Origin of the sequence: Phyllobacterium sp. P30BS-XVII (assembly GCF_014138335.1) — a bacterium.
Lineage (GTDB): Bacteria > Pseudomonadota > Alphaproteobacteria > Rhizobiales > Rhizobiaceae > Phyllobacterium > Phyllobacterium meliloti.
Genome location: NZ_JACGXO010000002.1, coordinates 571,395 through 628,939 on the forward strand (window position 1 = coordinate 571,395; position 57,545 = coordinate 628,939).

Here is a 57,545-nt window from a genome sequence, read left to right on the forward strand (position 1 = left end):
TGCGCTCCGACGGGACAGTTGCCAATTGCTCGGCTTCTGAAAATACGGATCTGTTCAACGCCACCATAGGCGGGCTTGGCCTGACCGGGATTATCCAGACAGCCTCCATCCGGTTGATGCGGGTCAGTTCGCTTGATATTGAGGAGCGCGTCACCCGCTTTAAAAATCTGGACACCTACTTCGATCTCGCCCCAAAAGCGGATGAAGAGAATGAATATGCCGTCGCCTGGGTGGATCAGCTGGGTAGCGGTCGCGGCATTCTCCTGACCGGAAACCATGCGGACAATGGCAATTTCGACATCAGCGCGGGCAGGACCAGATTTGGCGTGCCTGTCGATCTGCCGGTTTCCGCGCTCAATTTTCCGAGCCTGAAGCTGTTCAACACGGCGTATTATCATCGCAAAGGCAGCAAAACCGATACGGGGCTGACAGGCTATTCGCCTTTCTTCTATCCGCTCGATCAGGTGAAGAACTGGAACCGCCTTTATGGCCGGGCAGGGCTCTATCAGCACCAGAGTGTCATCCCGGAAGCCAATGCCCGCGAGACGATTGCTCTTATGCTGGAGGCGACGCGGCAGGCCGGGCAAAACTCATTCCTGACGGTTCTCAAGCGCTTTGGCGCCATTGCCTCACCGGGCCTGCTGTCATTTCCGCGGGCCGGTTACACGCTTACGCTGGATTTTCCCAATCGCGGCCAGAAGACGCTGTCGCTGCTGGAGCAGCTTGACCGCATGACAATCGAAGCGGGCGGGCGGGTCAATCCGTATAAGGATCAGCGGATGAGTGCCGCCGTCTTCAAATCAGGGTTTCCGCAATGGAAGCAGCTGGAGGAACGGCGGGACCTGATGTTCAATTCGAATTTCTGGGCACGAACCGCTCTGTCGGCCCAAGAATAAAGCGACAGATGGTTCAATTTTTAACAATGGCCTTCGAGTCTTTTCAACGTAAGGTTGTTATTTGGGGGCAGCAGGTGGGGGTAATCTTGGCATGACAAAATATATTCCGTTCATACTCTTTACAGTCATGACCAATGCGGCGGCGCAGGTCATGCTGAAATACGGGATGATCACGCTCGGGCCGATCAGTTTCAGCGCGGACAGCTTTATCCAGCGCGTGTTCCAGATCGTGTTCAACCCATGGGTGTTTGCCGGGCTTTTCACCTTCGTCATTTCGATGGCCTCGCACCTCTACGTGCTTTCCAAGGTGGACCTTTCCTTCGCTTATCCCTTTCTGAGCCTTGCCTATGTGGCGGTCGCGCTGTTCGCCTGGGCCGTATTCAAGGAGGAGCTTGGAGCCTACAAGATTGCCGGAATTGCGTTTATTATGCTCGGCACGATTTTCATTGCGCAGAGCGGCCGTCACAACGGCGCTGAGCCGGGTGAACAGACGCCGCCAGCCCCCACAACTTCGTCCTGAGTGAGCAGAGCCATGAGACACGTAATTTTCGGCGGCGACGGGTTTGTCGGACGCCATCTCGCACCCAAACTGATCGCCGATGGCGAAGAGGTTATCGTTGTGGATATCGTCAAAAGCGACCTGCCGCATTATGCCAATATTGCCTTTGTTCAGTGCGATGTGATCGATCCGCAGGCGATTGCTGCCGTTGGCATCAAGGCGGATGATATGGTCTATAACCTGTCCGCCAAGATGCTCTCGCCCTTGCAGGTACGTGCCAAACGCCACGATTTCTTCTTTCCGGTCAATTACTTCGGCACTGAGAACATCATCAAGGCGATGGACAAGGCAGGCGCGAAGAAGCTTATCCACTACACCACCGACATGATTTACGGCCACACCTATGTCTGGCCACAGACCGAAGACCATCCGGCGGCGCCGCTTGGCGAATATGGATGGTCAAAACTCAAAACCGAAGAACTCGCCGCGGAATGGCGGATGCGGGGCATGGATATCTCGCTGTTCCGCCCGCGTTTGATCATCGGACCCGGAAGGCTCGGCATTCTCGAAAAGCTGTTCAAGCTGATCGATTATAATCTGCCTGTTCCGATGATCGGTTCGGGCAAGAACCCCTATCAGTTCATTTCGGTGTTCGATTGCGCCGAGGCTGCACGTGCAGCGTGGAAAGCCGGTGTGCCCAACGAGGCCTATAATCTCGGTTCGCTCAACCCGCCGCCGGTGCGCAAGCTGCTGGGTGATCTGGTCAAGTTCGCCAATTCAAGATCACTGCTGCTGCCGACGCCCGCATGGGCCGTCAAGAAAACACTGGATGCATTTGACTGGCTGAACATGCCGATCATGGACCCGGAACAATATCTGATTGCTGACGAGATGTGCGTACTGGATGTCTCAAAAGCCGAGCGGCAACTGGGCTGGGTGCCGCAATACCGGGACGAAGACATGCTGATCGCGGCTTACCGCGAATATCGCAACAACAAGGATGGCAAGGTTGCCGGTCAACCATCGTCGATAACGGCGCAATAAGGGGGATTATCGATGAACAAGCTGACAGCACTGCCAAAAGACACCCCTGATGTGATCGAGCCGATCAAAAGGCCCGATCTGCTGACCGTTGAAGAAGCCAAGGTGATGACGCTGCCGCGCATGACGGAGCTTTTCACCAAGCACCTCAATCCCGGCCAGCTGCATTTCATGAAGCTTCTGGGCTTCCACAAGATCAAGATCGAACATGCGGAAGGCATGTATTATTACGATCAGAACGGCCGGGCTATTCTCGACTTTTTCGGCGGATTCGGATCGCTGGCCTTTGGCCATAACCATCCGCGTATTGTGGCCGCACGCAAACAGTTTCAGGACGAGCGGCGTCAGGAAATCGCCATTGCCTTCATGTCGCAATATGCGAGCGCTCTGGCTCATAATCTTGCGGCCTGTTCGCCCGGTGATCTCGACATGGTGTTTCTCGGCTCCTCCGGGTCGGAAGCCATGGAGGCGGCAATCAAGGTGGCGGAGCGGGCGGCGGGGCCAAAGAAACCCAAGATCGTCTATGCCGAGAATTCGTTTCACGGCAAGACCAAGGGTGTTTTGTCGATCACCGATGGCCAACTTTATCGCGGCGATTTCAAGCTTGTCGACAATACGGTGCGTATTCCCTTCGGCGATATTGATGCGGTCGAGAATGTGTTTCGTTCCGACCCGGAAATCGGTGTCATTGTGCTTGAGACCATTCAGGGCGGCGGCGGCATCATCAGCGCGCCAAATGGCTATTGGCAAAAGCTTCGGGCGCTGTGTGATCAATATGGCGTGCTCTGGGTGGCCGATGAGGTACAGTGCGGCTTTGGCCGTTCCGGTCGGTTTTATGCGTTCGAACATGCGGGTGTTGTGCCCGATGTGACGGCGCTGGCGAAATCATTGGGCGGCGGCAAGGCTGCTGTGGGTGCGATGATCGCGCGGCGTGAGGTCTATATGAAGGCCTATGGGACACCCAAGACCGCAATGATCCACGCCATGGCGACCTTTGGCGGTATTGGCGAGGCCTGTGTGACAGCCATTGAAGCGATCAATATTCTCTATGACGAACACCTGATCGACAATGCAGCCGAGACGGGTGCTTATCTGCTGGAACAGCTGGAAGGCCTCAAAGTCAAGTATCCGGCCATGATCAAGGATGTTCGCGGGCAGGGGCTGATGATCGGCCTCGAATTCCACGACTTTTCCAAGACAGTACCCGTTGTCCTGCGGCCCGTGCTTACCATGCTTGATGATAAGCTGAAGGGGTCACTTCCCGGCTTTATCGGCAGCCATCTCCTGCGCGATCATGGCGTGCTGGTGGCCTTCACCGAGTATAACCGCAATGTGGTTCGCCTTGAGCCGCCATTGATCTGCCAGCATGACCATGTGGACCGGTTTATTGCGGCGCTTGATGAGGTGCTGTCGCGCGGCATCGTGCGGATTGTCAAAGATTTCGTCAAAGCGCAGGTGAAATAAGGTTTCGAGGGCCGGGCTGATGTCCCGGCCTTTTATTTTGTGCTGGCAATGCCCGGTCGCAGCAAAAGATCCCAGCACTCATTGAGCTTGACCACAGTTCGGTCATCAAGGGTTTTCTCGTAGACTTTCCAAAGCATCAAACGCGCTGTCGTCACCGGGCAGCTTGGCCGCAACACGCCGTCTGTCGCGCGCACTGCGGCTTCTTCCTCCGATGTCAGGTCGCCAACGGTGCGAAAGGGATCAGCACCAATCTGTATGTGGCGCGTTGCATCGCGATCGAGAATCCATGGGAACGGATTGGTGAAATCGAGGTTCATCAAACTGTTCAGATGTACGCCGTTCGTGGCTTCGAACTGCTTGATGGCCTTGACGGCGCGGTCCGCCGAGACGAGCCAGAACATCTGGTAATCCAGTTCCGAATAAAGCTGCCAGCTTGGAAGCTGCCCCTGTTCCGCCAGTTCGTGATAGGTAGCAGCATTCTTCACATAATGCGCCTGCAGGAGATCAACGCGCTCCCATATGTCTTTGCGCGTCGACACTAGCCCCATTGATTTTACGTCCGTGACAGGTGCCGCCACATATGTTGGCGCAACAGCTGTCATGCGCAGGCTCTCGTGCATCACTTTGGTCAAGGTGGGTATCGCCGTGAAGGCCACGAGTACGTAGACGATGCGGCGATGCCTTTCCGGCAAGGCCGCCGACTTGACTATCAGTGCCAGCAGGACAGGCCAGAGGAAGATAAACTCCTGACTGCCGGTGTTCTGGGTCTCCAGGAAAATGCCCGCGACCAGCACAATGCCAATCCACAGAAAGTCCTGATCAAGAACGGTTGCCACTGCCTTGGTGGATGGCTGGCTGGTCAGCTTTTTGAGCGCGGCAGACACATTGCTGCGATTGATCCAGAAGAGAAACAGGATGAGCGCGGCGGCGGCCAGAATGACATCCAGCTTGGTGGAAAAAACAGTCAGAAAACGCGACAGAAGCACGCCCTGATTCATGCCCACCAGTTCGATGATGCTGGCGAGATAGGTTGAAACCATGCGGTGGTTGAGTTCAAAAACCAGCAGTGCGGCGATCACCACAACCATGGCCAGCAATACATGCCGCCATTTCAACCGGCCACTGAGTATGGCGAACAGGCCAATCAGTCCGCCCGCAAGAAAGCCGGTGATCTTGGTGAAAAACAGCGCCAGCATCGCCAAGGCAGCGACGATAGCCAGTTTGCGGGTATTGGGCAGAAAGATCAGCGCGCTGGTCAGAACATAGAGCAGCAGCGATGTGTGCCGGTTATAGATGCCAAAGCCTGAGATCCCGGGATAGGAATGAAAGCTCTGCGTGTTGGTGGGGCAGATCGCAAAAATCAAAAAGGGAATAATGAGGGCGAAGGCAATGCTGCGGCGGCGTTTGTCCACGTCCCAAACAATAACAGCCATGATGGGCGCGGCAACAATAAGGGCGGACCACTGCGCAAGCAGGGTAGGCTGGCCATTGGGGAAAAGCCTTTGCAGCCAATAGAACTGGTAATAGTCGAGCGCGCCGACGGGAGCCAGAAAATCCACCGCCGGGATTTGTCCCATCTTCAGGCGCTGGGCTGCGTCGAGATATATATAGGTGTCCCAGTACATCGGGCCGATCGGCACCACCAGTCGTAGACCAAGCAGCAGCGCCAGCACAGCCAGCATCAACAGAAGCAGCGCCAGTGGGGAGAATATCCCAACTGCCGGTCTGGTCATGTCCTTGGAGATATCTGACATTATTCTTCGTTTCCGGCTGGTCGACGCTTAAAGACCATTTCTATAGCGGGAAGTCTCCATATTGCGTTAAATCATTCCCGCAGTTTGATCAGAAATTCACGCAAAATGCTGACAGTTTGCCGCGCGTCGCGCCGTGTTTTGGCCATGTCGCAAACAGGCCTTAGCAATGGACAGTACGAACGGCATAGTGCAGAAAATTGGTGCGTGTCGCCAGATCACCGCCAAACCACCGATTGATATCAGAGGATAGAATGAAATGAAGACCCAAGCGCGTGTAGTTGTCATCGGCGGTGGTGTGGTGGGTGTATCAACACTCTATCATCTGGCCAAGAAGGGCTGGAGCGATGTGGTGCTCATCGAGCGCAAGGAACTGACATCGGGTTCCACATGGCATGCGGCCGGTCTGCTGCCGCTTTTCAACATGAGCTATTCCGTCGGCCAGATTCACAAATATTCCGTCAAGTTCTATCAGGAACTGCAGGAAGAAACCGGCATGAATGTCGGCTTCACCAATTGCAGCAATATTCGTCTCGCCCGCACCAAGGATCGCTGGGACGAATATATGTATTATGCCGGTGTTGCTGAAACTATCGGCGTTCCGGTCAAGCTGTTGACGCCAGAACAGGTCAAGGAAATCTGGCCGCTGGCCGAAATGGATGGAATTCTCGGTGCTATCCAGCATCCGGAAGATGGCTATATCCAGCCCGCTGACCTGACACAGGCTCTGGCCAAGGGCGCGCGTGATCGCGGTGCCACGATCTATCGCTACACATCGGTTCTCGGCATTGAACAGCTGCCTTCAGGCGAATGGCTTGTGAAAACAGACAAGGGCGACATCACCGCTGAACACGTTGTATCGGCAACCGGCAACTTTGCCCGCAAAACGGGCAAGATGGTTGGTCTCGATGTACCCGTCATCCCGGTTGAGCATCAGTATATCGTCACCGAGCCGCATCCGGCCATTCTTGAGCGCAAGGCCAAGGGCCTGCCGGAAATGGGCGTTCTGCGTGAAAGCGATTCATCCTGGTATATGCGCGAAGAAAATGGCGGCCTGCTGCTCGGACCTTATGAAAAAGGCGCACCTGTCTGCTATGTCGATGGGCCATCGGATGCCAGCGAGTACGAGCTGTTTCAGGAAGACCTTGACCGTCTCGAACCCTATATCGAAACGGCGATTGCCCGCGTTCCTGCCTTCGGCGAAGTCGGCATCAAAAAAGTCTATAATGGCGCGATTGCCTACACACCCGATGGTTCGCCCATCATCGGTCCAGCACCACGTCTGAAGAATTTCTGGCTCAATGAAGGCCATTCCTTTGGCGTGACTGCCGCTGGCGGTGCTGGCTGGCAGTTGGCTGAATGGATTGTCGAAGGCGAACCCTCCATTGACATGATGGGCGTTGATCCACGCCGTTTCGGCCCTTACGCAACCGAAGGCTACCTGAAGGAAAAGAACGAGGAAGCCTATGCGGAGGTGTTCTCGGTCCACTACCCGGATGAAGAGCGCGGCGCTGCCCGCCCGCTCAAGCGTTCGCCATCCTATGACCGCCAGAAGGCGCTCGGTGCCGTGTTCGGTACTGTTTATGGCTGGGAACGCGCCAACTGGTTCGCTCCGCAGGGCTATGGTCTCGAGGTTGCAAAGCTCGACAAGCCGGATGTGCTGATGAACCACAACCATCCAAAGCCGGATGCGGACGGCAAGGTAAAGGAACTCTGGTCCTTCCATCGCTCCAACTATTTTGAGCATGTGGGCAACGAGATCAAGAACGTCACCAATAATGTCGGCCTTCTCGATATGTCCGCCTTTGCCAAGATTGAAGTGGCTGGTCCCGGTGCGCGCGAATGGCTCGATTCCATTCTGGCCAACCGCATCCCCAAGAAGCAGGGCCGCATTGCACTCTGCCATCTGCTGACGAAGGACGGCGGCGTCCGCTCCGAGTTCACGGTTTACGAATGGGCTCCCGGCAAGTTCTATCTCGTCTCCGCCGGTGCCTATGAGAACCACGATCACGACTATCTCTACAAGCTGCTGCCGTCGGATGGCTCCGTAACCCTGCGTCCGATTACACAGATGTATGGCGTGCTGGTTCTTGCTGGACCCAAGAGCCGTGAAGTGCTGCAGAAACTCACGCGGGCTGATCTGTCCAATGAAGCCTTCCCATGGTTGTCGGGCAAGGAAATCAGCGTGGGCACCGGCACAGCCCATGCCCTGCGCGTCAACTTTGTCGGCGAACTTGGCTGGGAACTGCATCACCCGATTGAACAGCAGAACACCATCTATGATCTGCTGCTTGAAGCCGGTGCGGAATTCGGCATCAAGCCATTCGGCATCCGCGCCATGACGGCAATGGCAGTCGAAAAATCCTATCGCCTGATCCCGCGTGAACTGTCGATCGAATACAATGCCTTCGAAAGCGGTCTCGACCGTTTCGTTCATCCCAACAAGGGCGATTTCATCGGCCGCGATGCGGTGGTGAAGGCGCGCGAGGACGGGCTGAAGTGGAACTTTGTCACGCTTGAGGTGCATGTACCGGGTGTTTCCGACATCGATGCGCGCGGCAGCGAACCGATCTATGCCAATGGCCAGCTGATTGGCCGTGCTACCCATGGTGGTTACGGCTGGCGTCTGGGCAAGAGCCTCGCGCTTGCTATGGTCAAGCCTGACTATTCGGCGCTGGGCACACAGCTTGAGATCAAGATTCTCGGCAAGACGCACAAGGCAACGGTCATTCCGGAAGCGCCTTTTGATACCGAGAACGAGCGTCTGCGCGCATAAAGCTGCTCTTACGGATCGAAGAATACGAAATGGCGCCCGCAAGGCGCCATTTCTTTTGAGCAAACGTTCAATAGAGCGTGAATGCGCCGTATCGGGCTTTGTATTGCGCCTGTTTGCGTTACACTTGCCCATGGCATCGCACAGGAAAACTTTCAGAGGTTTTCTCTTACTCGCGGCATCACTGGCGAGTTCTGCTGCGTGCGCCCAGACCGCCCCCATAGATGTTGATGTCGAGCTTGTGCTGGCGGTGGATGCGTCCCGCTCCATGGAACCCTTCGAGCAGAAGATTCAGCGCGATGGCTATATCGCCGCCTTGCGCCACCGTCAGGTTATCGATGCCATTCTTGAAGGCGTTCATGGCCGCGTGGCAATCACCTATGTCGAGTGGGCGGGGTCATCCATGCAGCGCGTTATCGTGCCATGGACGCTGGTGGATAGCGCTGAATCGGCTGAACGGCTGGCTGTGGCGCTCGATCAGCCCATTCCTTCCACGCAAAGCCGCACATCGATTTCCGGAGCGATTGATTTTGGCGCGACGCTTTTTGACAATAATGGTTTCCGGTCCTCGCGCCATGTGATCGATGTTTCCGGCGATGGTGCCAATAATCATGGCAGGCCAGTCATCGAAGCGCGTGCGGAGGCCATTGCCAAAGGTGTGACCATCAATGGTCTGCCATTGATGACACAGAGCGATTTCTATTCGGATTGGGCTGTTTCCGATCTCGATATCTATTACGGCAACTGCGTCATTGGCGGTCGCGGCGCCTTCATGGTTCCCGTCAATTCATGGGAACAGTTTCCCGAAGCCGTGCGCCGCAAGCTTGTGCAGGAACTCGCGGATAAGCCGGATGGCGTCAACCATGCGGAATGGTCGCCAGAGGAAAAACTGCCGGTTATTTTTGTGCAGGCCAAGAAAGACTATGACTGCCTGTCCGGTGAAAAAGTCTGGCAGCGGCGCATGCAGGATTGGGAATCGCGATAGATTTGCTTCAAGGATGGTTCGTGGTTTGACATAACAACCATGAGGGGCTTGGGTGGATGAAACGCTAATAACAACCCCACCCCACGGTCATCCTCGGGTCAAGCCCGAGGATGACCGTGGGGGTGGGGTTGTTAGGAGCCAAATTCTGCACCCCTTACGCCGCAATCTTGACGATCAGCATTGCATCCTCACTCTCCCTCATGGTTGTTATGTCGAACCACGAACCACGAACCACGAACCACGAACCACGCTCATGCAGAGGAAGGTGATAACTATGCCGCCATCAACTGCTTGCGGTCAGCGCGTTCCTGTTGGGGTGAGCGGCCATAAAGCTCGCGGTAGCATTTGGAAAAATGCGATGCGGAGACAAAGCCGCAGGCAACCGCTACTTCAACAATAGGCATAGATGACTGGATGAGGAGATGGCGGGCGCGGTCGAGCCTGATTTCTAGATAATAGCGCGCGGGTGAGCGGCCCATCTCCTGCCGGAACAGCCGCTCGATCTGGCGGCGTGACAGGCCGACATGATCGGCAATCTCGATGAGCGATAGCGGCTCGGATAGACGTGCCTCCATCAGTTCGATGATGGTAAGAACTTTTGAGTTCTGCACGCCGAGACGTGCGCGTAATGGCAACCGCTGACGATCATGCGGGCTGCGCACACGGTCCGTCAGGGCCTGTTCGCAGACACGGTTGACGATGTTGTCGCCGAAATCATCGCCGATGAGCTTCAACATCATGTCGAGCGCAGCGGTGCCGCCGGCGCAGGTGTAGATATTGCCGTCGACTTCAAACAGGTCCGCATAGACGTCGGCTTTCGGAAACGCTTCGGCAAAGCCGGGAAGGTTTTCCCAATGGATTGCGCAGCGCTTGCCCGAGAGCAGGCCAGCGGCCGCCAATATATGTGCGCCGGTGCAAAGACCACCGACGGCGACGCCGCGGTTGAATTCTTCACGCAGCCAGGCATAGACGGATTTGTTCTGGAATTTTTCGACATGCACGCCGGAGCAGACAAAAACCATGGATGGACGGTCTTCGCCGGTCAGAAAGCGGCGCTCATCTTCAAGCGAAGAGTTCGCGGCGCATTCAACGCCATTGGAGGCGGTGACGGGTTTGCCATCGACCGAAGCCAGACGCCAGCGATAGGCCTCATATCCGAGCATGCGATTGGCAATGCGGAGCGGTTCGATAGCGGTCGCAAAGGCGATCATCGAAAAGTTCGGCACGAGGAAAAAAACAAAAGACCGCTTGTTCAGGTCCGTCTGGTTCATGATGATTCTATGTTCCCGTTATTACTACGAGGCCATGTCGCACCTGAAGTAGGTTCTTCAAATTACGGGCGTGGTCTCTGGAGCTTTTTTTCAGATAGAACCATAGAATTATTCTAAAGGGAAGTGAGCCACCCTGTGTCGCAAAAGCGCAGGTAAAGCGCAAAATAAAGGGAGCGGACGTGAACAGGTCCGCTCCCTTATTGAGGTGTTCTCATGATTTATTGGCGCGTGCGATTAAGCTGATTGCATTCGGCAATCTGGCGCTCATACAGATCCGGCCAGCCAATATCAGAGCGGATATTATCTGGAAGACTATCCAGAGCTGCTTCTGTCACGCGCCGCCGGCGGCCCCGGACTATCGCATCGCGCGAAACTATTGCTATGGATGCAACGCTTTCTGCGGTGCGTGTAACGGCAGTGAAGAGACGTTCACTCAGGCTTGTCTGGTGTGGAAGTTCATTGCAGACACTCATTTTGCTGCTCCTTGTGGTTAAGCGGCTCAATTTTCTGTAGCCACCTTGTTGTGTGATATTGACTATCTGCCCAAGTTGATGTTCAATCAAACGAAATTACGGAACAGTATGTTTCAGAAAAATTGATGAAGGAGACGCCGCAATGTCAGCACCGATGCAGCATCCCATACCGATCCTCGATCTTGATGTGTTGCGCACCTTTGCCATGATTGCCGAGACGGGTAGCTTTTCCAGCGCCGCCAATGCGGTGTTCCGCACGCCATCGGCTGTGTCCATGCAGATCAAGAAACTTGAAGAGACGCTTGGTCATATCCTGCTTGAACGTGATGCACGTTCGGTCAAACTGACGCCAAGCGGCGAGTTGCTGCTTGGATATGCGCGTCGCATGCTGGCGCTCAATCGCGAAACCGTGGCGAAATTCATCACACCGACGGTTTCCGGTGTTGTCCGGCTCGGTGCGCCTGATGATATCGGTGAAAAGGTGCTGCCCTTCGTTTTGAAGCGCTTTGCCGAGTCACACCCGGATGTCACCGTTGATGTGGTCATCGACCAGAGTAACAGCCTGCGCAAGCGGCTGGATGAGCAGCGGCTTGATGTAACCCTTGTCAATGTCAATGAAACCTTGGCCAAGCTTGATGAGGTCGAAGTCCTCATGACCGAGGAAATCATCTGGGCCGGGGCGAAATGCGGAACCGCGCATGAGCGCAATCCTTTGCCGCTTTCCATGTGGGAAGAGGGCTGTATCTGGCGCGCCAATGCCATCAGCGCACTTGAAAGCGCGGGCAGGGATTACCGCGTTGCCTATATGAGCGCCCATACGATGGGCCAGCGCGCTGCTATCGTGGCTGACCTTGCCGTTGCTCCGTTCTCAAAGTTTCTGCTTGAGGACAATATGGTTGCACTTGGTCCGGAAACTGGTCTGCCGCCGCTCGGTGAGTCCAAGCTTGGCATGCTGGTTGCAAAAAATGCCGGCGCGCATGTCAAAGCTGTAGCCCAGCATCTTCGGGTGTATTTCGAGGGCTATGAGCGGACGGGCAAGCTTTAAGGGGCAGTTGGAGCGGTAACACCCCCTCTAAACGCTGCATCGATATATATTGCGTGGTTCGACAGGCTCACCATGAGGGAGATGGGTGGGTTGCAGGGAGCCTTATTCTGCAACGGTGGCGATTATTGCTGCACCCGCCGCTCACCCTCTGCGATTAGCGTTGCATCCATACTCCCCGTCATGGTGAGCCTGTCGAACCACGAACCACCCGCAATGCCGCCCACGCCACACCTCTACCGAGTTTGACAATAAGCCTTCAACGCCCTGACCAATTCAACGCTGGTGCGCTTTTGCGTAGCGGTTTCAAAACCGAGCCGCTGGGCTGCGGCGCTGACTGGTTCTGCCAGAACCGCGCAGGAAGAGTGGATTTCCCGGAAGGGAATACGGTCAAGCAACGCACCGGCATTGCTGATATTGACGCCGGAGCCGGGCATGATCCTGATCCGCCCGGCGGCAAGCGCAAAGGTCTCTGCCAGATTGTCGATGCCTTCAGCTGATGTCGGCATCCGGCCTGACGTCAGGATACGCTCAAAACCCAGACCCACAGCCGTTTCAACCGCTTCACCAAGATCAGGCACAAGATCGAAGGCCCGGTGCAGCGTCACGCCAAGCCCGTCGCAGTTGCGCATCAGGCGTTCAAGCGTGGCATGATCGAGACTGCCATTGGCATGGTTCGCACCAAAGACGACACCCGCCAGACCGGCGCTGCGGATCATGTCGATTTCCCGCAGCATCGCGTCGATATCAGCCTCGCCGAAGACGAAATTACCGGGTCGCGGGCGGATCATGGCATAGATCGGAATAGGGGACGCTATGGCCTGACCGATCAGGCCGGGTGTTGGTGTCAGGCCGCCGAGTTCCAGCGCCGAACAAAGCTCGACCCGGTCAGCGCCGCCTGTGATGGCAGCGGCAAGGCCGCTCGAATCATCAACGCAGACTTCCAGAAGAATGCCGCTCATTGTGCCGCTCCCATCAAACCGAGAACACCGGCACCGATCAGTCCGGGTTCAATTTTCAGCTGCGCCGGGATGACCAGCGGCCTCTCTGTCTTCCACAGGATGCGGTCACGCACGGCGCGGTCCAGCCGCTCGATCAGCGGTAGGGAATTGGCAAGGCCGCCACCGACAGGCACTATCGACGCGCCGACGACATTGAGCGTCATGGCCAGCGGGCCGCTGACGATATCGATGTAACAGTCAATGGTGCGCTCCGCCGCCGCATCGCCGCTGTTCCATGCGGCAATAATCTCGGTGCTTGGCAGATCAACGCCGTGAATGTGTGCATACAGGCGTTCCATGCCGCGCGCCGCGCCAACCGCATCGACGCAGCCGACCTGTCCGCAACCGCAGGCATAGCGGGGGATGGCAATCGGCGGATTGCCTGCCCATGTTGCCGAAATCGGACCATGGCCCCATTCTCCGGCAAAGCCGCCAGCGCCCTCATGGATTTTGCCATTGATGACAAGGCCACCACCAACGCCAGTGCCAAGGATAATGCCGAACACCACGCGGTGGCCGCGTCCGGCACCGACAACGGCTTCCGACAGGGCAAAACAATCGGCATCATTGGCGACAAGAACCGGACGGCGCAGCTTTTCGCTGAGGTCTTTGACGAGCGGGCGGCCATCGATGCAGGGAATGTTCGCGCAGGTGATTTTGCCGCTGTCCGCATCGATAACACCGGCAATGGAAATCGAAATCAGCGATGCGGGATCAGCGCCGCCATCCGCTGCAATCTTTTCAATGGCCGCAGCAAAGGCATCGAAATCGCGCAAGGGCGTCGGCACTTTCGGCAGTGGCCGGATGTCTTCGGGGGCATAGGCTATTGCACCCTTGATGGCCGAGCCACCGATGTCAAAACAGGCAATCATGGGAACATATATCCGGAATCAATCATGGTGGATGTTGATAGCGGAATTTGTCTGCATGGCAAACTCAACTGAATGGATTTATTCACGCGGCCTATTCACGTGATCGGCGGGCCGCACGGTCCTCGCGTGAGCGTCGGCGCGGTGTGGCATCGCCGGTCTGGCCATCTTCACCGACATTCTTGCGCGCGGGAAGGGTGACTGCCAGCGAGAGTTTTGGGAAGGGATCAACCTTGTTGGGCATGGCCATGGCGTAGACGAAATGCTCCTGGAATTTTGGCTCCAGTGCCGTTTCGATCTTTTCAATGCGTGTGACAGTATCCTCAATCTCGCGGCGATAATCGCGGTTGAGCAGCGCCATGCGCGCGCCTGTACCAGCCGCATTGCCGACAGCTTTCACCTTGTCGAGATCGCAATCGGGGATAAGGCCGAGCACCATGGCGTATTTGGGATCAATGAACGAGCCAAAAGCACCGGCAAAGCGGATTTGATCAACATGATCAATACCTTGCTTGTCCATCAGCAGCTTGACGCCCGCATAGAGCGCAGCCTTGGCAAGCTGGATCGCCCGAACATCGTTCTGGGTAATGGTGATGGTCGGCGTTCCCTCGCGCAGCAGGTAGGAGAATGTACGGCCGTTTGGCATGATACGCGGCGACTTGGCGGCAAGACTGCCATCCACCACGCCATCTTCAGAGATAATACCCGAGAGGTACATTTCCGCGACGACTTCGATAATGGCCGAGCCGCAAATGCCGGTGATGCCGCTTGCCTGCACGGCTTCGGCAAAACCCGGTTCATCCGACCATTGTTCGGTGCCGATGACGCGGAAACGCGGCTCCAATGTTATCGGATCGATACGCACACGCTCAATGGCGCCGGGGGCGGCACGCTGGCCGCCTGAGATTTCCGCGCCTTCAAAAGCCGGGCCTGTCGGGGAGGAGGCTGCAACCGTGCGTTGCCGGTTCCCAAGCACGATTTCCGCGTTGGTGCCGACATCGACAAGCAGCATCATTTCATCCTGCCGGTGCGGACCTTCCGCAAGGGTTGCCGCCGCAGCGTCAGCGCCGACATGACCGGCAATGCAGGGCAGCATATAGACCCGCGAGCCGGGGCTCATATTGAGGCCGATTTCGCTGGCTTTGAGATGAACAGCGCCCGAAACCGCCAGGGCAAACGGCGCGCCGCCGAGTTCCGTCGGGTCAATGCCAAGGAAAAGGTGGTGCATGATCGGATTGCCGACAAACACCGCATCGAGAATATCCTCGCGCGCGACATTGCCTTCAGCGCAGACCTTGCCGATCAGTTCGTTGATGGCTTCGCGCACCGCATTGGTCATGCCCTCCCGGCCTTCCGGGTTCATCATGACATAGGAGACGCGGCTCATCAGATCTTCGCCGAAGCGGATTTGCGGGTTGGATGTACCAGCCGAAGCAATGGTGCGCACCGAAAGCAGCGATGACAAATGCATGGCAATGGTGGTGGAACCGATATCGCAGGCGATGCCGTAAGCTTCGTTCTTCAGGCCGGGCCACAGGCCGATCATGGTTGGCCGCGTCGTTTCCTCATCATGGTGAATGGCGGCGGTAACGCTCCATTCGCCCTTGCGCAGGATTTTCTGAATCTGCGGCAGGAGATAGCTATCCACATCAAGGTTGCGGATGCCCCATTCCTTTTCCAGCGCGGCTTTCAGGCGGTCAAGATCGCCGAGTGGCTTGTGCATGTCAGGCTCTTCCACCTCGACATAGCACATATGAACAGCGGGGTTGCGCTCGATGATGCGCGTATCGGCATCCTTGCGCACGACCTGCGCGTTAACCTGAACATCCTGCGGCACATCCACAACGAGATCGCCAAGAATGGTTGCCGAACAGGAAAGGCGGCGGCCATCCTTCAGATCACGCTTTTCGGCGTAACGTTTTTCTTTTGGACCGAATTCCGAAATGTGATCATTGGAAGAGGTGATGCCGTGTTTGGCAAACTTGCCTTCCTGCACGTCAATCTGGCAGCGCCCGCAAATGCCGCGCCCGCCGCACACGCTTTCCACATAAACACCGAGCGTGCGCGCCGCTTCCAGCACCGTGGTGCCAACGGCAAAATGCCCGCGCTTGCCCGATGGCATGAACAGAACAAGCGCGTCCTTTGCCGATGCTTCAGGGGATTTTACGGGTGCGTTCACAATCAATGCTCCAAGTCCTGCAAGAGATCCGCTTGCAATACCGATATGGCTGGTGCGCAGTGTGTGGCGCGTGGTTCGACATAACAATCATGAGGGAGATGGGTGATGAAAGGGAGTGAAGTTCTGTAACCCTTGTGATGCGTGATCTTTTTGATCTGCCATCCTTAGGATTAGCGTTACATCCTCACTCTCCCTCATGGTTGTTATGTCGAACCACGAACCACGAACCACGAACCGCAACCAAACCATCAACCACGCCAATAGCGTGGCATTACAAATCAATCAACCGGCAACGCCGCGCCGCGCGTCACGTCCACCGCGCCGCCGTCCACCGCCATTGGCATCAGCAGGAACCGATACGACAGGCGCTCCGGCAACGGCAGGCTGATGGTCACGATACTTCTTGATCCAATAGGTGCAGTTGGCATCGGTGCCGTTGAGCACGTTGGCGGCATGAACCGCTTCCATTTCCTGCGGGCGGCAGGGATTCATGATTGCCGAGGTCATGCCAGCGCCGATCACCATGGGAATGAACCCGGCATTGATGCCGTGACGATGCGGCAGACCGAACGAGATGTTGGAAAGGCCGCAGGTGGTATTGACCTTCAGTTCTTCGCGCAGGCGGCGCAGCAGGGCAAAAACCTGACGGCCCGCATCACCCAGCGCGCCAATCGGCATGACCAGCGGATCAACAACGATATCATGCGCCGGAATGCCAAAATCAGCAGCGCGCTGCACGATCTTCTTGGCAACGGCAAAACGGACGTCGGGGTCCATGGAAATGCCGGTTTCGTCGTTCGAAATGGCAACGACGGGGACATTATATTTCTTGATCAGCGGCAGGATGGCTTCAAGCTTTTCCTCTTCACCGGTCACGGAATTAACCAGCGGGCGGCCCTTGGCGACTTTCAGTGCGGCTTCAATGGCAGCTGTTACCGAGCTGTCGATGGACAGGGGAACATCGACCAGATTCTGGACGATCTCCAATGTCTTGACCAGAAGGCCCGGCTCCGTTGCATTCGGGTCGACAGCAGTCACACCTGCATTGACATCAAGCATCGTAGCACCGGCAGCAACCTGCTCCAATGCATCCTTGATGACCGTATCAAAATTGCCAGCGATCATTTCGGCGGCAAGCTTCTTGCGGCCGGTCGGATTGATCCGCTCGCCGATCACGCAGAAAGGCTGGTCAAATCCGATGATGATTTCTCTGGTCGCCGAGGCAACAATGGTACGGGTCATTCAGGAAATCCTTAATTCGCTGCTGCAGATGCGTAATGGCCGGATGCGACATTCCACGAGCCGCGATCAACGAGCCATTCGGAGGACTTCTTCAGGCCGCCAAACGGGAAAATGTGGATCTGCTTGATGGCGGAAGCCGGATTGTTGATAACATGCTGTTCGATAGGGCCAACAACACCTTCAGGTGAATGGCTGGTGGCCAGCGCCGTCAGTGACAGGGCATTCTTTTTAAGGAAGCTGATCGAATTGCCGACGCCGCACATGGCAGCATATTTGATCAATGTGGTGATCTTGGCCGGGCCAGCAACGCCAAGATGCACAGGCAGATCAACACCATGTTCACGCAGCGATTCCGCATAGCGGATGAAGCGATCAGCATCAAAGCCGAACTGGGTAACGACACGCAAGCGTGCGCCGGTGCGTTCGCCAAAATTCTTCTTGAGGCGCAGGGCTTCAAGCGCAACAGCTTCGGAAAATTCGGGACTGCCTTCCGGATGTCCGGCAACGCCCATTTCGTTGATGCCATATTTGTCGAAAAAGCCGGTTTCCAGCACTTCCATGGTGGAGGAGAATTCGCCAGCCTGCCGTTCAAGGCCGCCGCCGATAACCAGCACGTCGGTCACACCGGCTTCTTCAGCGGCGCGGCGGATGCGGGTTTCCAAGGCTGCTCTTGTTCCAAGGCGGCGGGAGGCGAAATGCGGAACCGGCTTGTAGCCGAGATCATGAATGCGCTTGGCGGCAGCTGTCAGCGTGTCGACGCCATCGGTGCCCATGTCGGTGATGTAAACGCGGGTCCCTTCCGGGAACAGGCCAGGCAGGTCCTGCGATTCAATAGCCTGGCGTGCCGCCACTTCGATGGATGCTGCGATCTTTGTCATTGGCTTTGCTTTCAGTTCATGAATTGTCATGTCCGCCTGCCTTTACTAGCGCCACAAGGCGTTCCCGATGATATTCGCTGTCAATACGGGCGAGGGCCGCATCAGCCTCCGCATCCAGATCATCACTCACCGGCACCGGTGTTCCCCGGCGCCACTCTGCCAGATAGGCGTCCGAATCCCGGGCGCCAATGCGCATCGCACACATGTCGATGGCTTCAGTAAAACGAAGAGGAAGTTCGCGCTTTGCGGCCTGACGTCCTTTTTTGACGGTCACCTGTGCAGGAATATCCCGCCAATAAACGACAATAAGATCGGCCATGCAGTTTATCCTCCAACGAGGACCGTTTTGCCTGATAATCAGGGGGTAAGCTTGTTATCTCACGACGTGCGCCCACTCAAATGCGACGTGCGACATTGTTGTTTTTGCGACAGGGATTTTAGTGGGGTGGTTCGCCCTTCGGCGCGCTCAGGAAGCTCACCATGAGGGAGAGGGGTGATGAAGGGGAGTCAAGTTCTGCAATGTTGTTGATCTGCAAAGCTGGTGATTAGCGTTACATCCATCCACGCCCCTCATGGTTGTTATGTCGAACCACGGAGCACCGCCCCATCCAACCACGGCTCTGGCCAATCTCAAAACGGCCAGAAGCCCGCCAGATAGGCCAGCACATTGGCGGCGATGAAGGCGAAGCCAAAGACAATGCTGATCGAGACCACGCCCAGAATGAGCCCGCCCAGCATCAGGCGGCCATCGCGTTCACACAGGGCAATGCCGATAATGGCCGTTGCCAAGGCCGGAAGCCAGTTTGAAAGCGGCATGGGGAGGACAACGGACATACCGAGAACTGTTGTAAATGCGCCGAGCCAACGATCCCCCTGACGCTGGGAAAAAGGCCAGTTGCGCGGGCGGATGAAGCGTTCCAGCCATTGCAGCCACGGAACAACCTTGTTTGAGACCTGACGAAAACGTTCCGGCGCGATGGTTTTTGTGCGCATGAAGGCCGGTAGCCAGACGGATTCGCGGCCCATGACCATCTGCACTGATACCAGAACGAGCGGGATACCGGTGACGATACCGGTTCCCGGTGGCAGCGGAAGCAGGTTGAGAATGGCGAAAAACGTCAAAAGCGCCGCGAAGCTGCGATCCGTGAAGGCATCTTCAAGTTCGGTGAAAGAAACAGGTGCGGTGGTTGTCCGTGCAAGGTCTTCGAAAACCTGTGAAAGGGGGCGCGGATCATTTTCCGCATGCGTTGACGCGCTGTCCATCTTCTTCTGATTTTCACTATCTATTGCAACCATGGGTCCGTCTTTTGTTCAACCTTTGCCCATATGGAGGGGCAAAGGTGACATTGCAATGACGCGGCAGCGACGAAAGTGCTTAACGTTTGAATTCCATGATGTTGAGCAGGGATTCGTAATAGGGCGCCGGAAACTCGATGCGGAAGGCATTTTTACCGGTGCGATAGGCATAGCCAGCTTCGTCGGTTTTCGGTCCTGCACCATATTTCGCGGGCTTTTGATCCGAAACATAGCCAGTGCCGAGATAGGTCAGCCGCTTGTCGCTCTCAGTGTAGAAACGCCCTTTGGTGCGTTGCGATCCCGTCACTTTTTCCAAAGCCCAGCCGGAGCCGTCATCCGTGACCTTGCATTTGAACCAGCCATAGACCACGAGCGCCGGGGCCATGCCGCCGAGCTTGATTGTCCGGCACTGCCAGTTGCCGGTCATGTCGAAACCTTCACTGAAAGGCAGGCTGGGGCGCTTCAGCAGTTCATCGACAATGCGGATATCAGCGGCGCTACCGGTCGCTTTCGCATCTGCAACCGCCTTGGTCTTTGTCTGATCGTACTGCTCTAGCCGTTTGGTATCGGCTGGCGTGATGATCTTTGTAATGGCGCCATCCGCATGGGCGGCGCTGATGGTTGCCAGACTGATCGTTGCGAGAAGAAGGGTTCGAAACAGCATGAGAACGGTCCTTTGTTTTCGATTCCATCAGGAAGCAGGCGGACCATGCCGATTTAAAGGCGTAAAGGAAAGTGTCAAACTGCGCTATTTGCTGCTGCTGATTGCAGGGCAGGGACCAGATCGCCATAGGCAGTAAAGCGCCGCTCATAGGCGAGGCCAAGGAATTCAGCCGCCTTTTCCGCATTGGCATTCAGCCTGGCGTCGTCTGTTTGAGCAAGGTAGATCATCTTGGTGTAATTGCCGAAATACATGTCGCGCAACTCAGGGTGGCGGTCGAGGCCAAGCGGTTTGACCATGAAGGCTTCGAAATGCCGGGCGAGAAAGTCGGTCATGAAGAATGACGTCATGTCATCCTCCCATTTGGACGCAAAGGCATCATTGCCAACATAGAACGAGAAGCAATGCGGGCCCTCAATACGCTGCACACCATGCTTTTCGCAGACGCGATCGAGCATGCCGCCAGTGCCGCAATCGGCATAACCGACGAAGATTCGCTTGATGCCCTGAGCCTTTGCTTTGACGATTGCCCGATCCACTGATGGGGCAATCTTTTCGGGATGATGATGATAGACGGCGGGCAGACATTTCAGCTCAACGTGATCGAGGCCGAATTGCTCGCGTATAGCCAGTATTTCCCGGGCGATCATGCCGCAGGCGATCACCCGGACGATCTCTGGCGAATTATTCGAATTCTGGCTAACATTCATGGAACTGATTTCGCTCCATCGCGTTATGCGAACGTTGATTAAATTCTATCAGAACGGGAGACCCTGTCCATGAAACTATCACGCGTTGTACCGATCGCCGCTGTTCTTGCTGTCGTAGCACTGGCCGGCTGCGCCAACACAATCCGCGGTATCGGCTCCGATACAGCTAATACTGTCAATGCGACCCAGTCGGCTGGTCATCGGGTAGCAAAAGCCGCCAACTGATTTTTCGGCCTCATAGGCCAGTTTCAGCAAAGTTACACTAGATTTGAAAAACGGCCGCATTTTGATGCGGCCGTTTTGATTTGGTTCAGGCGCCGGACATCTGGTTGTGCTTGCGCTTCATAAAATCCTTGGCGGTTTCAACGGCCACCGCCGCATCGCGGCAATAAGCATCTGCACCAACGGCCTTGCCGAATTCTTCGTTCAGCGGCGCACCGCCGACGAGCACCACGTAATCGTCGCGAATGCCCTTTTCTTTCATCGTATCAATGACGACCTTCATATAGGGCATGGTCGTGGTGAGCAGCGCAGACATGCCGAGAATGTCAGGCTTGTGCTCTTCAATGGCTGCCAGATAATTTTCGACCGGATTGTTGATGCCAAGGTCGATGACGTCAAAGCCAGCGCCTTCCATCATCATGCCGACAAGATTCTTGCCGATGTCGTGAATGTCGCCCTTGACGGTGCCGATAACGAGCTTGCCCTGTTTCGGCGCGCCTGTGGCTGCGAGAAGCGGGCGCAGGATGAACATGCCTGCTTTCATGGCATTGGCCGAAAGCAGGACTTCCGGCACGAAGAGGATACCGTCACGGAAATCCTCACCGACGATGCGCATGCCTTCGACCAGCGCTTCGGTCAAAACCTTGTAAGGGACCCAGCCGCGCTCGAGAAGGATATTGGTGCCTTCCTCGATTTCTTCCTTCAATCCATCGTACAGATCGTCGTGCATTTGTTCGACGAGTTCGTCGTCCGAAAGCTCCGAAAGAATGATTTCATCGTCGGCCATGGGTGTCTTCCTCTCAAGCGTTATGCAGCGCTTTTCATCTCTACTGGCATTCCCTTAACATATCGGGCAAGTTGCTGAAAACGCATTGCTTAAATGCGACCTCGTAAATGACGAAAGCGACCACCTGTTTGTCTTCCATGCGTCATTGTTTGACGCACACGGAAACGCCCCCATCCGTGTCGCAGGTAGGATCGGATCGTTGAGGTCATGACCGAAGAACCAATCCGCGCATCAAGCGCTTGGAGAAATAAAATGAATCAGGAAACGCCAGTCGATGCACCCGCTGATACTGCTGAAAGCGGCGGACGCCGTGGACGCGGTGCCGGTGCGGGCGCTGCTGCCCGCCGTGCCGCCCGTTCCGGCGGTGGCCCGGGCAAGTCGCTCACCTATATCACGCGCAAGATTCGCGAATATGAGGTGCTTGACGAGGAAGGGCTGGCGCTGATTGAAGCCAATGCGGATACTGTCCTGGAGGAAATTGGCATCGAGTTTCGCGACGATGCGGAAGCTTTGCAGCTTTGGCGCGAAGCTGGGGCCGATGTCAAAGGCGAGCGGGTACACTTTCCAAAAGGGCTTCCCCGCTCACTTTTGAAGACAGCACCGTCCATCTACACACAGCATGCGCGCAACCCCGAGCGTTCCGTGCAGATCGGTGGCAAGGCCACGGTGTTTGCGCCGGTTTACGGCCCGCCCTTCGTGCGCGATCTTGATGGCAATCGCCGCTATGCGACCATTGAAGACTTCAACAATTTCGTAAAGCTCGCCTATATGGCGCCATCGATCCACCATTCCGGCGGCACGGTGTGCGAGCCTGTCGATGTGCCTGTCAACAAGCGCCACCTTGATATGGTTTATGCCCATATCAAATATTCCGACAAGCCGTTCATGGGGTCTGTTACTGCGCCGGAGCGCGCGGAAGACACGATCTCCATGTGCAAACTGGTTTTCGGTGAGGATTATCTCGACCAGAACACGGTTTTGACCAGCCTGATCAACGCCAATTCGCCGATGGTTTTCGACGAGACGATGGTTGGCGCGCTCAAGGTCTATGCCCGCAACAATCAGGCCTGCATTGTCACGCCGTTCATTCTTGCCGGTGCCATGAGCCCGGTGACGGTGGCCGGTACGTTGACGCAGGTTCTGGCGGAAGTGCTCGCCGGTGCAGCGCTCACCCAGCTGATCCGTCCGGGCGCTCCGGTTATTTTCGGCACATTTGCCTCGTCCATCTCGATGCAGTCAGGTGCGCCGACTTTCGGAACACCTGAGCCGTCACTTGTCTCCTACGGTGCTGCGGCGCTCGCCCGTCGTCTCGGCTTGCCGTTCCGTACCGGCGGTTCGCTTTGCGCGTCAAAGGTTTCCGATGCGCAGGCAGCCTATGAAAGCGCCAATACGCTGAATTCGACGCTTCTGGCTGGCACGAACTTCGTGCTGCACTCCGCCGGCTGGCTCGAAGGTGGTCTCGTATCCTCCTATGAAAAGTTCATGATGGATATCGACCAGCTCGGCATGGCGCAGAAATTTGCTGAAGGCGTTGACCTTTCCGAGAATGGTCAGGCGATGGATGCGATCCGTCAGGTTGGTCCCGGCAGCCACTATCTTGGCTGCGACCATACACAGGCGAATTTCCAGACGGCCTTCTACCGCTCGAATATTGCTGACAACAACTCCTACGAGCAATGGCTTGCGGAGGGCGAGAAGCGCGCCGACCAGCGTGGCAATGAACTCGCACGGCGCTGGCTCGAAACCTACGAGGCTCCCTATCTCGATCCAGCTATCGACGAATCGCTCAAGGAATTCATCGCCAAGAAAAAAGCGTCGATGCCCGACGCATTCACCTGAAAGAAGCCCGAGGACGGCCGGGCTAAAGTGGCCAGTCTGATCCATGAAGAAGTCTGGGCCTCTGCTGTCAAGGGTTCAGGCCCCGGATGACTGTTGCCGATCCTCTTGAACAAATCGCCGCCGCGCTGGAACCCCATGGTCTTGTTCCGCGCGGCGGTTTTGTTTTTGGAGCAGGGGACGAAGCGCCCAGCCTGAGCAATGGTGTTTCGGCACGCAGCGTGGTTCTCGTCGGCCATTTCGGTTCATCCATCTGGCCGCATTTTGTTGAATGGCGGCGGGCGCATCCGTATGTGGACGATCCGCTCGACACATGGTCCAAAGACGTTCTCACCCATGTCGCGGACGCTGTGGGAGGACAGGCGGTCTTTCCATCCGACAAACCTTATTTGCCGTTCCAGCAATGGGCAAAGCGTGGGGAAGGGTTGTCGGCATCGCCTTTGGGACTGTTGATCCATCCGGAATACGGCCTCTGGCAGGCGTTTCGCGGCGCCTTGCTGTTTGACCGGGTTATCGACTTCCCATCAATTGCTCGGGATAATCACCCCTGCGATAGCTGCGCGGAAAAACCATGCCTGAGCGCTTGCCCGGTGGACGCATTCGATGGAAAGAATTTTGCTGTTGGCCGCTGCCGTTCTTATCTGGCAGAACCAAAAGGGCACGAATGTCTTGATGGCGGCTGTCTCGCGCGGCTGGCCTGTCCAGTCGGCCGGGAACACGCCTATATTCCCGAACAGCAGCGTTTTCACATGGCCCCATTTGCACGTGGCTGAGCCAGCGCAAAAATATTCTGATTGATCCTGTGGCATCGTCAAAGGGGCGACGAGAACGGACTGCATGAACGCGGTTCGTGGTTCGTGGTTCGACAAGCTCACCATGAGGGAGAGAGGTGGATTGCAGGGAGAGGGGTGGTGCAGGCTAATCTCAAAATGAGAGTGTGGACGCAGAATCGCAAAAAGGGGGAGTGTGATGCAACGCTGATCTCAAAGGGAGTGGGAATGTAGTGTTAATCGCCAAAGGTGCAGAATAAAGCTCCCTGCAACCCACCCATACCCCTCATCCTGAGCCTGTCGAAGGGCGCTGTAATGGTTCTGCAAATTGCAGTCTGCATGGTTGTTATGTCGAACCATGAACCATGAACCACGAACCATTAAAAAAACGAAAGACCCGCAAAGAACGCGATCGGTCCAACGATAATACTCATCAGGAGGCTGACAACTACCGACCAACGAAACGCATATCGCGCGGTAATATAAAGCACGACAAGCGCAAGGATGAATGGGACCGGGTAGCCCAGGATGAGAAAAACGATCAAGCCCAACGGGTCAGGCAGTGCGCCCATCCAGCCCAAGTTCAACCGCGGCGACCGCGGCGCTCGCGCTTCGGCAGGTCATCCGCATGGGCGGCGAGCTTGTTGCGCATTGGCCCGATCGTCTCAACAATGGTTTCCACCGTTGGGCGGGTGCTATGGATATGGTTATCCAGCGCATGGCGCATCGCGGCCAGATGTTCGAACGAGGTGCCGCAGCAGCCGCCAATGATTTTTGCACCGCCATTAATGGCGAGATGCGCATAATTGGCCATCAATTCAGGCGTGCCGGAGTAAAAAATCTCGGCGCCGCGAAATTCAGGGATGCCGCAATTGCCCTTGATGACAATGGTGGCTGTGGGATCAGCTTCGGACATGTCGAGCAGGGAGGCCAGAATATCCGACGCGCCGACACCGCAATTGGCACCGACAGCAACCGGGCGCTGGGCAAGCCCATCGACAACACCGTGAATCTCTTTCGGCGGCAGGCCCATCATGGTCTTGCCGGCCGTATCGAACGAGCCTGTATAGACATAGGGGAGGCCGACTTTCACGGCAGCTTCCGCCGCGGCGCGGATTTCACCCGGAGCCGACATGGTTTCGATCCATGCGACATCAACACCGCCAGCCTTCAGACCTTCCAGCTGTTCGGTAAAGGCAGCGACAGCGTCCTCTTCGGTCAGCGCACCAAGTGGAACCAGCAGTTCGCCCGTCGGGCCGACAGAGCCAGCAACAATCACCTTGCGGTCTGCCTTATCGGCGACAGCGCGGGCAAGTTCAGCCGCCTTCTTGTTCAGTTCAAACACGCGATCCTGTGCGTGGTGCAGCTTCAGGCGATGGCGTGTGCCGCCAAAGGAATTGGTGAGGATGATATCAGCACCGGCATCAACAAAGCCCTGATGCAGCGCGAGGATTTTTTCCGGCTGGGCTTCGTTCCACAGTTCCGGTGCTTCACCCGCTTCCAGACCCGTGGCAAACAGGTTCGTGCCCGTCGCGCCATCGGCCAAAAGCACACCTTTTTCGGCAAGAAGATCGGCAAGCGGATTGGCAATGGTCATGGCGCAGTTCCTGTGATGAGACTTAGATAACGATATAAGGAAGTCTTTATATGTGGTCAATATTCATTTGCGACAAGCTCTAGCACTCAATCGACCTTCAATGAGGAAATATAAGCGCCAACCTCATGCGCATTGATCTTTGCCACGCGGATCAGCCCATCGAAATGCCGTTGCAGGGTTTGCACGGCATCCGTTGTGTTGAGCACCAGATACATCTCGCCAACGAAGATCGCGGCACGGTAGGGTCCGAACACGGTGTAGGGCACCGAAAATCTTTCGCGCCCATCGAACAGAAACAGCCGGAAGGACGGATAAAGCTCATCGAGCAACGTGGTCATGTGTTCCAGCTGTTCAATCCTGACCTTGCGCGAAAGGTCGCCCCAGATGCCGCCACCACCAGCGAAATCGCGCAGGGTCTGGTAGGGCATACACACTTCCATGTCCGTGCCCGGCTGGCGATTGTAATCAAGCCGGAATGCAGTTTCAGTGATCTGGGCCGTGGGGTCGCGGTGTACAAGCGAAGTCTCGTAGGCAATCACCGCCTGTGTGCGCAGCAGGTCGGGAATACGCGCGGGCACATAGCGGATCTTGCTGCCCGTCGCTTCCGCATGCCAGCGCACCAGCAGCGTGCGCTCAAAACCATCATGGCCTTCCTCGATCTCCATACTGGCGCGCAGTTCGCCGGTGATCGCCTCATCCTGACTGAGACCGAGCAGCCAATCCAGCGACACCGCATAGCGCTCGGCAATGTTGAGCAGTGTCTCAACGCGGGGGAGGCGCGTCGACTGGCCGGAGAGGAGTTGCGAGAGTGCTGAACGGTCTATGCCGACGGCTGAAGCAAACGACGATTGATTATCACCGCTGCGGGCAAGCAGGCTCCGGATACGGTCCTGGAACAGGCGCGAGAGATCCCGTTTATCCATTTGCATGCCTTTTTGTTTACTAAGCACAACAATTGCATCATTTGGTGCGCATAATCAACAGTTTATCACTAAAATCGCGTTGCTGACAGTTCCTGACAGTGAGACGATGAAAGTCATGGAATCAGAAGCACATACAGCCGAACTAACTGACAAATCCGGCCGGGGACATAAGCACCCTGGCATTGAATGGCCCACCATTGCCTTGATGATCATCTGCTACGGTTTATGGCTGGTTTCAGGATTTTACCTCTATCCAACCATGCCTTTTGTCGCCTTGGCGCTGATGGCGGTTGCCGTCGCGTTTCACTCTTCTTTGCAGCATGAAGCCTTGCACGGGCACCCGACCCGCAGCGGCATGCTCAATGAGTTTCTTGTCTCGCTGCCCATCGGCCTGTTCTACCCCTACCGCCGCTATAAGCACCTGCATCTGAAACACCATGCGGATGAGCGGTTGACCGATCCCTATGACGATCCGGAAAGCTATTACCGGGCGCTGGGTGACTGGGAGAAGCTGCCTGCCGCTCTCAAGGTGCTGCTGAAGTGGAACAATACGATGCTTGGGCGCATCATTGTTGGACCGGCGCTGATGATCGTGGGATTCATTGCCACGGATATCAAACTGATATCCGGTGGTGACCGAAAAGTGCGCACCGCATGGCTCCTGCATGTGGCGGGACTTATTCCTTTGGTTGTCCTGCTGGTTGAATTCGGTATCCCGCTTTGGCTTTATGCATTGACCGCGGTTTATTGGGGACTGGCGATCATTGCCATCCGCTCCTATTGCGAACATCAGTGGTCCGAGCGCCCGGATGGCCGCACGATTATTGTCGAGAAATCACCGCTGGCGCTGTTGTTCCTCAACAACAACCTGCATTTCGTTCATCACAAGCGGCCAACCGTTCCGTGGTACAAATTGCCAAAACTCTATCGCGAGCAGCGTGATGAGTGGAAAGCCATGAATGGCGGCTATGTCTTCCGCAACTATTTCGAAATCCTGCGTGCCTATGCATTCCACAGCAAGGAAGACGTCGTTCATCCGGTTCTGCGCCGTGAGCCTGCACCCGGACGGGCTTTCTGTCCACGCCGTCATGGCATTTCCCTGCAGGGCGGAACAAGCGTGCCTATTCCCGCCGAGCCTCCGACAGAGTAAAACACCCGCATGACACTCATTGCAGCCTTGCCGATGTATGATTGGCCGGAACGCCGCGCCGAAGTGGATGCGCAATGGGTGGCCATCCGCGATAAGCTTCGCGCCAAAGGGTTTGACGCGCCGGAGTTTCTGACGCGGCGCAATGGCGATCTTCCCGCAGTATCAGGCGGTATCCGCGATGCCTCCGGTAACGTGATTGCACCTGACCCTGCATCGCTTGCCCCCGATGAACTTGATATGCCGACGCTGTGGCGTCACCCGGCATTACTGTTCGCCCAGACCTGCTGGGGCCCGATGGAGCTTGGCCTTGCCGCCCATGTGCATGTGGCGGGGCAGGATGACTATTCCGGCGTGGCGGGTGGTGATGACACGCTCTATTCCAGTGCGCTGGTGATGCGCCGGGGCGAGGGTGTGGCTGTGCCTGCGCCGCAGGGCCCCGAGCCTGTTTTACCCATCGCCCACATGCGCGGAAAGCGCCTTGCGTTCAACAGCCATGATTCCATGTCCGGCTATCTCGGTATCCAGCGCGATCTGGCTGCAATGGGGGAAGGTTTTGGTCTGTTTTCCCGCCTCATTGAAACCGGCGGCCACCGTGCCTCGGTGGAAGCCGTAGCATCCGGGCGTGCGGATATTGCGGCCATTGATATCAAGTCCTGGGCACTTGCCCAGCGCTATGACGAGGCAGCAAGTGCGCTGATCGTGGTGGGCTGGACAGGCAAGCGCAAGGGCCTGCCGTTTATCTCAGCCTTTGAGGGTGTGGTTGTCTGATAATCCGACGGAGATGCGCAATCGGCGCAGAATATAACTCCCTGCAACCACCCATATCCCTCATGGTGAGCCTGTCGAAGGGCGCAACAATGGTTGTGCAAATGCAATCAACATAGTGCGTGTTGTGGTTCGTGGTTCGACAGGCTCACCATGAGGGAGAGGGGTGATGAAGGGGAGTCAAGTTCTGCACTTTTCGTGATTTGCAATGCTGGTGATCAGCATTGCACGCTCACTCTCCCTCATGGTGAGCCTGTCGAACCACGAACCACGAACCTTGTAATGCAAAAGGGCTTTATCACCCGCGCATTTTAGCCCCGGCTGGATCAAACGGTGGCTCGATGTTGATGCGGGCGGTGCGGCGGAGGCCGAGAATTTCCACCTCAAATAGACCAGCACTTTCATTCTCAGCCAGTTCGGCAGGCACATAGCCCTGTGCCATGGAGTGCCCGACATAATGGGCGTAACCGCCTGATGTCACCCAGCCGACAACGCGCCAATCGCCCTGAACCGCACCCTTGTCGCCATCAAAGGAAACAGCGGCACCCGTATCATTGAAGCGCGGAGCGCCCACGCCGTGCCCGGCTTCCACGACACCATAATCCTTGGTGACTTTGGCCCAGATCGGCTCATCGCCCATCACATCGGCAGCACCATCACCATCCGGTACGTCGATGATCAATGAGACGCGGCACAGTTTTTTGCTGGTTCCGGCATCAAACTCCGCTTTTTCCTGCGCTGCGGCTTCGCGGCCGATAAAATCATTCTTGGTGAGCTTGATGAAACGATCCATCGAGCCCTCATAGGGTCCGTAGATTGGACGCAATTCGCGGAACCATGTGGGGAAATTCTTTTCCAGCCGCATGGACAGCAAAGCGCGCATGCCGAAATCAACAATATCGAATTCCTTGCCCGCATCCTTGATCGCCTTGTAAACAAGGCGCTGATAGGCCGGTTCCATCCAGATTTCGTAACCGAGATCGCCCGTATAGGAAATGCGGTTGACCTTGCACGGTGCGCCGCCAACGGTCATTTCGCGGAAATCCATGAACCGGAAGGCGGTGTTCGACACATCTTCGTCGACAAGTTTGGCCAGAAGATCGCGGGATTTCGGCCCGGCGATGGAAAGGCCAACCAGCGTTTGATCGAAGCGGTGGATATGCACCGAACCGTCCTTAGGCTGATGTTTTTGGAACCAGCGCATGTGATAGCGCTGTGCGGCGGAGGAACCCCAGATGAGGAAACGATCCTCGGCGGCCTTGGCGATGGTGAAATCGCCGATCAGCTTGCCCTTTTCATTCAGCATGGGCGTCAGCACCAGACGGCCTGTTTTTGGCATGGTGTTGGTCATGAGATAGGAAAGAAACGCTTCCGCACCGCTGCCGGTCACTTCATATTTGGCGAAGTTGGCGATTTCGGTCACGCCGACCCGCTCACGCGTGGCGCGGACTTCATTGCCGATATGTTCGAAATCGTTGGAGCGGTGATATGAAACGATATCTTTGGCTTCTGTACCCTTTGGTGCGAACCAGAGCGGCGTTTCCAGACCCCAGGAATCGCCCATGACGGCGTTCTGGCTGACCATCGTGTCATAGAGCGGCGTTGTCTGCTGCGGCCGTGCGGCGGGCAGTTCCTCGTTGGGGAAGCGGATGGAGAAGCGGCGCGAATAGTTTTCGCGCACTTTGGCATTGGTATAGCGCAGGGTTGCCCATTCGCCGAAGCGGGCCACATCCATGCCCCAGACGTCAAAGCCGGGTTCGCCATGCACCATCCAGTTGGAGAGGGCGAGGCCGACGCCGCCGCCCTGACTGAAACCGGCCATGACGGCGCAGGCAGTCCAGTAATTGGTCAAGCCCGGAACAGGGCCGACGAGAGGATTACCATCGGGCGCAAAGGTGAATGGGCCATTGATGATCTGCTTGATCCCGGCCTTTTCAATGCCGGGGAAATGCTTGAAGCCCACTTCGAGGGAAGGGGCAATGCGATCAATATCCGGCGCCAGCAGTTCATGGCCGAAATCCCATGGTGTATTAACCGGCGACCATGGCTTGGCGGCCTTCTCATAGGTGCCGAGCAGGATGCCGTTGCGTTCCTGCCGCGTATAAATCTCGCCCTTGAAATCCATGACGCCAATAAGCTCGCGGCCCGTTGACTTGTTGAACTCCATGACTTCGGGCACGTCTTCGGTCAGAAGATACATGTGCTCCATGGCAAGAACAGGCAATTCGAGGCCAACCATGCGGCCAACTTCGCGGGCCCAGAGGCCGCCGCAATTGACGACATGTTCGGCCTTCACTGTTCCCTGTTCGGTGACGACATTCCAGGTGCCGTCCACTTCCTGCGTCAGTTCAACGACACGGTTGCGCAGGCTGATTTCTGCGCCAAGCTTGCGCGCGGCCTTGGCATAGGCATGGGTGGTGCCGGATGGATCAAGGTGGCCTTCAACCGGGTCCCACATGGCGCCGACAAAGTTCGTTTCGTCCATCAGCGGGAACATGGCCTTGGCTTCCGATGGGGTGATCAGCTCGGTATCCATACCGAGATAGCGGCCGCGCGCATGGGCGAGGCGCAGGAAATCCATACGCTCGGGCGAGTCGGCCATCATGACGCCGCCGGTCAGATGCAGGCTGCAGGACTGGCCGGAGAGTTCCTCGATTTCCTTGTAGAGGCTGACCGTATAGGCCTGCAGCTTGGCAACGTTCGGATCGCCATTCAGCGTGTGAAAACCGCCAGCCGCATGCCAGGATGAACCGGATGTCAGCTCCGAGCGTTCGATCAGCAGAACATCCGTCCAGCCAGCGCGGGCGAGATGGTAAAGGACCGAACATCCGACTACGCCGCCGCCAATGACAACTGCTTTAACGTGCGATTTCATTCACTTATGCCTCTTGTATAGGAATATGATTCAATGCGTTGAGAGTTTGATTCAAGCCGCCATTAGAAGTCGGTCGGCGCGCCGCCCTCGGCCTTGCGTCTGGCAACGAAGGCGTTCAGCTCTTCCTCGATGGCCGGATCAATCGCTGGCTTCTCATAGGTGGCAAGCCGCTCCTTCCAGACGCGATTGGCGCGCTCAATGGCCGTGGGGGAACCGGCTTCCTGCCACGTCTCGTAATTGCGCCAGTCGGATATGATCGGCGCATAGAACGCCGTCTTGTAGCGGGACTGGGTGTGGGCCGTGCCGAAGAAGTGGCCGCCGGGACCAACATCGCGCATGGCGTCGAGGCCAAGGGCGTCTTCCGACAGGTCGAGCGGTGTCAGGAATTCCGCCACCATCTGCAAGAGATCAAAGTCGAGGATCATCTTTTCGTAGGAGCAGCACAGGCCGCCTTCCAGCCAACCGGCGGAATGCAGCATGAAATTGCCGCCGCCTTGGATTGCACCCCAGAGCGAGAAGACGGATTCGTAGGCGGCCTGCGCATCGACGGTATTAGCGGCGCAGACATTGGAGGTGCGATAAGGGATTTTGTAACGGCGGGCGAGCTGGCCGCCGACCATCTGCGCCTTCATATATTCAGGTGTACCGAAAGCAGGTGCGCCGGATTTCATGTCGACATTGGAGGTGAAGCCGCCATAACCAACTGGCGCGCCTTTCTTGACCATCTGGGTAAAGGAGATACCCGCCAGCGCCTCGGCATTCTGCTGAACGAGCGCACCGGCGATGGTGACGGGGGCCATGGCTCCTGCCAGCGTAAACGGGGTGACGATAACAATCTGCCCATTTCCTGACATGTGGATGATGCCTTCCATCATCGGCACATCGAGCTTCAGGGGCGAGTTGGTGTTGATGATGGTGTAGGAGGAAGCTTCGTTCTGCAACTGCTCCTGGCTGATGCCGCGGGCAATGCGGGCGATTTCAATACCATCCAGATTGCGCTCCTTGCCGAGCGAATAAATATGAAAAGCCTTGTCGGAGAGGGTGGCAAGATCGCGAATGCATTCGAGGTGGCGAACCGACGGGTGAATGTCGATCGGTTCAACAGGATAGCCGCCCGTCATGTTGATGATGTTGTGCATCTGCGCCAGTTTGACGAAGTTGCGGAAATCCGCCTGATTGCCTGACCGTCTGCCATTATCCGTGTCGGAACAATTGGGCGCCGATCCCATCTGCGCGAAAATCAGGTTGTTGCCACCGAAACGCACATTGTGGGCGGGGTTGCGGGCGTGCAGGGTGAATTCCGATGGCGCATGGCCGACATATTCAAGGATCATGTCCTTGTCGAAATGCACGCGCATGGTGCCGGGACGCACATCCGCACCCGCCTGTTTCATGATCTCCCGCGCGCCATCATGCAGCACATCAACGCCAATCTCCTGCAAAACGCGCAGCGAGGCATTGTGGATGGATTCCAGCTCATCGTCGGAAATGATCTTGGTGGGCGCGAAGGGAATCTTCAACTGGCGGAAGGGGGGCTGGTCAAACGCCCCGCTTTCAATGCTGCGAGGGCGGGACCGTCCGCCACGCCGGCCATGATCGCGTGCCGTTGCGGGGATTTCGATGTCTGTTGCCGGTTCACTCATAGCTCATGCCCTTCACTTGCGATGGTGCCACTATCGCCACAGACGGGAAATCCGTGCGCGGCCTGAGCGACGCTGACCGCAAGGGAAGCGACATGGGTGGGGAAACAGGGTTGCACCAAGATAAGTGCGTGGTTCGCCCTTCGACAGGCTCAGGATGAGGGAGAGGGATGGGTTGCAGGGAGTGAGTTCTGTAATGGTGTGAAGTGCAATGTTGACGATTAGCGTTGCATCCACCTAACTCCCTCATGGTTGTTATGTCGAACCACGGAAGATGGTGATTGCATCACCCAACATTGCAGTCACGGAACACACTCTCCCATTACCACGCCCGCTTTTGCGTCTGGCTATTGAAAGGTGGGAAAGACGGGCGATCCATAAGGGGAACGCGGGGTGTCTTGGTATTGGTAGTGTAGTCATGCGTTCCCCGGAGATTTTCCTGTTTTAACCAAGAAAATAACCGGATCACCCATCCCGATGACTGGTTTTACCCTTGTGAGATAAAACCTTTCCCCTGCGGTTGGGGTCTCCCCGCAGACGAAATCACCGATCCTTTCCTGACTTCAGAAAGTTTCCGGAGCATTCCCGCCGGAAAGGACACCATCAGAATAAGCGAGCTGGGATGGTGTTGGATAAGTTGGTGTGATTTTTTTAATTAATGGGTTGCAGTGACATCGCTGCCCCTTCGACAAGCTCAGGATGAGGGAGAGGGAGGATTGCAAAGCTAATCGCCAACATTGCACATCACCAACATTGGAGATCGCAACGATTACAGAACTTGGCTCCCTGCAACCCACCTCTCTCCCTCATGGTGAGCTTGTCGAACCACGCACCACGCACCACGCGTCGGCGGCATGCACCCGCCAACGCAGAACACCAGCTCCCACAAAGCGGGGATAAAGTGTTGCTACTCCGCAGCCTGATGGGTCAAATGGCTGATGGGTGTAACCATGGCCTGGATGAGGCTGTTCATGCTGATGACACCCAGTGGTTTGCCGCTTTCATCGACAACCGTTGCGTGCTGCTGGTTAGCATCCGTCATGGTCTTGGCGGCTTCCTCAAGGATTGTGCCGGTTTTCACCGTCACGCCGTTGGTATTGCCAGCACCGTCGCCCTTGGTGGAAATAGTATCGACCATGATGACCCGGCCGCGGTTTACTTCCTTGACGAAGCTGGAAATGTACTCGTCGGCGGGTTTCAGCACAATATCCTGTCCGGTTCCCTGCTGAACCACCTCGCCATCCCGTAAGATTGCAATGCGGTCGCCAAGACGCAGCGCCTCATCAAGATCATGGGTGATGAACACGATGGTTTTCTTGATTTCCTTCTGCAAATCCAGAAGCACGGACTGCATGTCCATGCGGATCAGCGGATCAAGGGCCGAGAAAGCCTCGTCCATCAACAGGATCGGCGCGTCATTGGTGAGCGCACGGGCAAGACCGACGCGCTGCTGCATACCGCCGGAAAGCTGGTTCGGATAATTGTCCTCAAAGCCTTTCAGACCAACGCGCTCAATCCAGCGGCGGGCCTGTTCTTCCTGCTTTGCGCGGCTCAATCCCTGAATTTCGAGGCCGTAGACGGTATTGTCGAGCACCGTGCGGTGGGGGAGCAGCGCGAATTTCTGGAAAACCATCGCCGTCTTGTGACGGCGAAACTCACGCAGATCGTTCTGGTTCATTTTACAGACGTCTGATTTGTCGATGATGACTTCGCCAACAGTCGGATCAATGAGCCGGTTGATATGACGGATCAGTGTTGATTTGCCAGAACCCGAAAGGCCCATGACCACCTGAATGCAACCGGCGGGCATATCAATATTGATATCGCGCAGGCCGAGCACATGGTTGTGCTTTTCATTCAGCTCGGTCTTGGTCATGCCGCCTTTGACGGCTTCGACATAGGCTGCCGGTTTCTGGCCAAAAATCTTGTAGAGATTCTTGATCTGGATACCGGCGCCCTGAACGGAACGATCAGCCATGAACCACCTCCTGGTGCTTTTGAAGGCGCATGCCATAGGCCTGGCTGACGCGGTCAAAAATGATGGCAATGCCGACAATGGCAAGACCGTTGAAAAGTCCGAGTGAGAAGAACTGGCCGTTGACTGACCGCAGAACCGGCTGGCCGAGACCCTGAACACCGATCATCGAGGCGATGACCACCATGGCAAGCGCCATCATGATGGTCTGGTTGATACCGGCCATGATGGTGGGAAGGGCAAGCGGTATCTGCACGTTCTTGAGCCGCTGCCAGCTGGAGGAGCCAAAGGCGTCAGCCGCTTCAAGCACGTCCTTGTCGACGAGCCGGATGCCGAGATTGGTCAGGCGGATCATCGGCGGAATGGCGTAGATCACCACCGCGATGAGGCCCGGAACCTTGCCGATGCCGAGAAGCATGACCACGGGGATGAGATAGACGAAGCTTGGCATGGTCTGCATGACGTCAAGAATGGGATTGACGATGCGCTGGAATGTATCGGAGCGGGCCATGACGATGCCGATGGGAATGCCGACGACGATGGACACGACAGTGCCGACGAAAATCATCGCGATGGTTTTCATCGCATCGCTCCACATATCGAAATAGCCGATGAGGAGGAGAGTGATGACCGTTCCGGCAACGATCTTCCAGTTGCGGCTGGCGATCCAGGCGATGCCGGCGATCAGCAGGACCATGATCGGCCACGGTGTCGACGTCATGAATTTCTCGGCCTGGATGAGAAAATATTGCAGCGGCTGGAAAAATGACTCGATCACATCGCCATAGCTGCGGGTGAAAGCCTTGAAGCCTTCATCCATGGCTTTTTTCAAATTGCGGAGTGTCTCGTCATTCATTTTCGGGAATGAATAGAACCAATCCATATGTTGCGCCCCCTTCTTTGTGGGTCATGAAATGACCATCGCAACCGAACGCGATAACGCTCGGCCCATTCGGGATGGTGCGATGCGGCGAAGAGGGTCTTCGCCGCATCAATTCAGTCAGTTATTGAACGGCTGCCTTGATCTTTGCAGCGGCTTCCGGAGAAACCCATTTTGACCAGGTGGCTTCGTTGTTCTTCAGGTAATATTTTGCGCCATCTTCACCGGTGGCCTGATTGTCGACCATCCAGGCAAGAAGCGCGTTAAACTCGACCGTGGAGAGCTGACGCTTCTTCAAATAGTCGAACGCGGGTCCAGCCCTGTCAGAAAATTTCGTGGTGACGATCGTATAGATGTCGGATTTTGCCCAGCCATTCGGCTTTGGATCAGGACAGTCGGCAATGGTGGTGCAGCGCTGCCATTCCTTTTCATCAAATGGCACGCCATTGTCGAGTTTGACCATGGGATATTTGCCGAGAATGGCGGTTGGGCCCCAGTAATAGCCGAGCCATGGCTCCTTGCGCTCGTAAGCTTTTGCAATAGAACCGTCGAGGCCAGCAGCGGAACCCGTGTCAACAAGGGTGAAACCGTGTTTGTCGCCTTCATAGGCCTTGTAAAAATTCGTCGTTGTGATCTGGCAGGCCCAGCCTGACGGACAGTTGTAAACCGCACCCTTCTTGGGATCTTCAGGTGAGGGGAAAAGCTCCGGATGCTTCATGGCATCGGCGATTGTCTTGATGTCAGGATGTGCATCGGCGAAATATTTGGGTATCCACCAGCTTTCCGTGCCGCCTTCGGTAATGGCAGGTGCGGCATAAACCAGCTTCTTTTCCTTGACTGCCTTTTCAAGCGGTTCCCGCACCGAATTGAGCCAGCCTTCCGGCGCGACATCCGGTTGTCCCTTTTCGATCATCGATGTGAAGGTTGGAACGGTGTCGCCAGCGACCAGTTCCGCATCGCAGCCATAGCCCTCGGTGAGCACAAGCTTGTCCAGATTGGCCAAGGCTTCCGCGGACGGCCAGTTCATATTCGCAATGGTAACGGAACCACATTCTGCTGCCGAAGCGGCTCCGGCAAAGCCGAAAAACCCTGCGGCCAATAAAGTTGAAGCAAGTAGCTTCTTCATAGGTTTAGTCTCCCACTCGTTTTGACAGTTCGTTCACCCGGTACGAATCTAACTTGGCACTGCCTTTTGCCCAGCTGTCCGTTTGTGTGCCATTTGGCATCCTTATCGCGTCAGAATGCAATGGTTTCGTTCAATTAATGAGGTATATCGCGACAGCACCTGTCGATATAACGACGCCGGGAAATCAATTGTGAAGGTGGATGTCACAATGTTCATACGGCTAGTGTAACAAGTCAGTTCATGAAAGATCAACGCTTTAGGCGATTTTTCTTCACCATTTCATTGACCGCCGGACGTATTTTCCCGATTTTTCTGGTTCTAAGCGGCGGATTTTCCTGTGCAAGAATTCCAATGGACTTTTTCGTTCTGGCGGGCTCAATCTGGGGTCTGGGCCTCTTCTGCCCCTTATTTCCGGGCGTATTTCCCAAGGCTCAAGAGCGCGAGAAAGCACCATGACTGACCAAACCATTGTTCCGATGATTGAGTATGAACAGGCTGATGAGGCGGTGCGCGCGGTGTATGACGACATCATGAAAACGCGCGGCACCGACTGGATCAACAATTTCTGGAAAGTGCTGGCGAATGATCCGAAGCTGCTGAAACGCACGTGGGAGAGTATCAAGGAAGTGATGGCGCCGGGGGCTCTCGACCCGCTGGTCAAAGAGATGATCTATATCGCGGTTTCCGCCACCAATAATTGCGACTATTGCAGCTGGTCGCATACGGCCTCTGCCCGCGCCAAGGGCATGACCGATCCGCAGCTGATGGAACTTCTGGCGGTTGTCGGCATGGCCAATGAAACCAATCGGCTCGCCAATGGTTTAAAACCACCGGTCGATTCCGCGTTCAAACCCAAAAGGCCTTAAAGATGAAATCTCCCGTTAAAAGCCGTGCTCCTGTGCATGACCTGCAAATGGCATCAATGGTGATTGCCATGCGCCTGCCCGTGATGATGATGGAGGGGCTGACGGAAAAGTCCGCCAAAACAGAGTCAACGCGGGCGGTGTCCGAAAAATTGGCCGCGATGACCGATGGCGTTGTGGCAGCGCAGATGTCGGTGATGAACTCGGCGGCAACATTCTGGCTCGATGTGTGGAGCGGCAAGTCCCCGGCGGCTATCGCACAGGCGACCATCGATAAAGCGACAAAAGCGGCACTCCATCCCGGACGGAAAACGCTGCGGGCCAATTACAGGCGTCTGGTGGCCAAAAGCTGAAATAAGGCTGCTTTATCAGCGCCATCGTTGATTTTGCTGCTGTTTTAGTCAGAATGCCCGTAATTGTGGCAGTAGAGGTGTGGTTTCAGCATAGCAGCCATGCATATTTGCATGATCGGTTGCTGTAAATGCGACATGCTATGGCGAAAAAACGTGATCAAACTTTAAGCAAAAAGCGCATTTGAGCGGCAACAGACGTTTTTACCATCGGGTGCTCAAATGCTTTACATCTTCAATCGCAACAACCGCGTCCACATTGCATGGAATGCTACGGAAAAGCGCAATGCGCCTTCCAGCAATCTGAAGAGCGGCATCGCCTCCGCAGTGTCCTTTATCTGGACCCGTTCGGCTGGCTGATTTCTGACACGTCAGAACGTTTAGAGAGCCGCTGCCTCCCCGGAGGTGGCGGTTTTTCTTTGTCCGGTTTTGCTGAAGACCCAAGTCAAAAACCGCCCTGTCCGACAAGGAGCAGTGCGGTTTTTTGCCAAATTACGCATGGCATTCTGCCGTACAATACGCTGGCAGAAATTACAGCTCCGGTACGCAGTACCTATCCGGAGCATGGGGCAGGGTCTTGTCTGCTCCATGCAAAGTTTTAACCGGACATCGTTACCGCGAGGTTAGCGAGAGCTTAAGCAAATCTAAATTTCGGAAATTTCCCGACTTTTCTTTGCCTGTCGGTCTTCGCGCGTGGCGTCGCGCAGATAATTGATGATGCCGGAGAAGTCCGACCCTTCGTTTCCGGCGGCGCCAAATTGAGCATAAATCTCTTCCGCATGCTGGCCGAGCGGTGTCGCAGCACCGACACTTCTGGCGGCTTCCTGCGAAAGCTTCAAATCCTTCAACATCAGCGCGGCGGCAAAGCCGGGCTTATAGCTGTTATTGGCAGGCGATGTCGGCACAGGGCCGGGGACCGGGCAATAGGTGGTCAGCGACCAGCACTGGCCCGAGGAGGTGGAGGCAACATCGAACAGTGCCTGATGCGACAGGCCGAGTTTTTCAGCCAGCGTGAAGGCTTCGCTGACGCCAATCATGGAAATGCCAAGGATCATGTTGTTGCAGATCTTGGCGGCTTGACCGGCACCCGGTTCGCCGCAATGGACGATACGGCCAGCCATGGGCTTGAGGATTGGCTCGGCAGCGGCAAAGGCATCACCGGAACCACCGGCCATGAATGTCAGCGTTCCCGCTGCTGCGCCACCAATACCGCCGGAAACCGGGGCATCAACTGAAAGCAATCCGCTTTCGCCGGCTATGGCATGGGCTTTACGGGCCGAATCCACATCGATTGTCGAGGAATCGATGAACAATGCGCCCTTTTTGGCCTTTCCGGCGATTTCCGCATAGACGGAGAGGACGTGTTTTCCGGCTGGCAACATGGTGATGACGACATCGGCATCGGCAACAGCTGCGACAGCGCTTGGCGCAATGGTGACGCCATTGGCTTTGGCAGTTTCAAGATTTTCCGGCAGAAGATCAAAACCCAGCACCGTGTGCCCGGCCTTGACCAGATTGGCGGCCATGGGATTGCCCATATGGCCAAGACCGATAAAAGCGACAGTCGTCATCGCGGTATTCTCCCTGATATTGTTATGTGAAAGGCGTGGTTCAGCGGCCCATCATGGAGCGGGATATGATCACCCGCATGATTTCATTGGTGCCTTCGAGAATCTGGTGGACACGCAGGTCACGCACCAGCTTTTCCACGCCGTAATCGTGCAGATAACCATAGCCACCATGGATTTGCAGCGCATCATTGGCAACATTGAAGCCGGTATCGGTAACGAACCGCTTGGCCATGGCAGACCATTTGGAAGCGTCATGCGCCTTGCGGTCAAGCTTTGACGCCGCCGTATAAAGCAGGACGCGCGCCGCCGAAAGTTCCGTTTCCATATCCGCCAGCTTGAATTGCAGCGCCTGAAACTGGTTGATCGCCTTCCCGAACGCCTTGCGCTCGGACGCATAGGTTACTGCCTTGTCGAGTGCCGACTGGGCACCGCCAAGCGAGCAGGCGGCAATATTGAGGCGTCCGCCATCAAGGCCGCCCATGGCAATCTTGAAGCCATCGCCCTCAGCACCGAGCAGGTTTGCCACCGGCACGCGGCAATTGTCGAAAATCACCTGCCGGGTGGATTGGGCATTCCAGCCCATCTTGTACTCATTGGCACCGAAGGAAAGGCCGGGCGCATCTTTCGGGATGATCAGCGTCGAGATGCCCTTCGGGCCATCCTCGCCGGTGCGCACCATAGTGACATAAAGGTCCGTATCACCTGCGCCTGAAATGAACTGTTTTGCACCATTCAGCACATAATGATCGCCATCGCGCACCGCACGGGTTTTAAGCGCTGCGGCATCCGAGCCGGAATTGGGTTCGGTCAGGCAATAGCTTGCCAGCCACTCCATCGAGGTCAAATGCGGCACAAAGCGCTGGCGCTGTTCATCATTGCCGTAGAGATCGATCATCCATGTTGCCATGTTGTGGATCGATATGAAGGCGGAGAAGGCCGGGCAGGCGGCTGATAGCGCTTCAAAGATCAGCACTGCATCGAGCCGTTTGAGCCCCGAGCCGCCAAACTCTTCCTTCACATAGATGCCGCCCATGCCGAGCGGGCCGGTTTCCCTGATGACATCAGCTGGAAAATGCTTGTCACGGTCCCAGGCAAGCGCGTTGGGTGCAACGCGGTCCGCGGCAAAGGCGCGGGCCATGTCCTGAATTGCCAGCTGATCTTCATTGAGTTCGAACTGGCTGGACGCCGTATCCACGAGCGCATCCATGATAACCTCCCTGTATTCCTCTTAGCCGCAGTTTATCCCAAGCGTGGGGCCGCGCAACGACAGAGATGCGTTTTGACGGGGGCTAGGAAGAGAAAGACATATCCGCTACTCAAAGCCCATGACACACGCAATCATGTTGCAGGGAACAGGGTCAGATGTTGGGAAATCCGTCCTGGTGGCCGGACTTTGCCGGCTTGCGCGCAATCGCGGATTAAAAGTTCGGCCATTCAAACCGCAGAATATGTCGAATAATGCCGCTGTCAGCGATGATGGCGGCGAGATTGGCCGGGCGCAATGGTTGCAGGCCGTCGCCTGCGGCGTGCCCTCATCAGTGCATATGAATCCCGTGCTTTTGAAACCGCAGTCCGAGACCGGCAGCCAGATCATCGTGCAGGGCAAAGTCTGGGGACAGGCGAAGGGGCGCGATTACCAGAAATTCAAGGCGCAGCTGCTCGATGCTGTCATGGCGTCATGGGATATTGTGCGCGATGGCGCTGATCTTGTGATCGTCGAGGGGGCGGGTTCGCCAGCGGAAATCAACCTCAGGGCAGGGGATATCGCCAATATGGGCTTTGCCACCCGCGCCAACGTGCCTGTGCTGCTGGTCGGCGATATCGACCGGGGTGGGGTGATTGCCTCAATCGTCGGGACCCATGCGATCCTGCAACGGCAAGATCGGGATATGATCATCGGTTATCTCATCAACAAGTTTCGCGGTGATGTCTCGCTGTTTGATGACGGGTTGAAAGCCATCAGCCAATTTACCGGCTGGCCCTCTTTCGGCGTCGTGCCGTGGTTGAAAGATGCAGCACGGTTGCCGGCGGAAGATTCGGTTGTGCTGGAACGTCTGGCGAAGGGCGAGGGCCGGGCGCTCAAAATCGCGGTGCCGGTGCTTGATCGCATTGCCAATTTTGACGATCTCGATCCGCTGATGGCCGAGCCGCAGGTGGATGTGGTGATGGTGCGCAGTGGCGAGCGGCTGCCGTCCGATGCGGGGCTGGTGATTATTCCCGGTTCCAAATCCACAATCAGCGATTTGCTGCGGTTTCGCGAAAATGGCTGGGACAAGGATTTGGACCTGCACCGGCGTCGCGGCGGGCATATCATTGGCATATGCGGCGGTTTCCAGATGCTCGGCCGGACGGTGCGCGACCCTGATGGCATCGAGGGCAACGTGACGGAAACCCAAGGGCTCGGGCATCTCGAGATCGATACGGTGATGGAACCTGAAAAGACCGTGCGCAATGTCGAGGCACATTCACTGCAGTTCGATCTGCCGCTCAGCGGTTATGAAATTCATCTGGGCCGGACGACGGGCCCGGATTGTTCCAGCCCTGTTGCCCGTATCAATGGTGTGAATGATGGGGCGATATCGAAAGACGGCAAGGTGTTTGGGACCTATCTGCACGGGCTTTTCGGCGCGGATCGCTTTCGTGCGGCGCTGCTGGGGTCGATGGGTATTGCGGCTGACGAGTTTGATTACCGTGCGGGTGTGGATGCCGCGCTGGATAGTATCGCGGGGCAGCTGGAGGATTTGATTGATGTCGATGCGTTGCTTGCATGTGCTGCAGGCAGATATTGATGCTCACACCGCCGGTAGCCCGACAGGGCAGAGGGGCGAGACCCGTGGCTCGCCCGTCCTTCGGACCACCACAAGGGGGGAGATCACATTGGCATAAACGCCTTTGCACAACAGGCATGGTTCTCAGATTGTGCTAGGCGGCACTGTCAGCTGATCTCCCCCCTTGTGGGGGAGATGCCCGACAGGGCAGAGGGGGGTGAACGTTGATGGTGCGTGGTTCGTGGTTCGACAAGCTCACCATGAGGGAAATGGGTGGGTTGTAGGGAGCCAAGCTCCGCAACGTGGCAGAATAAAACTCCCTTGCATCATCCCTCTCCCTCATGGTGAGCTTGTCGAACCACGAACCCACCCTACCACTCTCTTACCAAACAGCACACATTCAATTGACATTTCTCGTGGGGGATGAATAACGTCCAGCCCATGATTGGTTCCCATATTGGTCGAAGGCCAAGGGATCAAAAGGGAATGCGACGGCCGTACCCTGAAGGGCGGTCCCACCGCAGCCGACCCCGCGACTGTAGAGCGGCGAGGATCAATGCAAAGCCTGACGCATATGCAGAGGGCAGCCACTGGGAAACCGGGAAGGCGGCATTCATTCTGTGACCCGCGAGCCAGGAGACCTGCCAGTCATAGAGCCTTTCCCAGGAAAGGCTTGGGGTAATCCTGCCCAAGAATCGAAGGGTAATGTCCCTTCAGGCCCAGCACGGAGGTTGTTATGGCTGCTCGTATGACGCATTTGCTTGTTTTCCCGCCCGCATTCCCTTTGATGGATGGATCGTTGCGGTTGCAATAGCGGCGATGCCTCAACTCAATTCAGGTGTGACTTTCATTCTCGGCGGTGCCCGCTCGGGCAAATCCAGCTTTGCCGAAGGCCTGATCAAGTCGTCGGGCCTTGACGCGATCTATGTCGCAACGGGCAGGGCGTGGGATGAGGAAATGTCTGTACGCATTGACCTGCATAAAAAGCAGCGCGGTTCACTATGGCGTACCATAGAAGAGCCGCTTGATCTGCTGGATACCCTGCAAGGGGTGGCTGGCGAGGGCAAGGCTGTTCTTGTCGACTGCCTGACGCTCTGGCTCACCAATCTGATGATGGATGAGCGCAATATTACCGCTGAGACGCGGCAGCTTGTCGAAGCGCTGCCGAAACTTCAAGGTTCGATTGTTCTGGTCTCGAACGAAGTGGGTCTCGGCATCGTTCCGGAGAACCGCATGGCGCGCGATTTTCGCGACCATGCCGGACGTCTCCATCAGGCCGTGGCGCAAGCTGCGGCAACAGTCTATTTCGTGGCAGCCGGACTGCCGCTCACAATGAAGGGATAGGAATATGCAGGGTCAAAAGATTCCAGCAACAGTCATCACCGGTTTTCTCGGTTCGGGCAAAACCACGATGATCCGCAATCTGCTTGAAAACGCCAATGGCAAGCGTATCGCGCTTATCATCAATGAGTTCGGCGATCTGGGCGTCGATGGCGGTCTGCTCAAGGGCTGCGGTATCGAAGCCTGCCGCGACGAGGATGTGATCGAGCTGAACAATGGCTGCATCTGCTGCACAGTGGCGGATGATTTCATTCCGACCATGACCAAGCTGCTTGATCGTCCTGATCGCCCCGATCATATTGTCATCGAGACATCGGGTCTCGCCCTTCCGCAGCCTCTGGTTGCAGCGTTCAACTGGCCTGAAATCAAGACGCAGGTAACGGTTGATGGTGTTGTTACCGTGATTGACGCCTCTGCCGTATCCGAAGGCCGTTTTGCCGATGATCATGACAAGGTTGATGCCCAGCGCATTCAGGATGAATCACTCGATCATGACAGCCCGCTCGAAGAACTGTTCGAAGACCAGATTCGCGCCGCCGACCTGATTGTGCTCAACAAGACAGACCTTATCAATGACAAGCAGCTTGATGGGGTGCGCGGCGATGTGCAGAGCCGCTCGTCCCGCTCGCTCAACATGGTTTCGGCAAGCTTCGGCAAGCTTAGCAATGAGCTTCTGCTGGGGCTTGGCGTTGGCACGGAACAGGACATTGCCAACCGCAAATCGCACCATGAAATGGAGCATGAGGCGGGTGAAGAGCATGATCATGATGAGTTTGAGAGTTTTGTCGTTGGTCTAGGCCCGGTTGCGGAACCAAAGAGCTTTGTTGAAAAGCTGAAGACCGTCATTGCCGATCACGACATTCTGCGCCTGAAAGGCTTTGCCGATGTTCCCGGCAAGCCCATGCGTCTGGTGGTGCAGGCTGTCGGCACGCGCATCGAGCATTACTTTGACCGTGCCTGGAATCCGGGTGAAGAGCGCCAGACGCGTCTCGTCGTTATCGGTCTGCATGATATCGACAATGATGCCATTACATCCGCTGTCACTGCTGCGGCCGTTTAACTGAGGCTGGAAAACTGAATGCATCTCCTGCTTGCCCAGAAAGGCACCATTGCTGAAGGGACCGAGGCTATCGACCTTGGCCAGACGCCGGGAGATGTGTTGTTTCTTTCCGCTGCTGATACGGAACTGGCGAGCCTTGCCTCCGCACGGCGGCAGGGCGATGGCGCGGTGTCGCTGCGCCTTGCCAATATGATGAGCCTGTCGCACCCGATGTCTGTCGACGCCTATGTGGAGCGGACGGCGCGCCATGCCAAGCTGATCGTGGTCAGGGTTATCGGCGGCGAAAGCTACTGGCCCTATGGTCTGGAAGCGCTGCATGCCTGTGCCGTCAATCACAAGGTGCAGCTTGCGGTGCTGCCGGGGGATGACAAGCCCGATCCGGGGCTCGACCGGTTTTCAACCATTGCCCGGCATGATCGCGACGCACTCTGGCATTATCTGCTGGAAGGTGGCGCGCAGAATGCGCAGCGTTTTCTCGATTATTGTAGCGCTCTGATCCATTCCAGCGAGAAGCCGCAGGACGCTGCACCCCTGCTGAAAGCGGGACTGTGGTGGCCGGGGAAACCAGCGCCTTCGCTGGAAGAAATGCGCAGGAGTTGGCAGGACGGCGCGCCAGTTGCCGCGATCTGTTTCTACCGGGCGCTGGTGCAGAGCGGGCAGACGCAGCCGGTTGAAGCACTGCTGGAAGCATTGCGCGCCAAAGGCCTCAATCCACTGCCGGTGTTTGTCTCCAGCCTGAAAGATCCGGTTTCCATTGCAACGCTGGAGAGCATTTTCGCTGAAGCACCGCCAGCGGTGGTGCTGAATGCCACGGGCTTTGCCGTGTCTGCGCCGGGTTCAGCGCGCAAGCCAACCGTGCTTGAGCATGATGGTGCGATGGTCCTGCAGGTTATCTTCTCCGGCTCCAGTGCCGAGCAGTGGCGACTGTCCGATCAGGGCCTGTCGGCGCGTGATCTCGCCATGAACGTCGCCCTGCCTGAAGTGGATGGCCGGGTATTGTCGCGCGCGGTTTCGTTCAAGTCGGCACAGCATTTTGATGAGGCTGTGGAAGCCAATATCGTCATGCATGAGCCGCAGGCTGACCGTGTGGCATTTGTGGCTGAACTGGCATCAAATTGGGCGCGTCTGCGCATAAGCAAGCCGCAGGCGCGGCGGGTTGCGCTTGTCATGGCAAATTATCCCAATCGTGATGGGCGGCTGGGCAATGGTGTTGGCCTTGATACGCCTGCGGGCACATGGCAGGTGCTGAAATCCCTGCGCGATGCGGGCTATGGTGTCGCCGACCTGCCAGATGATGGCGAGGCGCTGATCAATCATCTGATGGCTGGTCCCACCAACGCGGCCAGCGATGGACGCGACATTCGCGAGACGATTTCCCTCAATCAATACAAGAACTTCTTTGAAGCGCTTCCCGATGTGATTCAAGCGAAGGTGACGGCGCGCTGGGGTGAGCCAAAGGACGATCCGTTTTTCCTTGATGACGCGCGCGGCTTTGCGCTGCCATTGAGCCGCTTTGGTGATGTCCTCGTCGGTATCCAGCCAGCGCGCGGCTACAATATCGATCCGAAGGACACCTATCATTCGCCGGATCTGGTGCCGCCGCATGGCTATCTCGCCTTTTATGCTTATCTGCGCACCGTCTATGATGCCCATGCCATCGTGCATGTGGGCAAGCATGGCAATCTCGAATGGCTGCCGGGCAAATCGCTGGCGCTGTCGGAGACCTGTTTTCCCGAGGCGGTGCTCGGGCCCGTGCCACATATCTATCCGTTCATCGTCAATGATCCGGGTGAGGGCACACAGGCAAAACGCCGTTCCTCTGCCGTTATCATCGATCATCTGACGCCGCCGCTGACACGGGCGGAAAGCTATGGGCCGCTGAAAGATCTGGAAGCGCTGGTCGATGAATATTATGAGGCATCGGGTGTTGATCCGAGGCGTCTGGTACGGCTGAAGGTGCAAATCCTGCATCTGGTCAGGGATATCGGACTTGATAGCGATGCGGGTATTCATGATCACGATCCCGATGATCTCGCCCTGCAAAAGCTGGATGCCTATCTCTGCGATTTGAAAGAAATGCAGATTCGTGATGGTCTGCACATTTTTGGGCTGTCGCCGGAAGGGCGCCTGCTGACTGATCTCGTGGTGGCACTGGCGCGTGTGCCGCGCGGTTCGGGTGTTGGGGCGGACCAGAGCCTGCAACGCGCCATTGCTGGCGATCTTGGTTTTGCCGGTTTCGATCCACTTGATTGCGATATGGCAGCACCGTGGACTGCGGAGCGGCCCGACATTCTGAATGTGGTTACTGACGAGCCTTGGCGCATTGCTGGTGATACGGTGGAGCGCATTGAACTGCTGGCGGCAAGGCTGGTGGCGGGTGAAATCGCTTGTCCCAAAGATTGGCAGGCGACTCAAACGGTTCTGGAAGGCATTCGCACAGACCTGCATCCGGCTGTCATGGCCTGCGGCGCAGCTGAGATGACCGGGCTGATGACTGCGCTTTCCGGACGCTTTGTTGCGCCGGGTCCATCAGGTGCGCCGACGCGTGGGCGTCCTGATGTCCTGCCGACAGGGCGCAATTTCTTTTCCGTCGATAGCCGCGCTGTGCCAACGCCTGCCGCATGGGAACTCGGGCTGAAATCCGCCGAACTTCTGATCCGCCGCTATACGCAGGACCACGGCGAATGGCCGACCTCATTGGGGCTCACCGCATGGGGCACCTCGAATATGCGCACCGGCGGCGATGATATCGCGCAGGCACTGGCGCTGATCGGGGTGAAACCCGTCTGGGATATGGCGTCGCGGCGCGTCACCGGCTACGAAATTATTCCACCTGCGATGCTTGGGCGTCCGCGTGTTGATGTGACTTTGCGCATTTCAGGCTTTTTTCGCGATGCTTTTCCGGACCAGATTGCACTGTTCGACAAGGCGGTGCGGGCTGTTGGCGCTCTGCAGGAAGATGCGGAAGACAATCCCATTGCCAAGCGTATGCGGGATGAACAGGCGCGGCTTGTGGCCGAAGGTGCCGATGAGAAAACTGCACGGCAACGGGCTGGCTTTCGCGTGTTCGGTTCGAAGCCCGGTGCCTATGGCGCAGGCTTGCAGACGCTGATTGACGAAAAGGCATGGGACAAGCGCGACGACCTTGCGGAAGCATGGCTTGTCTGGGGCGGTTATGCCTATGGCGCCGGTGAAGAGGGCAAGGCGGAGCGCGGGCTGCTGGAAGAACGTTTGCGCACTGTTGAGGCGGTGGTGCAAAATCAGGACAATCGCGAGCATGATCTGCTCGACTCCGATGATTATTACCAGTTTGAGGGCGGTATGTCGGCGGCGGTCGAACAGCTTTCCGGCGAGCGCCCGACCATTTATCACAATGACCATTCTCGCCCGGAAAAACCCGTTATCCGCACGCTTGAGGAAGAAATCGGGCGCACGGTGCGTGGGCGCGTCACCAACCCGAAATGGATCGCCGGTGTGATGCGCCATGGCTATAAGGGCGCTTTCGAGATGGCGGCAACGGTCGACTATCTCTTCGCCTTTGCGGCAACGACTGGCGCCGTGCGCAACCATCATTTTGAAGCTGTCTATCAGGCGTTTTTGATGGATGATGGTGTGCGGGCGTTCCTGAAGGACAAGAACCCGCATGCCCTGCGGGACATCGCGGAAAAGCTTGAAGAGGCCGTAGAGCGCGGCTTCTGGACGCCGCGTTCCAACTCGGCACGATTTGAACTCGGCAAGCTTGCCGCCTGAGACAATGATTCGGAAGGAAGTGCCAAATGGCTGAAAAATCAGAGAAATTGTTGAACCTGACCGAAGAGGAAGTCAACGCGCGGCATGCCGACAAGATGCGCAAGAAGAAGGTCGTGCGCGACAAGATCCTTGCCACCAAAACAGATGAAAAAGGCCTCGTCATTGTCAACACCGGCAAGGGCAAGGGCAAGTCGACGGCGGGTTTCGGCGTCGTGTTCCGGGCGCTTGGTCACGGCATGAAGATTGGCGTCATCCAGTTCGTCAAGGGTTCATGGGATACGGGCGAACGCTGGGTTCTGGAAAAATTTCCGGAGCAGGTGACGATCTCGGCCATGGGCGAGGGCTTTACATGGGAAACGCAGGACCGCGCCCGTGATATCGCCATGGCCAGAGATGCATGGGAACAGGCCAAGACCATGATCCTTGATGATAAAACGGACATTGTCCTGTGTGATGAACTGAACATTGCGCTGCGTTATGACTATCTGCCTGTTGAGGAAATCATCGAGGTGCTCAGGCAGAAACCGCATATGAAACATGTGATTATAACCGGGCGGAATGCCAAGGACGAACTTATTGAGTTTGCTGACCTTGTCACCGAGATGGAAATGATCAAGCATCCGTTCCGTTCCGGTATCAAAGCGCAGAAGGGCATTGAATTCTGATGACAAGCACCTGGCAATTCTGGGCACTGCTTTCGGCCATGTTTGCGGCTCTGACAGCCATTTTTGCCAAGGTGGGCATCGAGAACATCAATTCGGATTTCGCTACGCTGATCCGCACCTTTGTTATCATCGGCGCGCTTTGCCTGTTTTTGACCGTTAGCGGCCAGTGGCAGACCCCTTCGACCATTTCAGCAAAGACATGGACATTTCTGATCCTGTCAGGGCTGGCAACGGGTGCCTCGTGGCTTGCCTATTTCCGGGCCCTGAAGATTGGCGATGCGGCGAGGGTTGCGCCGATCGACAAGCTTTCGGTCGTGATGGTGGCCATCTTCGGTGTGGCTTTTCTTGGCGAAAGGCTGTCGGGGCTCAACTGGTTTGGTGTGGTGCTGATAGCAGCGGGTGTTATCCTGCTCAGCTTCAGGTTTTAGAGGGTTGTAATCCACACCCGGATCGGGTTGCTGGGGTCGAGCAGCAGTTTGGTCGCCAGAGCCAGACAGACGATAATCAACAGTGGCTTGATGATTTTTGCTCCGTTCTTCATGGCCATGGCAGCGCCAACCCGCGCGCCGAGGAACTGGGCAACGCCCATGCACAGGCCGATCTTCCAGTTGATCACGCCAAGAAAGGCGAAAGTGGCAAAGCCACCAAGGTTGGAAGCAAGGTTGAGAAGCTTTGTATGCGCCGTTGCCTTGAGCAGTCCGTAGCCTGCCAGTGAAACGAAGCACAGCATGAAGAACGAGCCGGTGCCGGGGCCGAACAGGCCGTCATAAAAGCCGATCAGCGGAACAATTGTCACGCCGAACAGAAAAGGCGCCATGCGCCGGCTGCGGTCGATATCGCCCATATTGGGCTTCAGGGCAAAATAGAGCGCGATGGCAATCAGCAGGACAGGCAGAAAAGCGCGCAAAAGATCACCGGGCAGAAAACCCGCAAGCAAAGCACCGCCGACACCGCCAAGGCCGGACATAAGCGCCGAGGGCAGCTGTGATTTCAGATGCACATGCCCCTTTTGCGCATAGGCGATGGTGGCGGAGGCTGACCCGAACAGTGATTGCAGCTTGTTGGTGCCGAGCGATTCCACTGGCGACATGCCCGATAGCAGCAGCGCCGGGACGGTGATCAAACCGCCACCACCGGCAATCGAATCGATGAAACCTGCGGCAAAGCCGGCAATGATGAGAATGTAAGGGATATTGTCGAAGAAGGCGGACATGGCGGGAGACTCTTGCGGGAATGCGCCGGACCATAGAGACAAATTCCATTTTGGCGAGAACATTTGCGCGCTCTGTCAATTCACTTGTGCGAATCGCGTTCTGGTGTGTTGTTTGCGCACTTGAATTCAATGGTTGAGACTGCGATCAATCGCGGGAACACAGTTGGGGGTACAATGAGCGAAAGCATTTTTGATCGCATCACCGCATTTCTCGGCAGCAAGAGCGCCGTGCAGAAAGTGGCCGATGATCCGGTTCTGACAGCCGAACTGCTGCTCCTGCTGCATGTGGCGCTGGCTGACGGCAAAACAGAGAAATCGGAATATGCTGCGATCCTGCGCATTGCTTCCACTGATTTCGGCATTTCGCCGGATGAGTTCAGCGAAGTTGCCGAATATCTCAAGGATTTCGGCTATGAGACATCAAGCGAACAGGCAGCGCTGGCTTTTGCCGACGTGCCCTTTGAGCGCAAGGTGATGTTGCTGCGTCATCTCCTCGCCATCGCCAATGCGGACGATGATCTTGATCCGAAGGAAGCCAATCTCATCCGCCGGACGGCGGACCTGCTCGGTGTGACGCCGGAAGAGCTGCACAAGTCCCATTGATGTCAGACATTGGTTACATGCTTGGCGTGGGCTGTGAGCGGGGATGCGATCCGCTGGAGCTTCTGGCCCTTGCCGAGATGGTTTTGAAAACGGCCAGTATAGATTCTGGCGATCTGGCAGGCATTTATTCAATTGACGCGCGTGCTGGCGAGATAGCAATCATTCAGCTGGCCGAGCGCTGGGGGTTGCCCTTTCATTGTTTTGACGCTGCAACGCTGGAGCAGCAAACGCCACGGCTTGCCAACCCGTCGCAACGAGTATTCGAGCTGACAGGCAGTCATGGTATAGCAGAAGCCGCTGCACTTGCTGCCGCTGGCCCGGCTGGCAAACTGGTGATCGGCAAAATGAAATCTGCCCATGCAACGGCTGCATTGGCGGCAAGAAAGACATAGACAATGACCGTTCATTTCATTGGCGCCGGTCCCGGCGCGCCCGATCTTATCACCGTGCGCGGTTTGAAGCTGATTCAGTCCTGCCCGGTCTGTCTTTATGCGGGCTCGCTGGTGCCGCCGGAAATGGTTGCCGAAGTGCCTGAGGGTGCGCGGGTTGTCGATACGTCGTCACTGACGCTCGACGAGATCATTGCCGAGTTTGAACGGGCACATGCGGAAGGCAAGGATGTGGCGCGAGTGCATTCCGGCGATCCGTCGATCTATGGCGCGGTGGCCGAACAGATGCGGCGGCTCGATGCGCTTGGCATCGACTATGATGTAACGCCGGGTGTTCCAGCCTTTGCGGCTGCCGCCGCAGCGCTGAAAAAGGAACTGACGGTTCCCGAGGTCTGCCAGACCATTGTTCTCACGCGCACATCGATGAAATCATCAGCCATGCCTGAAGGTGAGGATCTGACGACGCTCGGTAAATCCGGCGCAACGCTGGTCATTCATCTTTCCATCCGCAACCTGACCAAGATCGAGACGGAGCTGACACCGCTTTATGGTGCCGATTGCCCTGTGATCGTGGCCTACCGGGTTGGCTGGCCGGATGAACAATTCATCCATGGAACGCTTGCCGATATTGCGGGCAAGGTGAGGGAAACGGGCCTGACCCGCTCAGCGATGATCTTTGTCGGCAAGGGCCTGTCAGCCGATGCATTTCGCGATTCCGCGCTTTATCACAAGGATCACAGCCACACTCTGCGCTCACGGTCTGAGTGAGTGGGGCGTGGTTCGTGGTTCGTGGTTCGACAAGCTCACCATGAGGGAGAGGGGTGATGGAAGGGAGCCACATTCTGCAACTTTTGTGAATTGCGATCTCTACAATCTTTGCGATTAGCGTTGCATCCTCACTCTCCCTCATGGTGAGCTTGTCGAACCACGAACCACGAACCAATCACCAACCCCACCCAGCACACTCACCCAACTTACCCCACCATCTCCACAACAAAACGCAGCACACTGTCCGTATCGGGCAAAGCATGAGCGCCGGGGCGGTGGGGGCGTTCAATCATGATGACGGGCAGGCCAAGTTCCCGCGCTGCGGATATTTTTGCATAGGATGCGGCGCCGCCGGAATTGCGGCAGATAATATGCGTCAGGCGTTTGCGGGTGAGAAACGCCGCTTCCTCGTCCTTTTTGCCCGGTTTGGACAATTCCAGCTCGAAATCGAACAGGTCCAACGGTGTTTCCGGTGGATCGACCATCCGCACGACAAAAAACACATCCCGCCGTTTGGAGAAGGGGGCGATGTGCTGGCGGCCAAGTGCCAGCAATATGCGCGCCTTGGAGGGAGCAGCGGCAACGGCCTCTTCCAGTGTCGCTACGCTGATCCAGATATCGCCGGGCTTGCGCCGCCATTCAGGCCGCTCCAAACGGACAAAGGGAATGCCGGTGGCTTCAGCTGCCGCAATGGCATTGTCGGAGATTTGCGTGGCGAAGGGGTGTGTGGCATCGACCAGCAGCGCGATATTTTCCCTGCGCAGATAATCAGCAAGGCCATCGGCACCGCCAAAGCCGCCGGTGCGCACTTCGCCTTCGATCTTCGCGGGATTGCTGGTGCGGCCAGCGAGCGACGAGATGGTGCGATACCCCCTGCCAACAAGCGCGGCTGCGAGTTTCACCGCCTCGGCTGTTCCACCCAGAATGAGAACAGGATGATCAGAGGCGGGCAAGAATCGTCCCTTTGCGGTCGGTCACGATCATTTCCACCTCTACAGGCGCACCTTTGAGCGTTGCCAGCGCCACGGCCTTGGCTTTCTCGGCAATGGATTTCGGCAGGTCGATACCCAAACCCAGAGTCATTTCAAGCACTTCCTGCGCGGTATTGGCATTCAGAATCCGGTCCCTCATATTCTGGTCGAATCCAAGCTTTTCCGCTTCATCGGCCAGAAACGCCATGCTGACCTGACTGCGCGCCGAATGCAGATCCAGCGCGCCCTGTGCGAGCTTGGTCAATTTGGCAAAGCCACCTGCGATGGTTAGCTTGTCGATGGGATGAACGCGCAGATATTTTAAAAGGCCACCGGCGAAATCGCCCATATCCAGAAGCGCAATTTCAGGCAGATCATAAATGGCCTGTGCCGCATCTTCCGAGGTTGAACCCGTTGCGGCCAGCACATGGGTGAGGCCGGCGGCGCGGGAAACATCAATGCCCCTGTGGATCGAATGTATCCACGCGGCGCAGGAGAAGGGATGGACGACGCCTGTCGTGCCGAGAATGGAAATGCCGCCGACAATGCCAAGGCGCGGGTTCCAGGTTTGTTTGGCGAGTTCCTCGCCCTCAGGCACGGAGATCGTGATGACAAGATCGGCGGGCAGTTCATATTGCGCGCAGATTTCTTCGCAGATAGCGGTCATCATGGCGCGGGGTACAGGATTGATCGCTGCTTCCCCCGGCTGGATCGGCAGGCCGGGCAGGGTGACGGTCCCAACCCCATCACCGGCGACAAACTGGATGCCGCTGCCCGGAGCGGCTGGGTAGACGGTGGAGATGATGGTGGCGCCATGGGTAACGTCAGGGTCATCGCCCGCATCCTTGACGATACCGGCTATGGCATAGCCATCGCCGATTGATTCGAGCGCCAGCGGAAAATGCGGCACTTCGCCCTTCGGCAGGATAATGGCAACGGGATCGGGAAATTCGCCTGTGATCAGTGCAATCAATGCCGCCTTGGTGGCCGCCGTTGCACAGGCGCCCGTGGTCCAGCCCCGGCGCAGGGGCGTGGGGCTTGCATCATCAGGTTTCCGCATTCCGGCATCGGGTTCGTCGCTCATGCGCGTCTTATAGACCAGCTTGGGATAGAGTTGCATGATTTTTCCGATAAGTTCATGCTTGCAAGGCGAAAAATTATGCTATGCGCAAAACAGCAAATACGGGGAGCGCGATGAGCGCAGTGACAGCAAAATTGCCGAAGTTTGAAGCGGGCCATGTCTGGCTCGTCGGGGCAGGGCCGGGTGATCCGGGCCTTTTGACACTGCATGCGGTCAATGCACTCGAACAGGCCGATGTCATTGTCTATGATGCGCTGGTTAATGAGGAATGCCTTTCCTTTGCAAGGCCGCAAGCGGAGCGTGAATATGCGGGCAAGCGCGGCGGCAAGCCATCGCCGCAGCAGCGGGACATTTCCTTGCGATTGGTGGAACTGGCCAAGGAAGGCAAGCGGGTGCTCCGCCTGAAAGGCGGCGATCCATTCGTGTTTGGACGCGGCGGTGAAGAAGCGTTGACGCTGGTTGAACATGGCGTGCCGTTCCGGATCGTTCCGGGAATCACCGCCGGAATTGGCGGGCTTGCCTATGCGGGCATTCCGGTTACGCACCGCGAGACCAACCAGAGTGTGACCTTTCTGACCGGCCATGATGCAACCGGTCTTATCCCCGATACGATGGACTGGGCGAGTATTGCCAAGGGATCATCCGTCATCGTCATGTATATGGCGATGAAGCATATTGGCACGATTGCCGCCAAGCTGATTGCGGCGGGCCGCTCCAAGGATGAACCCATGGCTTTTGTCTGCAATGCCACGACGGGCGAACAAAAAGTGCTGGAAACGACGCTTGCTCAAGCCGAACGCGATGTGGAGCAGGCGGGCTTGCGGCCACCGGCAATTGTGGTGATCGGCGAAGTGGTGCGGCTGCGTGCGGCGCTGGACTGGCTGGGGGCACTGGATGGCCGGGTGCTGCAGGTTGATCCGCTGGGAACACGCCGCGAAAAGGATGCGGGATGAAAGGTTTTGTAATCGCCGCACCATCTTCGGGCAGTGGCAAGACCACGGTGACATTGGGATTGCTGCGCGCACTGCGCAATCTTGGTGCGAAGATTGCGCCAGCCAAGGCAGGCCCTGACTATATTGATCCTGCCTATCACAGCGTTGCATCGGGCGTGCCCTGCATCAATCTTGATCCATGGGCCATGCGCCCTGACCTGATCAGCGCTTTGGCATCGCGTCATACCGAAGGCGGCAAGACTTTGGTTGTCGAAGGCATGATGGGGCTGTTCGACGGCGCGCTTGACGGAACGGGTTCGGCGGCGGATCTCGCAGTGCATTTGTCGCTACCGGTTATTCTGGTGCTGGATTGTGCCAAGCAATCCCATTCGATTGCAGCGCTTGTCAGCGGCTTCAGGGATTTTCGCCGCAAGGTGATGATATCGGGGCTCATTCTCAACCGGGTTGGCAGCCCACGCCATGAGGCGATGTTGCGTTCCGCGCTGCAGCCTGTGGGTATCCCAGTTCTCGGTGCCATTATGCGCGATGCGAAATTGCATTTGCCGGAGCGGCATCTCGGGCTTGTTCAGGCGGGAGAACATGCGGAACTCGACGCGTTCATAGACCATGCGGGCGAAGTGATGGGCGCGCAGATTGATCTGGCAGCGCTTCAGCACATTTCAGGGCGGTTCGGCCCGGCGGAATCCATGGCCAATATTGCGCGTGTTCCGCCACTCGGCCAGCATATTGCCGTTGCGCGCGATAACGCCTTTGCTTTTTCCTATGTGCATCTGCTTGACGGCTGGCGGCGACGTGGTGCGCAGATCAGCTTTTTTTCGCCACTGAACGACGAAGTGCCAGCGGTGGGTAGTGACGCGGTCTATCTTCCGGGGGGGTATCCCGAACTTTATGCGGAACAACTCTCCGCCGCATCGAATTTTGCCGGAGGAATAAGGCAGGCAGCAGAGCGCGGCATTCCAGTTTATGGGGAGTGTGGTGGTTATATGGTGCTTGGCGACAGCATCGAGGATGCATCGGGGAAAACCTATGCCATGCTTGGGCTGCTACCGCTGGAAACCAGTTTTGCCAAGCGCAAGTTGCATCTGGGCTACCGGCGGGTTGAGCCGCTGGCTGCATCCCCTTTCGCGTTTCCGTTTAACGCCCATGAATTTCACTATGCCAGTATTGTGCGTGAGGGTAACGCCGAGCGCCTGTTCCGTGTTCGTGATGCGCTGGGTGAAGATCTTGGTGAAATGGGTCTGCGGGTCGGCTCCGTATCAGGTTCCTACATGCATATGATTGATATGGCCGGATGATGCAGATTGAGCATGGCGGCGCGCTTGATCGCGCCATGAACCGCTTTGGCGGAACGCGTGAAGTTTGGATCGATCTTTCCACCGGGATCAATCCGGAAGTTTTTCCTTTGCCGCCCATTGCTTTGGATGTGTGGAACCGCCTGCCCGATGAAGGTCTGCTGGCATCGGCGCTTGATGCGGCCCGCAGCTATTACGGTGTTGCCGATGAAGCGGCGATAGCTGCCGCACCCGGGACGCAGGCCCTGATCCAGATTATGCCTGATCTGGCTGAGCGCGGTGAGGTGGCCATTATTGGCCCGACCTATCAGGAACACCAGTCGTCTTTCG

At 56.6% G+C, this 57,545-nt stretch carries 53 protein-coding genes and 1 riboswitch (2 of these 54 cut by a window edge); of the genes, 28 read left to right on the forward strand and 25 right to left on the reverse strand.

The window, feature by feature from the left end; all coding sequences use genetic code 11:
• From FHW17_RS08655 to FHW17_RS08670, 4 genes are all read left to right on the forward strand, one after another.
• Positions 1-896, forward strand: the 3' portion of a protein-coding gene (locus FHW17_RS08655) for an FAD-binding oxidoreductase (RefSeq protein ID WP_182509613.1). It extends 409 nt beyond the left edge of the window; only the last 896 of its 1,305 coding nucleotides appear in the window; the start codon falls outside the window, past its left edge; the stop codon is at positions 894-896.
• A gap of 91 nt (positions 897-987) precedes the next feature.
• Entirely contained in the window at positions 988-1,416 is a 429-nt protein-coding gene (locus tag FHW17_RS08660; RefSeq protein WP_113097386.1) for an EamA family transporter, read from the forward strand.
• 12 nt (positions 1,417-1,428) lie between these two features.
• Positions 1,429-2,439 (forward strand): NAD(P)-dependent oxidoreductase, encoded by a 1,011-nt coding sequence (locus tag FHW17_RS08665; RefSeq protein ID WP_182509614.1) that lies wholly within the window; start codon positions 1,429-1,431, stop codon positions 2,437-2,439.
• Between the two features lie 105 nt (positions 2,440-2,544).
• On the forward strand, positions 2,545-3,900 hold the full coding sequence (locus tag FHW17_RS08670; protein WP_246706780.1) for an aspartate aminotransferase family protein: 1,356 nt from the start codon (positions 2,545-2,547) through the stop codon (positions 3,898-3,900).
• A gap of 32 nt (positions 3,901-3,932) precedes the next feature.
• Here FHW17_RS08670 and FHW17_RS08675 read toward each other — a convergent pair whose 3' ends face one another.
• The gene (locus FHW17_RS08675; RefSeq protein ID WP_348643716.1) at positions 3,933-5,654 is read right to left on the reverse strand and encodes a hypothetical protein; all 1,722 of its coding nucleotides are present in this window, start codon (positions 5,652-5,654) and stop codon (positions 3,933-3,935) included.
• Between the two features lie 256 nt (positions 5,655-5,910).
• Between FHW17_RS08675 and FHW17_RS08680 the strand changes: the two genes are divergently transcribed.
• Both FHW17_RS08680 and FHW17_RS08685 read left to right on the forward strand, forming a co-directional pair.
• Positions 5,911-8,427 carry an FAD-dependent oxidoreductase gene (locus FHW17_RS08680; protein ID WP_112527457.1) on the forward strand — a complete coding sequence of 839 codons (2,517 nt, stop codon included), beginning with the start codon at positions 5,911-5,913 and terminating at the stop codon, positions 8,425-8,427.
• 55 nt (positions 8,428-8,482) lie between these two features.
• Entirely contained in the window at positions 8,483-9,409 is a 927-nt protein-coding gene (locus tag FHW17_RS08685) for a DUF1194 domain-containing protein (RefSeq protein WP_246706763.1), read from the forward strand.
• A gap of 272 nt (positions 9,410-9,681) precedes the next feature.
• Here FHW17_RS08685 and FHW17_RS08690 read toward each other — a convergent pair whose 3' ends face one another.
• Together FHW17_RS08690 and FHW17_RS08695 are read right to left on the reverse strand one after the other, a co-directional pair.
• Positions 9,682-10,680, reverse strand: coding sequence for a GlxA family transcriptional regulator (locus tag FHW17_RS08690; RefSeq protein WP_091877741.1), 999 nt, complete (start codon positions 10,678-10,680; stop codon positions 9,682-9,684).
• 218 nt (positions 10,681-10,898) lie between these two features.
• A complete protein-coding gene (locus FHW17_RS08695) occupies positions 10,899-11,153 on the reverse strand; it encodes a hypothetical protein (RefSeq protein WP_112527443.1) in 255 nt (84 codons plus the stop codon).
• A gap of 142 nt (positions 11,154-11,295) precedes the next feature.
• Between FHW17_RS08695 and FHW17_RS08700 the strand changes: the two genes are divergently transcribed.
• Complete coding sequence (locus tag FHW17_RS08700; RefSeq protein ID WP_091877739.1) at positions 11,296-12,198, forward strand: LysR family transcriptional regulator; 903 nt, start codon at positions 11,296-11,298, stop codon at positions 12,196-12,198.
• Positions 12,199-12,431: 233 nt separating this feature from the next.
• On the opposite strand, the gene FHW17_RS08705 is transcribed toward FHW17_RS08700, so the two are convergent.
• From FHW17_RS08705 to FHW17_RS08745, 9 genes are all read right to left on the reverse strand, one after another.
• Entirely contained in the window at positions 12,432-13,157 is a 726-nt protein-coding gene (locus FHW17_RS08705; RefSeq protein ID WP_112527441.1) for a copper homeostasis protein CutC, read from the reverse strand.
• A complete protein-coding gene (locus tag FHW17_RS08710; protein ID WP_182509616.1) occupies positions 13,154-14,068 on the reverse strand; it encodes an ROK family protein in 915 nt (304 codons plus the stop codon). Before FHW17_RS08710 ends, FHW17_RS08705 begins: the two co-directional genes overlap by 4 nt.
• A gap of 91 nt (positions 14,069-14,159) precedes the next feature.
• Positions 14,160-16,187 carry an ASKHA domain-containing protein gene (locus FHW17_RS08715; protein ID WP_210275847.1) on the reverse strand — a complete coding sequence of 676 codons (2,028 nt, stop codon included), beginning with the start codon at positions 16,185-16,187 and terminating at the stop codon, positions 14,160-14,162.
• Positions 16,188-16,526: 339 nt separating this feature from the next.
• Positions 16,527-17,486, reverse strand: a complete 960-nt coding sequence (locus tag FHW17_RS08720) for a methyltetrahydrofolate cobalamin methyltransferase (protein ID WP_182509618.1) — start codon at positions 17,484-17,486, stop codon at positions 16,527-16,529.
• 11 nt (positions 17,487-17,497) lie between these two features.
• Positions 17,498-18,364 (reverse strand): methylenetetrahydrofolate reductase, encoded by an 867-nt coding sequence (locus FHW17_RS08725; RefSeq protein ID WP_112527455.1) that lies wholly within the window; start codon positions 18,362-18,364, stop codon positions 17,498-17,500.
• Between the two features lie 16 nt (positions 18,365-18,380).
• Positions 18,381-18,683: a virulence factor gene (locus FHW17_RS08730; RefSeq protein WP_091877734.1), complete on the reverse strand. Its 303-nt coding sequence runs from the start codon at positions 18,681-18,683 to the stop codon at positions 18,381-18,383.
• Positions 18,684-18,994: 311 nt separating this feature from the next.
• On the reverse strand, positions 18,995-19,660 hold the full coding sequence (locus FHW17_RS08735; protein ID WP_113097380.1) for an exopolysaccharide biosynthesis protein: 666 nt from the start codon (positions 19,658-19,660) through the stop codon (positions 18,995-18,997).
• A gap of 79 nt (positions 19,661-19,739) precedes the next feature.
• Positions 19,740-20,324: a DUF4893 domain-containing protein gene (locus tag FHW17_RS08740; RefSeq protein WP_091877732.1), complete on the reverse strand. Its 585-nt coding sequence runs from the start codon at positions 20,322-20,324 to the stop codon at positions 19,740-19,742.
• 74 nt (positions 20,325-20,398) lie between these two features.
• Positions 20,399-21,031 (reverse strand): DUF1638 domain-containing protein, encoded by a 633-nt coding sequence (locus tag FHW17_RS08745; RefSeq protein WP_182509619.1) that lies wholly within the window; start codon positions 21,029-21,031, stop codon positions 20,399-20,401.
• 69 nt (positions 21,032-21,100) lie between these two features.
• Here FHW17_RS08745 and FHW17_RS08750 point away from each other — a divergent pair, with 69 nt between their 5' ends.
• Positions 21,101-21,256, forward strand: a complete 156-nt coding sequence (locus FHW17_RS08750; protein ID WP_091877730.1) for an entericidin — start codon at positions 21,101-21,103, stop codon at positions 21,254-21,256.
• A gap of 85 nt (positions 21,257-21,341) precedes the next feature.
• Here the strand turns inward: FHW17_RS08750 and FHW17_RS08755 are convergent, their stop codons facing one another.
• Positions 21,342-22,040 (reverse strand): B12-binding domain-containing protein, encoded by a 699-nt coding sequence (locus FHW17_RS08755; RefSeq protein ID WP_112527427.1) that lies wholly within the window; start codon positions 22,038-22,040, stop codon positions 21,342-21,344.
• A 252-nt stretch (positions 22,041-22,292) separates the two neighbouring features.
• Here FHW17_RS08755 and FHW17_RS08760 point away from each other — a divergent pair, with 252 nt between their 5' ends.
• Positions 22,293-23,879 carry a trimethylamine methyltransferase family protein gene (locus FHW17_RS08760; RefSeq protein WP_112527425.1) on the forward strand — a complete coding sequence of 529 codons (1,587 nt, stop codon included), beginning with the start codon at positions 22,293-22,295 and terminating at the stop codon, positions 23,877-23,879.
• Between the two features lie 86 nt (positions 23,880-23,965).
• Positions 23,966-24,649: a 4Fe-4S dicluster domain-containing protein gene (locus tag FHW17_RS08765; RefSeq protein ID WP_182509620.1), complete on the forward strand. Its 684-nt coding sequence runs from the start codon at positions 23,966-23,968 to the stop codon at positions 24,647-24,649.
• A gap of 580 nt (positions 24,650-25,229) precedes the next feature.
• On the opposite strand, the gene bmt is transcribed toward FHW17_RS08765, so the two are convergent.
• Positions 25,230-26,243 (reverse strand): betaine--homocysteine S-methyltransferase, encoded by a 1,014-nt coding sequence (gene bmt, locus FHW17_RS08770; RefSeq protein WP_112527419.1) that lies wholly within the window; start codon positions 26,241-26,243, stop codon positions 25,230-25,232.
• A gap of 86 nt (positions 26,244-26,329) precedes the next feature.
• Complete coding sequence (locus FHW17_RS08775; RefSeq protein WP_112527417.1) at positions 26,330-27,166, reverse strand: helix-turn-helix transcriptional regulator; 837 nt, start codon at positions 27,164-27,166, stop codon at positions 26,330-26,332.
• A 115-nt stretch (positions 27,167-27,281) separates the two neighbouring features.
• On the opposite strand from FHW17_RS08775, the gene FHW17_RS08780 reads away from it, so the two are divergent.
• Both FHW17_RS08780 and FHW17_RS08785 read left to right on the forward strand, forming a co-directional pair.
• On the forward strand, positions 27,282-28,316 hold the full coding sequence (locus tag FHW17_RS08780) for a fatty acid desaturase (protein WP_182509621.1): 1,035 nt from the start codon (positions 27,282-27,284) through the stop codon (positions 28,314-28,316).
• 9 nt (positions 28,317-28,325) lie between these two features.
• Entirely contained in the window at positions 28,326-29,084 is a 759-nt protein-coding gene (locus FHW17_RS08785; protein WP_182509622.1) for a PhnD/SsuA/transferrin family substrate-binding protein, read from the forward strand.
• 295 nt (positions 29,085-29,379) lie between these two features.
• Here the strand turns inward: FHW17_RS08785 and FHW17_RS08790 are convergent, their stop codons facing one another.
• From FHW17_RS08790 to FHW17_RS08810, 5 genes are all read right to left on the reverse strand, one after another.
• The gene (locus tag FHW17_RS08790) at positions 29,380-31,956 is read right to left on the reverse strand and encodes an FAD-dependent oxidoreductase (RefSeq protein ID WP_182509623.1); all 2,577 of its coding nucleotides are present in this window, start codon (positions 31,954-31,956) and stop codon (positions 29,380-29,382) included.
• 62 nt (positions 31,957-32,018) lie between these two features.
• The gene (locus FHW17_RS08795; protein WP_112527409.1) at positions 32,019-33,599 is read right to left on the reverse strand and encodes a trimethylamine methyltransferase family protein; all 1,581 of its coding nucleotides are present in this window, start codon (positions 33,597-33,599) and stop codon (positions 32,019-32,021) included.
• A 904-nt stretch (positions 33,600-34,503) separates the two neighbouring features.
• A complete protein-coding gene (locus FHW17_RS08800; RefSeq protein ID WP_112527407.1) occupies positions 34,504-35,574 on the reverse strand; it encodes a glycine betaine/L-proline ABC transporter ATP-binding protein in 1,071 nt (356 codons plus the stop codon).
• Positions 35,567-36,454 carry a proline/glycine betaine ABC transporter permease gene (locus FHW17_RS08805; RefSeq protein WP_112527405.1) on the reverse strand — a complete coding sequence of 296 codons (888 nt, stop codon included), beginning with the start codon at positions 36,452-36,454 and terminating at the stop codon, positions 35,567-35,569. The genes FHW17_RS08800 and FHW17_RS08805 overlap by 8 nt, the downstream gene beginning before the upstream one ends.
• Before the next feature lie 121 nt (positions 36,455-36,575).
• Positions 36,576-37,577, reverse strand: a complete 1,002-nt coding sequence (locus FHW17_RS08810; protein WP_091877717.1) for an ABC transporter substrate-binding protein — start codon at positions 37,575-37,577, stop codon at positions 36,576-36,578.
• 240 nt (positions 37,578-37,817) lie between these two features.
• Between FHW17_RS08810 and FHW17_RS08815 the strand changes: the two genes are divergently transcribed.
• From FHW17_RS08815 to FHW17_RS08830, 4 genes are all read left to right on the forward strand, one after another.
• Positions 37,818-38,033, forward strand: coding sequence for a hypothetical protein (locus tag FHW17_RS08815; RefSeq protein ID WP_162700205.1), 216 nt, complete (start codon positions 37,818-37,820; stop codon positions 38,031-38,033).
• Positions 38,030-38,443: a carboxymuconolactone decarboxylase family protein gene (locus FHW17_RS08820; RefSeq protein ID WP_112527403.1), complete on the forward strand. Its 414-nt coding sequence runs from the start codon at positions 38,030-38,032 to the stop codon at positions 38,441-38,443. Before FHW17_RS08815 ends, FHW17_RS08820 begins: the two co-directional genes overlap by 4 nt.
• Positions 38,444-38,445: 2 nt before the next feature.
• Entirely contained in the window at positions 38,446-38,793 is a 348-nt protein-coding gene (locus FHW17_RS08825; protein ID WP_182509624.1) for a hypothetical protein, read from the forward strand.
• A 219-nt stretch (positions 38,794-39,012) separates the two neighbouring features.
• Positions 39,013-39,150, forward strand: a complete 138-nt coding sequence (locus FHW17_RS08830; RefSeq protein ID WP_162700203.1) for a hypothetical protein — start codon at positions 39,013-39,015, stop codon at positions 39,148-39,150.
• Positions 39,151-39,434: 284 nt separating this feature from the next.
• On the opposite strand, the gene mmsB is transcribed toward FHW17_RS08830, so the two are convergent.
• Positions 39,435-40,361 (reverse strand): 3-hydroxyisobutyrate dehydrogenase, encoded by a 927-nt coding sequence (gene mmsB / locus FHW17_RS08835; protein WP_182509625.1) that lies wholly within the window; start codon positions 40,359-40,361, stop codon positions 39,435-39,437.
• Between the two features lie 40 nt (positions 40,362-40,401).
• Complete coding sequence (locus FHW17_RS08840; RefSeq protein ID WP_182509678.1) at positions 40,402-41,556, reverse strand: isobutyryl-CoA dehydrogenase; 1,155 nt, start codon at positions 41,554-41,556, stop codon at positions 40,402-40,404.
• 130 nt (positions 41,557-41,686) lie between these two features.
• On the opposite strand from FHW17_RS08840, the gene FHW17_RS08845 reads away from it, so the two are divergent.
• The 6 genes from FHW17_RS08845 (at position 41,687) to FHW17_RS08870 (ending at position 50,373) form a co-directional block, all read left to right on the forward strand.
• Entirely contained in the window at positions 41,687-43,150 is a 1,464-nt protein-coding gene (locus FHW17_RS08845) for a cobyric acid synthase (protein ID WP_182509626.1), read from the forward strand.
• Positions 43,151-43,558: 408 nt separating this feature from the next.
• Positions 43,559-43,793, forward strand: a riboswitch (cobalamin riboswitch).
• A gap of 155 nt (positions 43,794-43,948) precedes the next feature.
• Positions 43,949-44,473: a bifunctional adenosylcobinamide kinase/adenosylcobinamide-phosphate guanylyltransferase gene (gene cobU, locus FHW17_RS08850; protein ID WP_113095654.1), complete on the forward strand. Its 525-nt coding sequence runs from the start codon at positions 43,949-43,951 to the stop codon at positions 44,471-44,473.
• A 4-nt stretch (positions 44,474-44,477) separates the two neighbouring features.
• A complete protein-coding gene (gene cobW, locus FHW17_RS08855; protein WP_113095645.1) occupies positions 44,478-45,530 on the forward strand; it encodes a cobalamin biosynthesis protein CobW in 1,053 nt (350 codons plus the stop codon).
• A gap of 18 nt (positions 45,531-45,548) precedes the next feature.
• Positions 45,549-49,280: a cobaltochelatase subunit CobN gene (gene cobN / locus FHW17_RS08860; RefSeq protein WP_182509627.1), complete on the forward strand. Its 3,732-nt coding sequence runs from the start codon at positions 45,549-45,551 to the stop codon at positions 49,278-49,280.
• A gap of 26 nt (positions 49,281-49,306) precedes the next feature.
• On the forward strand, positions 49,307-49,945 hold the full coding sequence (cobO, locus tag FHW17_RS08865) for a cob(I)yrinic acid a,c-diamide adenosyltransferase (RefSeq protein ID WP_182509628.1): 639 nt from the start codon (positions 49,307-49,309) through the stop codon (positions 49,943-49,945).
• The gene (locus FHW17_RS08870; protein ID WP_182509629.1) at positions 49,945-50,373 is read left to right on the forward strand and encodes an EamA family transporter; all 429 of its coding nucleotides are present in this window, start codon (positions 49,945-49,947) and stop codon (positions 50,371-50,373) included. Before cobO ends, FHW17_RS08870 begins: the two co-directional genes overlap by 1 nt.
• Here FHW17_RS08870 and FHW17_RS08875 read toward each other — a convergent pair.
• Positions 50,370-51,158 carry a TSUP family transporter gene (locus FHW17_RS08875; protein ID WP_182509630.1) on the reverse strand — a complete coding sequence of 263 codons (789 nt, stop codon included), beginning with the start codon at positions 51,156-51,158 and terminating at the stop codon, positions 50,370-50,372. The genes FHW17_RS08870 and FHW17_RS08875 overlap by 4 nt on opposite strands.
• A 174-nt stretch (positions 51,159-51,332) precedes the next feature.
• Between FHW17_RS08875 and FHW17_RS08880 the strand changes: the two genes are divergently transcribed.
• The 3 genes from FHW17_RS08880 to cobM are packed head-to-tail and all read left to right on the forward strand — an operon-like array spanning position 51,333 to position 52,918.
• The gene (locus tag FHW17_RS08880; RefSeq protein ID WP_112527383.1) at positions 51,333-51,761 is read left to right on the forward strand and encodes a TerB family tellurite resistance protein; all 429 of its coding nucleotides are present in this window, start codon (positions 51,333-51,335) and stop codon (positions 51,759-51,761) included.
• Entirely contained in the window at positions 51,761-52,153 is a 393-nt protein-coding gene (locus FHW17_RS08885; RefSeq protein WP_182509631.1) for a cobalamin biosynthesis protein, read from the forward strand. Before FHW17_RS08880 ends, FHW17_RS08885 begins: the two co-directional genes overlap by 1 nt.
• 3 nt (positions 52,154-52,156) lie before the next feature.
• The gene (gene cobM / locus FHW17_RS08890; RefSeq protein ID WP_182509632.1) at positions 52,157-52,918 is read left to right on the forward strand and encodes a precorrin-4 C(11)-methyltransferase; all 762 of its coding nucleotides are present in this window, start codon (positions 52,157-52,159) and stop codon (positions 52,916-52,918) included.
• A 206-nt stretch (positions 52,919-53,124) separates the two neighbouring features.
• Here the strand turns inward: cobM and FHW17_RS08895 are convergent, their stop codons facing one another.
• Positions 53,125-53,871, reverse strand: coding sequence for a cobalt-precorrin-6A reductase (locus tag FHW17_RS08895; RefSeq protein WP_182509633.1), 747 nt, complete (start codon positions 53,869-53,871; stop codon positions 53,125-53,127).
• Positions 53,858-54,973 (reverse strand): cobalt-precorrin-5B (C(1))-methyltransferase, encoded by a 1,116-nt coding sequence (locus FHW17_RS08900; protein ID WP_182509679.1) that lies wholly within the window; start codon positions 54,971-54,973, stop codon positions 53,858-53,860. The genes FHW17_RS08895 and FHW17_RS08900 overlap by 14 nt, the downstream gene beginning before the upstream one ends.
• 110 nt (positions 54,974-55,083) lie before the next feature.
• On the opposite strand from FHW17_RS08900, the gene cobA reads away from it, so the two are divergent.
• The 3 genes in view from cobA to cobD are tightly spaced (each overlapping or abutting the next) and all read left to right on the forward strand, a layout consistent with a single transcriptional unit that may run on beyond the window.
• Positions 55,084-55,923 carry a uroporphyrinogen-III C-methyltransferase gene (cobA, locus tag FHW17_RS08905; RefSeq protein WP_112527375.1) on the forward strand — a complete coding sequence of 280 codons (840 nt, stop codon included), beginning with the start codon at positions 55,084-55,086 and terminating at the stop codon, positions 55,921-55,923.
• Entirely contained in the window at positions 55,920-57,218 is a 1,299-nt protein-coding gene (locus FHW17_RS08910) for a cobyrinate a,c-diamide synthase (protein ID WP_182509634.1), read from the forward strand. The genes cobA and FHW17_RS08910 overlap by 4 nt, the downstream gene beginning before the upstream one ends.
• A protein-coding gene (gene cobD, locus FHW17_RS08915) for a threonine-phosphate decarboxylase CobD (protein WP_182509680.1) crosses the window boundary here: on the forward strand, positions 57,218-57,545 show its beginning. 683 nt of this gene lie beyond the right edge of the window; 328 of the gene's 1,011 nt are visible here — the first part of the coding sequence; the start codon lies at positions 57,218-57,220; its stop codon lies off the right edge, out of view. The genes FHW17_RS08910 and cobD overlap by 1 nt, the downstream gene beginning before the upstream one ends.

Coding starts and splice junctions, on each gene's coding strand:
- cobU (WP_113095654.1), top strand. CDS start 43,949: ATGCCTCAACTCAATTCAGGTGTGACTTTCATTCTCGGCGGTGCCCGC.
- bmt (WP_112527419.1), bottom strand. CDS start 26,243: ATGACCATTGCCAATCCGCTTGCCGATCTTCTTGCCGAAAAAGGTGTG.
- FHW17_RS08820 (WP_112527403.1), top strand. CDS start 38,030: ATGACTGACCAAACCATTGTTCCGATGATTGAGTATGAACAGGCTGAT.
- FHW17_RS08790 (WP_182509623.1), bottom strand. CDS start 31,956: ATGAAATCGCACGTTAAAGCAGTTGTCATTGGCGGCGGCGTAGTCGGA.
- FHW17_RS08825 (WP_182509624.1), top strand. CDS start 38,446: ATGAAATCTCCCGTTAAAAGCCGTGCTCCTGTGCATGACCTGCAAATG.
- FHW17_RS08700 (WP_091877739.1), top strand. CDS start 11,296: ATGTCAGCACCGATGCAGCATCCCATACCGATCCTCGATCTTGATGTG.
- FHW17_RS08885 (WP_182509631.1), top strand. CDS start 51,761: ATGTCAGACATTGGTTACATGCTTGGCGTGGGCTGTGAGCGGGGATGC.
- FHW17_RS08785 (WP_182509622.1), top strand. CDS start 28,326: ATGACACTCATTGCAGCCTTGCCGATGTATGATTGGCCGGAACGCCGC.
- FHW17_RS08870 (WP_182509629.1), top strand. CDS start 49,945: ATGACAAGCACCTGGCAATTCTGGGCACTGCTTTCGGCCATGTTTGCG.
- FHW17_RS08755 (WP_112527427.1), bottom strand. CDS start 22,040: ATGGCCGACGATGAAATCATTCTTTCGGAGCTTTCGGACGACGAACTC.
- cobM (WP_182509632.1), top strand. CDS start 52,157: ATGACCGTTCATTTCATTGGCGCCGGTCCCGGCGCGCCCGATCTTATC.
- FHW17_RS08710 (WP_182509616.1), bottom strand. CDS start 14,068: ATGATTGCCTGTTTTGACATCGGTGGCTCGGCCATCAAGGGTGCAATA.
- FHW17_RS08725 (WP_112527455.1), bottom strand. CDS start 18,364: ATGACAAAGATCGCAGCATCCATCGAAGTGGCGGCACGCCAGGCTATT.
- FHW17_RS08745 (WP_182509619.1), bottom strand. CDS start 21,031: ATGAATGTTAGCCAGAATTCGAATAATTCGCCAGAGATCGTCCGGGTG.
- FHW17_RS08735 (WP_113097380.1), bottom strand. CDS start 19,660: ATGGTTGCAATAGATAGTGAAAATCAGAAGAAGATGGACAGCGCGTCA.
- FHW17_RS08795 (WP_112527409.1), bottom strand. CDS start 33,599: ATGAGTGAACCGGCAACAGACATCGAAATCCCCGCAACGGCACGCGAT.
- cobA (WP_112527375.1), top strand. CDS start 55,084: ATGAGCGCAGTGACAGCAAAATTGCCGAAGTTTGAAGCGGGCCATGTC.
- FHW17_RS08740 (WP_091877732.1), bottom strand. CDS start 20,324: ATGCTGTTTCGAACCCTTCTTCTCGCAACGATCAGTCTGGCAACCATC.
- cobN (WP_182509627.1), top strand. CDS start 45,549: ATGCATCTCCTGCTTGCCCAGAAAGGCACCATTGCTGAAGGGACCGAG.
- FHW17_RS08675 (WP_348643716.1), bottom strand. CDS start 5,654: ATGTCAGATATCTCCAAGGACATGACCAGACCGGCAGTTGGGATATTC.
- FHW17_RS08810 (WP_091877717.1), bottom strand. CDS start 37,577: ATGAAGAAGCTACTTGCTTCAACTTTATTGGCCGCAGGGTTTTTCGGC.
- cobO (WP_182509628.1), top strand. CDS start 49,307: ATGGCTGAAAAATCAGAGAAATTGTTGAACCTGACCGAAGAGGAAGTC.
- FHW17_RS08815 (WP_162700205.1), top strand. CDS start 37,818: ATGAAAGATCAACGCTTTAGGCGATTTTTCTTCACCATTTCATTGACC.
- FHW17_RS08705 (WP_112527441.1), bottom strand. CDS start 13,157: ATGAGCGGCATTCTTCTGGAAGTCTGCGTTGATGATTCGAGCGGCCTT.
- FHW17_RS08910 (WP_182509634.1), top strand. CDS start 55,920: ATGAAAGGTTTTGTAATCGCCGCACCATCTTCGGGCAGTGGCAAGACC.
- FHW17_RS08775 (WP_112527417.1), bottom strand. CDS start 27,166: ATGGATAAACGGGATCTCTCGCGCCTGTTCCAGGACCGTATCCGGAGC.
- FHW17_RS08720 (WP_182509618.1), bottom strand. CDS start 17,486: ATGACCCGTACCATTGTTGCCTCGGCGACCAGAGAAATCATCATCGGA.
- FHW17_RS08730 (WP_091877734.1), bottom strand. CDS start 18,683: ATGGCCGATCTTATTGTCGTTTATTGGCGGGATATTCCTGCACAGGTG.
- cobW (WP_113095645.1), top strand. CDS start 44,478: ATGCAGGGTCAAAAGATTCCAGCAACAGTCATCACCGGTTTTCTCGGT.
- FHW17_RS08665 (WP_182509614.1), top strand. CDS start 1,429: ATGAGACACGTAATTTTCGGCGGCGACGGGTTTGTCGGACGCCATCTC.
- FHW17_RS08750 (WP_091877730.1), top strand. CDS start 21,101: ATGAAACTATCACGCGTTGTACCGATCGCCGCTGTTCTTGCTGTCGTA.
- FHW17_RS08690 (WP_091877741.1), bottom strand. CDS start 10,680: ATGAACCAGACGGACCTGAACAAGCGGTCTTTTGTTTTTTTCCTCGTG.
- FHW17_RS08900 (WP_182509679.1), bottom strand. CDS start 54,973: ATGAGCGACGAACCCGATGCCGGAATGCGGAAACCTGATGATGCAAGC.
- FHW17_RS08780 (WP_182509621.1), top strand. CDS start 27,282: ATGGAATCAGAAGCACATACAGCCGAACTAACTGACAAATCCGGCCGG.
- mmsB (WP_182509625.1), bottom strand. CDS start 40,361: ATGACGACTGTCGCTTTTATCGGTCTTGGCCATATGGGCAATCCCATG.
- FHW17_RS08830 (WP_162700203.1), top strand. CDS start 39,013: ATGCTTTACATCTTCAATCGCAACAACCGCGTCCACATTGCATGGAAT.
- FHW17_RS08715 (WP_210275847.1), bottom strand. CDS start 16,187: ATGCCATCGGGCAAGCGCGGGCATTTTGCCGTTGGCACCACGGTGCTG.
- FHW17_RS08695 (WP_112527443.1), bottom strand. CDS start 11,153: ATGAGTGTCTGCAATGAACTTCCACACCAGACAAGCCTGAGTGAACGT.
- FHW17_RS08805 (WP_112527405.1), bottom strand. CDS start 36,454: ATGGATTGGTTCTATTCATTCCCGAAAATGAATGACGAGACACTCCGC.
- FHW17_RS08670 (WP_246706780.1), top strand. CDS start 2,545: ATGACGCTGCCGCGCATGACGGAGCTTTTCACCAAGCACCTCAATCCC.
- FHW17_RS08875 (WP_182509630.1), bottom strand. CDS start 51,158: ATGTCCGCCTTCTTCGACAATATCCCTTACATTCTCATCATTGCCGGC.
- FHW17_RS08845 (WP_182509626.1), top strand. CDS start 41,687: ATGACACACGCAATCATGTTGCAGGGAACAGGGTCAGATGTTGGGAAA.
- FHW17_RS08800 (WP_112527407.1), bottom strand. CDS start 35,574: ATGGCTGATCGTTCCGTTCAGGGCGCCGGTATCCAGATCAAGAATCTC.
- FHW17_RS08880 (WP_112527383.1), top strand. CDS start 51,333: ATGAGCGAAAGCATTTTTGATCGCATCACCGCATTTCTCGGCAGCAAG.
- FHW17_RS08660 (WP_113097386.1), top strand. CDS start 988: ATGACAAAATATATTCCGTTCATACTCTTTACAGTCATGACCAATGCG.
- FHW17_RS08765 (WP_182509620.1), top strand. CDS start 23,966: ATGACTGTTGCCGATCCTCTTGAACAAATCGCCGCCGCGCTGGAACCC.
- FHW17_RS08760 (WP_112527425.1), top strand. CDS start 22,293: ATGAATCAGGAAACGCCAGTCGATGCACCCGCTGATACTGCTGAAAGC.
- FHW17_RS08680 (WP_112527457.1), top strand. CDS start 5,911: ATGAAGACCCAAGCGCGTGTAGTTGTCATCGGCGGTGGTGTGGTGGGT.